The sequence below is a fragment of the Pseudomonas sp. So3.2b genome (assembly GCF_019464415.1).
GTDB lineage: Bacteria > Pseudomonadota > Gammaproteobacteria > Pseudomonadales > Pseudomonadaceae > Aquipseudomonas > Aquipseudomonas shahriarae.
The window spans coordinates 1-55,986 of the sequence record NZ_CP080494.1 but is presented as its reverse complement, the minus strand read 5'-3'; the positions used below and the strand labels follow the sequence as shown (position 1 = coordinate 55,986).

The window sequence follows — 55,986 nt, the reverse complement described above, 5'->3', positions numbered from 1 at the left end:
CGCGAACGCACGGCGGCGGCGATTCGCAGTGCCCGTGGCGAGCATGAGCGCGAGCTGTCGCCCCATTGGCGCGGCGTGACCGTGGCCCGCGATCGCCTGGCGCAATTCATGCCGCCGTGGATCGCCGTGGCCATCGGCCTGGCTTTGCTGCTGGCCCTACTGTTTGGCTTGCGCCTGAAACTGGCGTCGGATGCCGAGCCGGTGTTCAAGAACATCCATGCATTGGGGGAAATCCCGGTGCAGGCCATCGACCGCCCGGTGGCGCAGCCGAAAATCATCGAGCGCCCACGCCTGGCGGGCTTTCTGGTGGAGGACATCAAGGCGGGCCGGGTCGCGGTGGAAGATGCCGTCGACCGCTCCGTGGTGACGATCCGTGGCGATGAACTGTTCGCCTCGGCCAGCTCCAGCATTGTCGATGACTACCAACCCCTGATGCTGCGCATCGCCGATGCCATCCGCAAGGTCAAGGGCCAGGTGCGGGTGACCGGGCACAGCGACAATCGGCCGATTGCCACCCTGCGCTTCCCGTCCAACTGGGCCTTGTCCGAGGCGCGGGCCAAGTCGGTGCTGGAAATCCTCGCGGCCAAGACCGGCCAGGGCGAGCGCTTCAGCGCCGAGGGTCGCAGCGACACCGAGCCGGTGGCGACCAACGCCACAGCCGAAGGCCGTGCCCGCAATCGTCGGGTTGAAATCACCGTATTGGCGGAGGGCGTCGAGTGAAGGCGTTTTTCAGTTTCATGATTCGCTGGGTGATCCCCGTGCTGGGCCTGATTGCCCTGGGCCTGATCATCTGGTTTGTCGGGCCGTTGCTCGACGTGCTGGTGCCGGAAGGCCGGCGCTGGGCCTTGATCATCCTGGTCTTCGCGGTGTGGATTGCCTACCGCGTGTTTCGCATCATCCAGGCGCGCCGTCAGGCCGCCGAAGTGATGCGCAGCCTGGCCGCCGAAACCCCGGCCGACCCCAACAGTGTCGCCACTGCCGAAGAGTTGGCCACCCTGCGCCAACGCATGGACGAAGCCCTCGCGCTGTTGAAAAAGGCCAAGTTGGGCGGTGACGAACGGCGCAACCTCTATGAGTTGCCGTGGTACGTGATCATCGGCCCGCCGGGCTCAGGCAAGACCACCGCGCTGGTCAACTCCGGGTTGCACTTCCCCCTGGCTGCCCAGTTGGGTGCCGGTGCGGTGCGCGGCGTGGGCGGTACACGTAACTGCGATTGGTGGTTTACCGATCAAGCGGTGCTGCTGGACACCGCCGGGCGCTACACCACCCAGGACAGCAACTCCACGGTGGATAAAGCCGCCTGGCTGGGCTTCCTCGACCTGCTGAAAAAGCAGCGCGCCCGCCGCCCGATTGATGGCGCTTTTATCGCCATCAGCCTGTCGGACCTGCTGCTGGGCACTGACGCCGAGCGTGCCGCCCACGCTGCCGCAATCCGCCTGCGCATCCAGGAGTTGTACACCCAGTTGGGCGTGCGTTTCCCGATTTACCTGATGCTCACCAAGCTCGATCTGGTGCCGGGTTTCATGGAGTTTTTCGACAACCTGAGCAAGGAAGATCGCGCCCAGGTGTGGGGCATGACCTTTGCCCTGGACGACGGCAAGCACAGCGACAGCCCCCTGGCCCATCTGCAAAGCGAATTCGCCGGCCTGGAGCAGCGCCTCAACGAGCGCCTGGTGGAACGCCTGCAACAGGAGCGCGACCCGGCGCGGCGCGACCTGATCTATGGCTTCCCGCAGCAATTCGGTGCGCTGAAGGATTGCCTGCAAAGCTTCCTCGAGGGCGTGTTCAAGCCCAATGCCTTTGAAGAGCGCGTGCTGCTGCGCGGCGTCTATTTCACCAGCGGCACCCAGGAAGGCAGCCCGATTGACCGACTGATCGGCGCCATGGCCCAGAGCATGAACCTCGACCGTCAGCACCTGGCGCGCCAGAGCGGTACTGGGCGCAGCTACTTCATCGAGAAACTGTTCAGCGCCGTGGCCTTTGCCGAGCGTGGCCTGGTGGGGGTCAACCCGAAGGTCGAGCGCCGCCGCAAATGGGTCGCCCGTGGCGTGCTCGCCGCGACGGTTGCGCTGGTGCTGGTGGTCAGCAGCCTGTGGTGGCTGAGTTATCGCGCCAACCAGGCGTATATCGCCCAGGTTGACCACAAGGTCGCGCCACTGGGCCAGGCCGTGCAGAGCCTGAGCCCGGCACAGCGTGATGTGCTGGCGGTGTTGCCGCTGCTCAACGCGGTTAAGAACCTGGCGGGCGATTCGCCAAGCTGGTCCGAGGGCCTGGGCCTGTATCAGGGCGACATGCTCGAAGCCGAATCTGCCAGTGTCTACCGCAAGCTGCTGATCGCGGTGTTCGCCCCGCGCCTGGTGACGCGCATCGAAGAGCAACTGCACGGTGGTGGCAGTTCCGATTTCCTCTACGAAGGCTTGAAGGCCTACCTGATGCTGGCGGACAGCGAGCATTACGACCCGGACTTTATCAAGGCCTGGATCGCCCTGGACTGGGACCGCAACCTGCCGCGCGACCTGCCCGCCGATCAGCGCCAGGCCCTCAGCGCTCACCTGCAGGCGCTGTTCGACCGCCATCCGCCGAATGCGCGCCTCGACCCACGGCTGATCGACGACTTGCGCCGACAACTGCAACAACTGCCGGTGGCCCAGCGTGTGTACGACCGCGTCAAGCGCCAGAAACTGCCCGACGGCGTGACCGACTTCCGCATCAACGAAGCCGCTGGGCGGGATGCTGCGCTGGTGTTCAGCCGCAAAAGTGGCAAGCCGCTGGGCGAGCCGTTGAGTGGCTTGTTTACCGCCAAGGGCTATCGCCAGGGCTTTTTGCTGACCAGCCTGAATCAGGCCGGGACCCTGGCCGAAGAGCAATGGATGTTGGGCCAGGCGCCGGCAGATCAACAGAATGTGGCGAGCCTTGCCGCCGACGTGCGACGCCTGTACTTCCAGGATTATCAGCGCCAATGGGACGCCTTGCTGGCGGATATCGACTTTGTGCCCATCACCAGCGTGGCCCAGGCGGCGGACGTGTTGCGGGTGATCTCCGGCCCGACCTCGCCGCTGAAAAAGCTGCTGGTGGCGGTGGCCAAGGAAACCGACCTGCAAGCTGAAGAGCGCCAATTGGCGGCCAAGGGCGTGCCGGTGGAAGGTGGCGTCGACAAGCTCAAGGAGCGCCTCGGCAGCCTGCTCGGCGAGGCCCAACCGACGGCCAGTGCACCGGCCCTCACGGAAGACCCGGTGACCGCGCACTTTGCCGAACTCAACAGCATCGTCGCCAAGAACGAAGGCGAGCCGGCGGCCATCGACGGCCTGCTGGCGGATATGAATGCGCTGTATGTGCAGGTCAGCGCCATGGTCGGCGCCAGTGGCGATGCCTTGCTCGGCGAAGCCAAGAACCAGGCCGCAGCGGCCGCCACCCGGGTCAGCCTGAATGCCGAACGCCAGCCGCCGCTGGTACAGGGCATGGTCAAGTCGGTGGTCAACTCCACCACCAACAGCATGATGGGCGGGGTGCGCAATCAACTGAACGCGGCCTGGGTCAGTGAAGTGGTGAATGTGTATCGCCAGTCCCTGGCCGGGCGCTACCCGATGTCCCCCGGCAGTGCTCGGGACGCCACCCTGGACGACTTCGGCCAGTTCTTCGGGGTGGGCGGGGTGATGGACAACTACTTCCGCAAATACCTGCAACCCTACGTCGATACCTCCGCGCAGACCTGGCGCTGGCAGCCGGGGGCGGCGCAGAAGCTCGGCATCGCGCCGGGCGTGCTGCAAACCTTCCAGCGCGCGGCGACTATTCGGGATGCGTTCTTTCGCGCGGGGGGCACGCAGCCCATCGTGCGTTTCGAGCTCAAGCCGGTGGCGATGGACGCGACCATCACCCAGTTCCTGCTTGACCTGGACGGCCAGCAACTGAGCTACGACCACGGCCCGAGCCGGCCGGTGGCGATGCAATGGCCGAATCCCGGCAGCAGTGGAGGGGTGCGTATCTCGATCATGCCGCCATCGGCCAGCGGTCGCTCCGGCGTCACCCTGGATGGCCCATGGGCGTGGTTCCGCCTGTTAGAGCAATCGGAGCTTTCTGCCGGCAATTCGCCGGACCGCTTCAACCTGCGTCTGCGGGTCGACGGCGCGAGCATCGCCTATGAATTGCGTGCCAACAGCGCTTTCAACCCGTTCAAGAGCCGTGTGCTCAGTGGCTTCAGCCTGCCGGAGCGGTTATGACCACCCTGGGGTTCTACGGCAAGTTGGCCAGTCGCGGGGACTTTGTCAGCCGTGCCTTGCCCCAGAGCTTTATCGGCCCCTGGGACAGTTGGCTGGCTGCCGGTTTGCTCGCCAGCCAGCACAGCCTGGGCGACAACTGGCTCAACGCGTACCTGGTCAGCCCGCTGTGGCGTTTCGTGCTGGCGCCGGGGGTGTGCGGGCCGGATGCGGCGGCGGGTGTCGTGATGCCGAGCATTGATCGGGTCGGGCGGTATTTCCCGCTGGCGGTGGTCGCCTTGTTGGATCACGACACCAATCCGGCGTCCCTGGTGGGTGGCCCGGATGCCTGGTTCGAACAGATCGAGGAGCTGCTGCTCAGCACCTTGCAGCCCGGCGCCACGTTCGAAGGGTTTAACCACGGCGTTGACCGCCTGGGCTTGCCGGCCAGTGAACCGCGTGCCCTGGACAGTCGCTTCGCCAGCCTGCAACGGGTCGCCGCCACCGTGCCCCATGGGCGCATGACCGCCCTTGCCGAACAGGCCTGCGAAGGCGCCAGCCTGTGGTGGGGGCGTGGTTCGCAACGTATTTCCCCCGGTTTATTACGGTGCCAGGGTTTGCCTGCTGCCGGCGATTTTGCGCAATTTCTGCTCGGACAAGAAGGTGTGGTGTAGATGGGGTCGACGTACAAATCCGCGAGCAAAAGCCATGTGGGCATGGTGCGCCAGGTCAATGAAGACGCGTGCCTGGACCTCCCGGAAAACCGCCTGTGGGTGGTGGCCGACGGCATGGGCGGGCACGCGGCCGGCGACTATGTCAGCAGCCTGATCGTCGACAGCCTGCGCGGCCTGCCCGTGGGGCGGTCCCTGGACGAATATACGGCGGCGCTGCGCACCGAGCTGACCCGGGTCAACGCGGCCGTACGTGAAGAAACCGCCAACCGTGGCGTGACCATGATGGGCAGCACCGTGGTGGTGTTGGCCGCACGCGGCCTGCGCGGTGTGTGCCTGTGGGCCGGCGACAGCCGCTTGTATCGCCTGCGCGATGGCGAGTTGGAACGCATCTCCCGCGACCACAGCTACGTGCAGGACCTGCAGGACAGCGGCCTGCTCAGCGAAGCCGATGCGCGGGTGCATCCGCGGGCCAATATCGTCACCCGCGCCATTGGTGTGGAGGCGCAATTGGAGCTGTCGGTGGTCGACCTGTTGATCGCCCCCGGTGACAGCTACCTGCTGTGCAGCGATGGCCTGAACAAGACCGTCGAAGACCACGAAATCCGTGACGTGCTGAGCCATGCCGAGCCTGACGAAATCGCCCGCAGCCTGGTGCACCTGGGCCTCAATCGCGGTGCGCCCGACAACATCACCACCCTCGTCGTGAAGGTGTCGCCATGACCCTGATCATCCCCGGCTACGACATCGACGGCGAAATCGGCGAAGGCGCCATGGCCAGCGTGTACCTGGCGACCCAGCGGTCGCTGGAGCGCAAGGTGGCGTTGAAAGTCATGGCCGCCGCGCTGGCTGCCGACCCGAGTTTCTGCGAGCGTTTCCTGCGCGAGGGCAAGACCCTGGCGCGGCTGTCGCACCCGCACACCGTGACCATTCACGACATCGGCAATGTCGGCGAGCTGTATTACATGGCCATGGAATACCTGCCCAATGGCACGCTCAAGGAGCGCATCGCCGCCGGCCTGACGCCGGAGCAGGGGCTGGTGTATATCCGCCAGATCGCCTCGGCCCTGGGTTACGCCCACGCCCAGGGTTTGGTGCACCGCGACGTCAAGCCGGCGAACATCCTGTTTCGTGCCGATGGCACGGCGGTGCTGTCGGACTTCGGGATCGCCAAGTCCCTGGATGACCGCACCCAGTTCACCCAGGCCGGGTTTGCCGTGGGCACCCCCAGCTACATGAGCCCGGAGCAGGCGCGGGGCCAGGAAATCGACGGCCGCGCCGACCTGTATGCCCTCGGGGTGGTGCTCTACGAAATCCTCGTCGGCAAGCTGCCTTACAACGGCACCGATGCACTCTCCACCGCCCTGGCGCACCTGACCGAGCCCTTGCCGGAACTGCCGCTGCACCATGGCCGTTATCAAGAAGTGCTGAAAAAACTCCTGGCCAAGGATCCGGCGCAGCGTTTCCCGGATGCCGCCGCGCTGCTGCTGGCTCTGGATCGGTTGCCCCTGGAGGCGCCGAAAGAAGCCTTGGAGGCGACCTTGATTCGCCCCGCCGTGATGTCGGCCGGTCAGGATCTGGCCGGGTTGACCCCGGTGTCCATCGAAATTCCCAATGCCGCGCCGCAACCGCAACCGGTGCGCCAGCCGGTGGTGAGCCCCACGCAGCATCGCGCGGAGTCCGCGCAGCGGCGTGGCCCGGTCCTGGCATTGGCCGCCGTGGCCGTGGCGGTCGCGCTGGCCATCGGTGGAGCCAGTTACTGGTGGCTGAGTGACGACGCCCCTGCGCCGCCGCCTGCTGCGGTCGTGCCCGCTACGGCGGCTGCGGTTAAACCGCTGGCCGCTGATAGCGACGGCGGCCAGCGCCCCTTGCTGATGGCCGGCAAGAAAACCCTGTTCCAGCGCGTCCTGAGCAAGCCCGGCGCCAAGCTCTCCAGCGAGGCGGGCGGCGCACCGGGTAAGGCCTTGCCCGCGTTCTCGGTGCTTTATGTGTACCAGCGCAAAGATGTCGACGGCAGCCCATGGCTGCGCATTGGCGCCGCCACCGATGGGCGCAGTGACGGTTGGTTGCCGGCCGCGCAAGTCAGCGACTGGAAGCAGAGCCTGGTGCTCAAGTTCACTGAGCGTTCGGGGCGGGCACCGGTGATGTTCCTGCGCCAGCCTGGCGAGGTGGAAAAACTCCTGGCTGACCCGGCCGCCGCGAAAAACCTGCTGCTCAAGGCGCAGAAAAACCCTGAGGACAATCAACAGGTCCTGGCCCTGGAGCCCACAGCCAGTGCCGTGCCGCAGAACCAGTTCTACCTGTTGCCGATCTTCGATGCCAAAGAGAGCTTCGACGAGAATGGCCAGCCGGTGCAGTTGCTCAATGTGGCGTCCATCGACCCCGGCACTGCCGCCGCCAAGCCGGCCACCCCGCTGATCAATGCGAATGCCGATGCGTTCCGCACCGCCGTGGTGCTGGTGGTGGATACCACGGTGTCGATGCAGCCGTATATCGACCAGGTGCGCGACGTGGTCCATGAACTGCAAACCCGCATTGCCGAGCGCGGCGAGTTGGACAGCGTCAGCTTTGGCATGGTTGGCTTTCGCAGCAGCGTGAAGAAAACCCCGGGCCTGGAGTACGTGGCCAAGACCCTGATCACCCTCGACCAGGGCCGCGACCCCCAGCGTTTTCTGGATATGGCGCGGCAGGTCAAAGCCTCCACCGTCTCCAGCCACTCGTTCAATGAAGATGCGTTTGCCGGGGTGATGCAGGCGGTGGAAGGCATGGATTGGTCCGGCTATGGCGGGCGCCTGATCCTGCTGGTGACCGATGCCGGGGCCCTGCGCAAGAACGACCCGTTTGCCGCGACCCAGATGAACGAAGCCGAAGTGCGCCAGGCGGCGCTGGGCAAGCAGATCAAGATCTATGCCCTGCACCTGCGCACCGACGCCGGCAAGAAAACCCATGGCGGCGCCGAATCCCAGTACCGCATCCTGACCGCCGACGCCAACCCACGGATCGGCGATCTGTACACGGCAGTGCCGGGCGGTGATGTGCGCAAGCTGGGCGAGCGGGTCGATGAGATCGGCACGGTGTTCGCCAACCTGGTGCATCAGGTACGCAGCAATACCCCGCAGCCGGTGCCGTTGCTCAGCAGTGCGCCGAGCCTGGCGGATAAATCCGCCGCCGTCGGCTATGCCATGCACATGGACTTCCTCGGCCACAAAGGCGCGAGCCAGGCGCCGCAACTGGTCAACGCCTGGACCGCCGACCGCGACCTGACCAACCCGGCCCTGCCGGCGTTCCAGGTCTGCGTGATGCTGACCAAACTGCAGCTCAACGATTTGCAGCAATCGCTGAAATTGATCGTCGATGCGGCACGCAAGACCCAGACTTCGCCCAGGGATTTCTTCCAGGAAATCGCCAGCGCCTCGGCCTACATGAGCCGCGACCCGCAGGCCCTGCGCAAGGGTGGCAACCTCGCCGACGGCGGCATTCTGGGTGAATACCTGGAAGGTCTGCCGTACCGCAGCAAGTCGCTGAACATGACCCAGGACCTGTGGCTGTCATTGAGCGTGGCCGAACAGGAAGACTTTATCGACGAGCTGGATTCGAAGATCCGCCTCTATGAAACCTTCCATAACGACGTGGCCAATTGGGTCCGTTTCGGTGATGCCGAACCGGGCGATGCGTTGTACCGCGTGCCACTGTCGACGCTGCCTTGATGCTGAACCTGAGCGCGGTGCACAAGAACCGGGGCCTCGGTAGCCAGCGCTATAGCCTGGTGATTCCGGCACTGCACCTGGGTGCAGGTGAACAGCTGGCGATTGTCGGGCCGAGCGGTTGCGGCAAAAGCACCTTGCTCGATCTGCTGGCGTTGGTCCTGGCACCTGATCAGGTGGGCCGTTTTGAATTCAACCAGTTGGATATCGGCGGGCTGTGGCGGGCCAATCAGCAATCCACGTTGGCCGGGTTGCGCAGCCGGCATCTCGGTTATGTGCTGCAAACCGGTGGCCTGCTGGGCTTTCTCGATGTGCGCAGCAATATTGCCCTGTCCCGGCAGCTGTTGGGCCTGAAGGACGATGGCAGCGTGGCGCGGCTGGCTGCGCAGTTGCAAATCAGCGACCAGTTGGCCAAGAAGCCTGGCGCGTTGTCGGTGGGTCAGCGCCAGCGCGTCAGTTGCGCCCGCGCCCTGGCCCATGCCCCGCAATTGGTGCTGGCCGATGAGCCGACCGCGTCCCTGGATCCGCTCAATGCCGAGCGCGTGATGCAGGCGCTGCTGACCCAGGCCCGTGAGCACCGCGCCGCCTGCGTGATCGCCACCCATGACGAGCCCCTGGCCCGCGCCAGTGGCTTGCAGGTGCGGCGCATCAGTTGCCAGCGCGACAGCGACGGTGGCGTCACGGCGACTCTCGGGGAGGCGTGTTGATGCGTATCCCTCTGTTGGCTTCCCTCGCTTGGCAGGATTACCGCAACGATGGCTGGCTGTCGGCCTGTTCGGTGCTGGCGCTGGTGGCGGTGATCGCGCCGTTGCTGGTGTTGTTCGGCCTGAAATTCGGGCTGGTCAGCAGCTTGACCGAGCGCTTGGAGAATGACCCGGCGACCCGCGAAATCATCCCGTTGGGCGGGGGGCGGTTCAGTCGCGCCTTTGTCGAGCAACTTGGTCAGCGCAGCGATGTGGCGTTTGCCATCCCGCGTACGCGGCAGATTGCGGCCACGGCCCAGGTGGGCACGTTGACCCTGGAGATGCTGCCCACCGCGCCGGGTGATCCATTGCTGGGCGGTTTGCCTATCCCGGCGGGCCTGGAGCAGATCGTGCTGAGCCACACCGCCGCCGAGAAGCTGGCGGCGCGGCCGGGAGATTGGCTGCAAACCCGCTTTGCGCGGCAAGTGGCCGGGCGCGTCGAGGCCCGGGATGCACGGTTGCAGGTGGTGGCAGTGCTGCCCCTGGAGGCGTTTGCGCGGGACGGTTTGTTTGCCGACTTGAGCCTGCTGGAAGCGGCGGAAGACTACCGCGATGGCCGTGCGGTGTCGGCGCTGGGCTGGGAGGGTGACGCGGTGGGCGTGAGCGAGCAGCGGGTGTATCCGGCGTTTCGTTTATATGCACGCAGCCTTACCGATGTTGAGCCGCTACGGCTGTATTTCGCCGCGCAGAACCTGTTGGTCTCGACCCAGGCGCTGAGCATCGCCCAGGTGCAGTCGCTGAGTCGCAACTTGGCGATTGTGTTCTGGATCATCGCCGGCCTGGCCTTGGCGGGGGCATTTGCGGCGATTTTCGCCGGGGCGTTGGCCGCTGTCGTGCGCAAGCGCCGGGAGTTATCGGTGTTGCGCCTGTTGGGGGTTTCCACGGGCGCGCTGTTGTTGTTCGTGACGCTGCAGGCGCTCTACAGCGCGGGGTTGGCCGCTGTGCTCAGCGCCGGGCTGTATGGCCTGGCCGAGGCGGGTTTGAATCAATTATTCGTGCAGGTGCCGGGCGAATACGCCAGCCACCTGTTGGCGCGGCATTACGCCCTGGCCCTGGTCGCGGTGCTCGGCGTCAGCGCCGTGGCGGCCGTGTGTGGGGGGTGGCGGGTGGCGCGTATCCAGGCTTCTGAGGGCATCAGAGATGTATAAGTTATTGGGCGCCGCCATGGCGCTGAGCCTGGCCACTGTGGCCTGGGCCGACGAGGCAAGCGATAAGCTCGACAACCCCAAGCCGTTGGCCGATGACGTCAGCCTGCCGCTGCCGTGTGAGGGCAACATGGTGTTCCGCTACGCCTATGTCCTGGCCCAGGGCACCCTGGACGACCGAGAGGTCAGCCTCGGCTACCCGTTCAGCGAAGGCGAGGCGGGCTACAAGCAGTCGTTTATCTCGGGTTATCGCCGCGACTTTATCAACGGTCAATTCACCCTCAAGGATTTGCCCAAGGGCTGGAACAAGGTCATCGCGCCACTGATGCCCAAGACCGATGCCAAGACCCCGCTCAAGCCGATGCTCTACTTTATCGGCAAGTACGAAGTCACCGCGCGCCAGTACGCCCAGGTCATGTCCCAGGCGCAGTCCCTGGCCAGTGGTGAGCCGGCGCCAGCGTGCGAGGTGCCTGAGGGCATGGCCGGGCGCTTGCCCAAGGTCAAGCTGTCGCGCTTTGAAGCCGAGCGTTTCTCGGCGGTCTACAGCGCCTGGTTGATGAAATATCACCGCGACTTGCTGCCGGTCAGTGGCCGCGGTGCTTCGGCGCAAGATGGCGGCCTGGGGTTTGTGCGGCTGCCCACCGAGGTGGAATGGGAGTTCGCCGCGCGCGGCGGCCAGGCAGTGAGCCGCCAGGATCTGGAAGGCCGCTTGTTCCCCCGGCGTATCGAGGGCAGCGACAGCGACGGCCCGCTGGGCGATTGGGCGGTGTTCAACCAGGTCGCCGGCGGCACCGGCCAGGCGGCGCGGCTGATGCCTATCGGTACCAAGTTACCGAACCCCATCGGCATGTTCGATGTGATCGGCAACGCCGCGGAGATGGTCCAGGAGTCGTTCCAGCTGGTTCACGCCGGGCGCCGCCAGGGCACCTACGGCGGCTTTATCGTCAAGGGCGGCAACTACCTTGAAGGCGAGGGCACGCTGTTCAGCGGCATGCGCCGCGAATACCCGCTGTTCGGCGCCGATGGCACGGAGCAAAGCAACGAGACCACGGGCTTCAGGGTGGCGATTGGCGCGCTGTCGGCACCGCGCTCACGCTACAACGAACTGTTCGCGCAGTGGCAGAAAGAGGGGCGCCTGGCCGCGCTGACCGACGCTATCGACGACGCCCAGGACCCGACCAAGCGCCTGGACAGCATCATCGCCGCCAGCGTCGACCCACGGCTGCAGGCCGAGCTGGGGCTGGTCAACGAAGAGCTCAAGCGCAACGTGTCGCTGATCGCCCAGCAGCGCGAGGAGGCGGCTGGCAACCTGATCCAGTCTGCCGCCCTGGTGGCCGAGACCATCAATAACTACAACATCCGCCTGATCAATCTGCAGAAGAGTCGCCAGCAGTCCCTGGACGCCAAGGACGAGGCCAGCGCGCAGTTGTTCGCCACGGCCATCGCCAATGGCCGCAGCGCGCTCGACGGCGCAGTGGCGATCTATATCGACAACCTGGCCACCGGCACGCGCTACACCGATGCGGTGATCCAGGCGCAGTTTCAACGGATCCAGCAAGAGTTGGAGCGCAAGCCGGTACTGGGCAAAAGCCTGGTGACACGCGCGACGTTATTCGTTCGCCATGTCGGCAACTATCGCAAACAACAGCGAGCCGACCCGGCAACGATTTTGAAGGAATTGCTCGCAGCGAGCGGTCAGCGGTCTTGACCGTTGGTTGTATAGCGAGCTTGGAAGGGACTCAGGCGGCATGGGCCGTGCTGGGCAAGACAAACTTAAAAGAGAACACACCTATGCTTTTTTCCCGTAAGGCGGTTTCCAAGCGTTACTTGCTGCTGATCGCGGCTGGCTTCAGCACCGTGCTGACCGGTTGCGCCACGTCGCCGGCCTCCAAGGTCGCGTCGAGCACCAAGGTCGAGTACTACCCCAGCTGCTACGAGCCGGTGCAGCACCTGCGCGCTACTGATTCGGACATGACCAAGTCGGTCGTCACCGGCGCCGCCCTCGGCGCGGCCGGTGGTGCGCTGTTGGGCGCCCTGACCGGCGATTCGGACAAGCGTGGCCGCAATGCCGCCATTGGCGCGGCGGGCGGAGCCCTGGCGGGCGGCGCGGCGGGTTACTACACCGAGCGCCAGAAGCAGATCAGCGATGACAACCAGCGCATCGCGTCCTACGCCACGGACTTCAACAAAAGCGCTTCCGATATCGACCGTAGCACCGCGTACGCCAAGGCGTCCCAACAGTGCTACCAGAGCGCGTTCACCAAGCTGGTGGCTGACCGCAAGGCCAAGACCGTCAATGACATCGAAGGCCGCAAGCGCCTGGCAGAAATCGTCGCCGGTCTGAAGGAATCCAACGACCTGATCGTTGCGGTCAACGGCAAGGCCAGCGAAGACCTGAACAACTACACCCAGGCCTACGAGAAAGACCTGCAACAGGTGGGTGTGCAGCGCAATGACGTGGTGACCGTGGCCACGGCCGATACCGCCCCGGCGGCGGTGCCGGCGAAAAAAGGCAAGTCGACCGGCAAGGTCGTGACCAAGCGTCCGCCACTGCCCAAGGTGCCGACCGAAGCGGTGAGCACCGAGCGAAGCATCCAGACCGCCAAGGTCAAGCAGACTGAAAGCAAGCAAGTGGCCAGCGCCGGTAAAGCACAGATCGAAGGCACCTGCCGCGATCCGAACCTGGCCGACTGGGCACCGGTGCCTTGCCCTAACGTTTAAGCCAAGTTGTTGCTATAAGCGGTAAACGCCAGCCGATCTCCTGCTAACGCGGGAGATCGGTAGCGTTCCGCGCACAAATCGTTAAACTGCTGCGGCCACCCAATAATTACACTGAGGCCGTGTGCATGAAATTTCGTTTTCTTCTGTGGGTGCTGGGCCTGATGATGGCCAAAGCCAGCCGCAACAACCCTGCGTTCCAGCAGCAGTTGGGTGACAAGGATCTGGCATTCCAGCTGCAGACCCTTGACGGCAAGGTTGCCCGTCACTTCATCGTCAAAGACCAGCGCATCACCAGCCGCTCGGGTGTCCACCCGGAGCCGGCATTTGCCATCGCGTTTAAAGACGCCGCCTACGGCTTCGCCACGATGCAGGCGAAGAACAAGCAACTGGCGTTCATGACGGGGATTCAGGACAAGTCGATCCAGATCAAGGGCAACCCGGCCCTGGTGATGTGGTTCCAGGGCTTGACCAAGTATCTGAAGCCGAAGAAAAAGAAGGCCTGAGAGACCGGGTTGGATTCATCGCAGGCAAGCCAGCTCCCCACATATTGAGTGCATTCCAACGTTGGAACCCGGTCAACTGTGGGAGCTGGCGTGCCTGCGATAGCGGTACAACAGGCGCCGGCTTCAGCCCTGGCTGAACTGCGACGCCAGTTCGCGCAACAACACCTCGGCATCCAACACCTTGCTCACCACCTCCTCGGCCTTGTCGCGGCTCAGGCCCAGGCGCTCCAGCAGTTCGTCCGGAATCTCGGCCTCAGGCCCGGAGCCAATCCCACGCCCGCGCAGCAAGCGCACGGCCAGGCATACCAGGTTCGGGTATTCGGCATATTGGCCGTCGTAGCTCGGGTCATGCTGGAAGCGCAGGGCCGTGGACAGCTCTTGCGGCATATCCCAGTAACGCATCAGCCAGGCGCCGATCTGCTCGCGGCTGATGCCCAGCAAGTGCTGCTCGACATAGCTGTGGCACAGGTGCGGGTTGACCTCCAGGTGCCTGCAGATCAGCGAGAAGTGCGGCGGGAAGACATGGGCCAGCAACAGGTAGCCAAAGTTGTGCAGCAGGCCCGCCAGGTAGGTCAGGCCGGCTTCCGGGCGCTGGGCGCGGGGCATGGCGCGGGTCAGGCCCTCGATCACTGCGGCGGTGTAGATCGACTGGTGCCAGTAGGGCGTGGCCTGTTGCGGATGGTCCTTGGGCAGGCTCAAGGTCTTGCCCAGCGCCAGGCCCAGGGCCAGGTTGATCACCAGGTCGAAGCCCAGCACACGCACAATTGCGTCCTCTACCGAACGGATCTTGCCCGGTGAGGCGTAGTACGGCGAGGCCGCCCAGCTCACTACTTGCGCGGCCAGGGCCGGGTCGGTCTCGACCACGCCGGTGATGTCGTCGATGGTTGCGTTGGGATCGACCCGCAGCTTGATGATCTTCTGCGCGGTATCGGCCAGCGGTGGAATTTCAATGGTGGCTTCCAGGCGTTGCTGGATGCGGCGCGCGGTAAACGCCTGCATCGCCTGGGTAATTTCGTCGCGGTCGTCGTTGGGACGGTCGAAGTTGGGCAGGATGCGGCTCAGGGGTTCGCCGAAGTTGGCGGCACTGGCTTTGTTCAGCAGGCGCTTGAAGTCGTCGCTGGCGATTTCCAGCAGCACGGTGGCTTCGCCCGAGTGCACCAGCAGGGTCGGCTCGCGCAGGAGGCTTTCTTCGTACAGGCAAGGCGAGCTGGTCAGCGGCGGCAGGCCGGGCAGTAAGCTCAGGCTGTGTTTGCCGAGCATGCGATCCAGGCGCTCCGGCGCGACAGCGGTCAGGTTGCGGCCGGTCAGTTCGGTGAGGCGATTGAGATCCAGCAACTGGCTCTGGGGAAACAGCACCATCAGGGCGCCCACCGCGTCATCGAGCAGTACCGCTTGAACCTTTCGGGCCGGGTTCAGGCCGGGGTGGTCGGTGACTTCCGTGTAGTTGACGGCGAGTTTTGCGAGCAAGTCCCGAATGACCGGGGGTGCGGTCGGCGGGGCTGTGGCGTGGGCAACTTCTGACATGGCCGGATCCAATTTCCTACATTTGCTTGGAGTATAACCAGCTTGGTCCGGCGGGGGGTGTCTAACTGCGGTTTGTGATGGTGTCGGCTATTGGCGGGCTGTCAGACCTGGCCGTATTGCTGGCCGTGGCGCAGCCAGCGATCCAGCAGCGGGCTGACGTGGTGCGGCCAGCGCTCCAGCAGGGCCTGGGCTGCATCGCGCACGGCAGGTAGCAGGTCGGCATCGCGCATCAGGTCGGCCACCTTGAATTGCAGCAGGCCGGTCTGGCGGGTGCCGAGCATTTCGCCGGGGCCGCGCAGTTCCAGGTCTTTTTCGGCGATCACGAAGCCATCGTTGGTCTCGCGCATGATCCCCAGGCGCTGGCGACCAATCTGCGACAGCGGCGGATGGTAGAGCAGCACGCAGTGGCTGGCGGCGCTGCCCCGGCCGACTCGGCCGCGCAGCTGGTGTAACTGTGCCAGGCCCAGGCGTTCGGGGTTTTCGATGATCATCAGGCTGGCGTTGGGCACGTCCACGCCGACTTCGATCACCGTGGTGGCCACCAGCAATTGCAGGTTGCCGGCCTTGAACTCGGCCATCACCGCGGCTTTTTCCGCAGGCTTCATGCGCCCGTGAATCAGCCCGACCTTGAGCTCGCCCAAGGCGCTGGTGAGGTCTTCATAGGTGGTTTCAGCGGCCTGGCAGGTCAGCTCTTCGGACTCTTCGATCAGCGTGCATACCCAATACGCCTGGCGCCCTTCGGCACAGGCGCCGCGCACCCGTTCGATCACTTCGACCCGTCGGGTGTCGGTGACCAGGACCGTGTTGACCGGCGTTCGGCCCGGCGGCAGCTCGTCGAGGATCGAGGTGTCGAGGTCGGCGTAGGCACTCATGGCCAGCGTGCGCGGGATCGGCGTGGCGGTCATGATCAACTGGTGCGGGTTCATCCGCCCGCCCACGCCCTTTTCGCGCAGGGCCAGGCGTTGTTGCACGCCGAAACGGTGCTGTTCGTCGATGATCACCAGGGCCAGGTTCTTGAATTTAACTTCGTCCTGGAACAGCGCGTGGGTACCCACCACCATCGGTGCGCCGGCGGCGATCTGTTCCAGGGCGGCCGTGCGGTTCTTGCCCTTGAGCTTGCCCGCCAGCCACGCCACTTCCAGGCCCAGGGGTTCGAGCCAGCGCTTGAAGGTGATGAAGTGCTGCTCGGCGAGGATCTCGGTCGGTGCCATCAGGGCCACCTGATAACCGGCCTCCAGGGCCTGCAGCGCGGCCAGGGCGGCGACCACGGTCTTGCCGGCGCCAACATCGCCCTGGATCAGGCGCAGCATTGGTTCTTTCTGGCTCAGGTCGTAGGCGATTTCATTGCCTACGCGTTGCTGCGCGCCAGTCGGTGCAAAGCCCAGGTTGGCCAGGTACTGCGCGGGCAGGCGCGTGGCCTTGGGCATCGCCGGCGCCCGCAGGGAGCGCATGCTTTCGCGCAGGCGCTGCTGGGACAGTTGGTGGGTCAGCAACTCTTCAAAGGCCAGGCGATGCTGGGCCCAGTGATGACCCAGGGCCAACTCATCGACATCGGCATCGGCCGGCGGGTGATGCAGGTAGCGAATCGCGTCGGCCAGGGGCGCCAACTGGTAGTCGCGGGCCAGCTCTTGCGGCAGCCAGTCGGGCAGGCTTTGGGGGCCGAGCAGGGTCAGGGTCTGCATGCACAGCTGGCGCAGGCGCTGTTGCGTCAGGCCTTCGGTGAGCGGGTAGATGGGGGTGAGAGTGGTGTCTACCGGCGGGGGTTCGTCGCCGGTAATGGCGCGGTATTCCGGGTGGTAGATTTCCAGGCCCGACGCGCCCGGCCGCGCTTCACCGTAGCAGCGCACACGGGTGCCGCGCTTGAGGCCTTCTTTTTGCGCGTTGCTGAAATGGTAGAAGCGCAGGCTCAGGCCGCCGGTACCGTCCTGCAGGCGCACCACCAGGCTGCGGCGCTTGCCCATCACCACATCGGCACCGCTGACGGTGCCTTCGACCACGGCATCCTGCCCAGGGCGCAGATGGCCGATGGGCACTACGCGGGTGCGGTCCTGGTAACGCAGGGGCAGGTGAAACAACACGTCCTGGAGGTTCTCCAGGCCGACCTTGGCCAGTTTCTCGGCCATGGCTTCACCGACACCCTTGAGTGCCGTCACCGACACCTGCGACAGCTCAGTCATACACGTACTTAGTTCGCGGCAGGCGGCTTGGCCACCGAGCACAGGCGGATCGAGTCGGCGAGGATATCAATCGCTTTCGGGCGCGGGAAACTGGCGCGCCAGGCAATCGCCACGGTACGGAACGGCACGGGCGGGGTGAGCGGACGCACTTCAATCACGCCGGCCGCGTAGTGGTGGCTGTCGACGGCCGACAGCGGCAGGATCGAGATGCCCAGGCCGGACGCCACCATATGGCGAATGGTCTCCAGGGAGCTGGACTCCACGGTGGTGTGCTTGGCGCCGTCGTTGCCCTTGGTCAGGGTCGGGCAGGCTTCCAGCACCTGGTCGCGGAAGCAATGGCCTTCACCGAGCAGCAGCAGGCTCTTGTCGTTGAGCAGGCTGGCGTCAATCGTGTCTTTTTGCGTCCACGGGTGCGAGGCCGGCATCAATACATAGAACGGCTCGTCGTAGAGCGGCAATGTCAGCACGTCGGCTTCGTTGAAAGGCAGGGCGATGATGATCGCGTCCAACTCACCGTTGCGCAGTTTGTCGCGCAGCACGTGGGTGAAGTTTTCTTCGATATACAGCGGCATCTGCGGCGCGACGCGGTGCAGTTGCGGGATCAGGTGCGGGAACAGGTACGGGCCGACGGTATAGATCGCGCCGACTTTCAGCGGGGCGGTCAGTTGGTTCTTGCCGGCCTGGGCCAGCTCACGAATGCTCTGGGCCTGCTCCAGCACCTTCTGCGCCTGGGCAACAATGCCTTCGCCAACCGGGGTGAGGCGCACGGCGCTTTTGCTGCGCTCGAAAATCAGCACACCGAGTTCGTCTTCAAGCTTTTTCACGCCCACCGACAGCGTCGGTTGGCTGACATGGCAACGTTCGGCTGCATGGCCGAAGTGTTGCTCTTGGGCGAGGGTCACGATGTAGCGTAATTCTGTAAGAGTCATAGCGGGCGTCCATGAGGTTGCGGGCCAAGCATACCGGCTGCAAACGATAGACGCACGTTATCAGAGCTTGATTGGGGATTGAGCGGTTTGTGCGGGGGATTTTGCTTAATGGCGTTGGCCGTTTTGTGTGGGGGTGGGCTTGTTCGCGATGGCGGTGTGTCAGTCACTGTGGATGTTGACTGTTACACCGTCATCGCGGGCAAGCCCGCTCCCACACAAACCCGCTCCCCCAGGGGTTAGCGGCGGCGCTTCTCGATGTTGTAGACAAACGGCGCAACGATTTCGATGCTGCCGTTGGTCAACATCTCGGCCGGAGGCTTGGGCAGCGGTTGGGCGCGACGGATCATCTCCAGGGTAGCGCGGTCCAGGTCGGCGTTGCCGGAGCGGCCCACCAGCTCATAGGACAGCACCTTGCCTTCGGCATCCACCACGAACCGCAAGCGGTTCAAGCCTTCCTTGCCACGGGCCTGGGCGCCTGGCGGGTACTTCTTGTACTTCGCCAGGTGACCGAGCAGCGTGCTTTGCCAGGTGGCCTTGGCCGCGATCTGTGCCGGCGAAGGGCCGGGTTGCGGCTGCGCGGATTTCTCCGAAGGCGCGTTGTTCTGAGGGGTTTCGCTCGGCGGATCCTCGGAGGGTTTCTCCTTGGGCTGCTCGACCTTTTTCTCAGGCTTGGGCGGCTGCGGCTTAGGCTTTGGCTTGACCGGCTTGGGCACGGAAATCGTGGGCTTGGGTGCCTCGGCCAGTTTCGGCAAGGGCAACTCTTCCACCGGTGCCGGCGGTTGCGGTGGCGTCACCACCTTCGGCGGGGCCGGAGGGGGTGGGGCTGGCATCGGCGCCAGGTCGATGACCATGGCAGCCGGTGGCAACTGCACCATCTGTGGCGCCGACCACTGGAGCGCGAGGATGATCGCGACGGCGTGGACGCCCAGCACGACGGCGAGGCTGGTGCCATAACGCGTCAGTTTGTGGCGCGTCGTGATCATTTCTTGGCTGCCGTCTCAAGTCCGACCAGACCGACCTTGAGGTAGCCGGCTGCCCGCAGGGCATCCATCACGCTCATCAGGTCGCCGTAGTCCACGCCCTTGTCGGCCTGGAAGAAGATCGTCGTGTCTTTCTTGCCCTGGGTCCGGGCGTCGAGCACCGCACCGAGGGTTTCGGGTTTGACTTCGTCTTCGCCCAGGAACAGACGCTGGTCAGCCTTGACGCTGAGGAACACCGGTTTCTCCGGCCGGGGCGCGGGTTTCGCGCTGGAGGCGGGGAGGTCGACCTTGATATCCACCGTGGCCAAGGGGGCTGCCACCATGAAGATGATCAGCAGCACCAGCATCACGTCGATAAACGGCGTGACGTTGATTTCGTGGTTCTCGACGAGCTCGTCGTCGCCTTGATTCAAATGCAGGCCCATGGCCGATTACCCCACTTTCACCATGTGCGGTTGCGAGCTGCGCTCGGTAGGCAGGTGATCGAGGTCGCGGCTGACCAGCAACAGGACTTCTGCCGAAGCGTCCGACACCTGGGCCTTGTAGCCGGCGATCGAACGGGCGAATACGTTGTAGATCACCACCGCCGGAATTGCGGCGACCAGGCCCAGGGCAGTTGCCAGCAGGGCTTCGGCGATGCCGGGGGCAACGACGGCGAGGTTGGTTGTCTGGGTCTTGGCGATGCCGATGAAGCTGTTCATGATGCCCCACACGGTACCGAACAGACCGACGAACGGCGCGGTGGAACCGATGGTCGCCAGCACGCCGGTGCCGTTGCTCATGTTGCGACCGCAGGCTGCCACCAGGCGCTCCAGGCGGAAGCTCACGCGTTCCTTGATGCCTTCCTTTTCGCGGGTGTTGGCCGACAGACGCATTTCTTCCAGTGCGTCGTGTACCAGCAGGTGCGCCAGGGTGCCCTTGATGGCCGCGCTTTCGCTGGCTTCTTTAAGGGTGGTGGCTTTTTTCAGGTTGGCGATTTCCGTGCGCAGGCGGCGTTTGGCGCCCAGCAGCTCGAAGCCTTTGGCAATCCAGATGGTCCAGGTGATGATCGAGGCGATGGCCAGGCCGATCATCACGATCTTCACGATGATGTCAGCGTTCTGATACATGCCCCAAGGCGACAGGTCGTGAGCCATGCCCAGGGTGTTGTCTTCTTCCAGAACCACGCCGGTTTCATCTTGCGGGGCTACGCCTTCGGCGGCAGCCGGGTCGGTGGCCGCAGGAGCGACAGCTGGAGCACCGGGTGCTGCGGCATTTTGCTCTGGTGCGGGGGCCGCGGCCGGGGCTGGCGCAGTAGCGGCAGGCGGAGTGGCCGGTGCCGTGGCATCGGCGAGCGCGGCGGTCGGTGCCAGCAGGACGCTGAACAGCAACGCAGTTATCGCGCGCCAGACGCGGGACGGGCTGTGAGGCTTGGTTGGCGAAGCGGGGAGGTTATTGCGTGTCATGCTGGCCGGACCTGATAGAAAAAATAAGGGCTTGCCCTGCCAGACCGCATAAAGGGTCGAGGACAAATGGGCGGTTATTATTGCAAGTAATTCTTGTTAACAGAAGTAATACAGTATCTTTATTTGTGCTTTTTCTGGCCGCTGGTCACCTGCGAGGGCTAATCTAGACCTTTGAGAACGGAGTTTTGTGATGTCTGCGCCTTCTGTGGTGATCGCCGGTTGTGGTGATGTAGGTAGTCGGCTGGCTAGTCAATTGCTGGCTGCCGGATGGGAGGTGCATGGCCTGCGGCGTAATGTCTCGCGCCTGCCCGAAGGGGTGATCGGGATTGCCGGCGACCTGTTCAAAAAGGATTGTCCCGACACCTGGCCGATCGGCGGTGTGGACTACCTGGTGTACTGCGCAGCCGCCACCGACCATGACGAAGCGGGCTATCGCAAGGCCTATGTCGAAGGCTTGCAGCATGTGCTGGAATGGCTTGACGACTATGGCCAGCAGCCCAAGCAGCTTGTGTTTGTGTCCAGCAGCAGTGTCTATGGGCAGCAAAATGGCGAATGGGTCGATGAGGCGTCGCCTACCCAGGCCCTTGGCTATTCCGGGCAGGTGATGCTGGAAGCCGAGCAAGTGGCATTCGACAGCGGCATCCCGGCCACGACTGTGCGCTTGACCGGTATCTACGGGCCGGGGCGTGAATGGTTGTTGAGCCAGGTGCGCCAGGGCTATCGCGTGGCGGTGGAGCCGCCTTTGTACGGCAACCGGATACATGTTGATGATGCGGCAGGGTTGTTGGCGTTTCTGCTGCAACATGTAGAGCAGGGCGGTTCGTTGGACAAGGTCTATATCGGCGTCGACGACGCGCCGGCGCCGCTGGCTGAGGTTGTGGGCTGGCTGCGTGAGTACCTTGGGGTGACCGAGTGGGCCGAAGGCGCCAGCGTGCGGCGCGCGGGCAGCAAGCAGTGCAGCAATGCGCGGGCCAAGGCGCTGGGCTGGACGCCAACCTATCCGAGTTATCGCGAAGGCTACGCCGCTATCCTCAAAGGCTGACTTTTCTTGCTAGGCACCGGCTTGTGTGGGAGCTGGCTTGTCGGATCGCTATGACAGCATCACCTCGGTGTCACTGACACACCGAGGTGCCTGCATCGCGGGCAAGCCCGGCTCCCACGCAAGCCCGCTCCCACATTGAGGTTACTGTTTTTCCAGCAACCACTGGCGTGGCCCGGGGGTAAACGAAGGGACTTCGTCGGCCTGGGAGGTATTGATCGCCTGGAAAATCTCCAACTGCTTGTCATTGCGACTGAAGATCCACGGGTTGCCCTGGCCACCTTGTTGCAGCCAGATGCTGTCGTAGCCACCGCTCATGGAGGCGCAGTCGCCCGCCAGGCACAGTGAGTACTGCTCGGCGCCCGGCAGCCCGCTTACTTGGCCGTTGGCCTGGAACTGCACGGTGGCGCCCAGGCCGCTGCCGCTGGTGATTTTCCAGCTGCCGCCCATATAGGCCGAGTACAGCGCCCGTTCGAAGTTGGCACCCAGGGGCGCGCCTTCGGGGGCAGGGTCCTTGGGGCGGTCAAACAGCTGTTCGGGCTCGTTGTCGTTGGCCACTTGCAGCAGCTGTTTGCCCTTGCGCTTGAGTTCGGTGGTCGAGCTACCGTAGAAATCAACGTTCCAGGTGCCGGACTTTTCCCCGGCCAGGGTGCCTTCGGGGCGTTCAAAGCCATTGAAGTAGCGTGCTTGGTTGGCCTTGGTGTTGACCTCCCATTCGAGGTTCGGACCGTAGGCTTGCAGGGCTTCGCGCAAAGGGCCGCCCTTGGACGCCGCATCAATGGCGACCTGGTTGATCCAGGTGCCGCTCACATCCCGGGTGGCAGGATTGCTGGCACAGCCGCCAAGGAACAGGGCGAGCAGCGTGGAGGCAACGAGCGCTTTGCGCATTATGAAATCCTTTTAAAACGAAGTCGGCGCAACCCTGTGGGTTGCGCCGAATGTATTACTCGATGACCAGAATCGCGTCCATCTCAACCTGGGAGCCCTTGGGAAGGGCGGCAACGCCAATGGCGGCGCGGGCTGGGTAGGGTTGTTCGAAGTACTTGCCCATGATCTCGTTGACCTTGGCGAAGTGGCTCAGGTCGGTGAGGAAGATGTTCAGCTTGACGATGTCCTTGAACGAACCGCCTGCGGCTTCGGCTACCGACTTGAGGTTTTCGAAGACTTGTACGGTCTGGGCTTCGAAGCCTTCAACCAGTTCCATGGTCTTTGGGTCCAGAGGGATCTGGCCGGACATGTAGACGGTGTTGCCCGCCTTGATCGCCTGGGAATAAGTACCGATGGCAGCAGGTGCCTTGTCGCTGGTGATAACAGTCTTGGTCATAAATGACTCCTTGTAATGTCCGGGCTATAGGGGGAGGCGTTATGCGCGCATGCGAGTGATGCGGATAACCCCAGTCAGGGCACGCAGTTTCTTGATCACGCGGGCCAGGTGTACACGGTCGTGCACGCTGACCACCAGTTGGACCACGCTGATGCGACCATCACGTTCGTCCATGCTGATTTTTTCGATATTGCCGTCGGCGGCGTTGACGCTACTGGCCAGCAAGGCGATCAGGCCGCGCTGATGCTCCAGCTCGACCCGCAGCTCGACGTTGAATTCGCCGGTCACATCCTTGGCCCAGGACAGCTGGATGCATTTTTCCGGGTTGTGGCGTATTTCGCTGATATTGCGGCAGTTGTCCAGGTGCACGACCATGCCTTTGCCGGCGGACAGGTGGCCGACAATCGGGTCGCCCGGGATCGGTGTGCAGCATTTGGCGTAGCTCAGCACCAGGCCTTCGGTGCCGCGAATGGCCAGCGGGCCTTCGGGGCTCGGCAGTTGCTCGCCCTCGCCGAGCAGGCGGCGGGCGACCACGTAGGCCATGCGATTGCCCAGGCCGATGTCTTCGAGCAAGTCCTCGATGGCTTCCTGACGGTACTCGTGGAGGATCGCCTGCACGCGCTCGGCGGGGATCTTCTCCAAGGAACTGTCGAAACCGTTGAGCACCTTGTTCAGCAGGCGTTCGCCCAGGCTGATGGACTCGGAGCGACGTTGCAGCTTCAGGGCGTGGCGGATATGGGTGCGGGCCTTGCCGGTGACTACGAAGTTGAGCCAGGCCGGGTTCGGCCGGGCCCCCGGCGCGCTGACGATCTCCACGGTGGAGCCGCTTTGCAGCGGTTCCGACAGCGGGGCCAGGCGGCGGTTGATCCGGCAGGCGATGCAACTGTTGCCGACGTCGGTGTGCACTGCGTAGGCAAAGTCGACCGCCGTGGAGCCCTTGGGCAGCTCCATGATCCGGCCTTTTGGCGTGAACACGTAGACCTCGTCCGGGAACAGGTCGATCTTCACGCTTTCGATGAATTCCAGGGAGTTGCCGGCACGTTGCTGCATTTCCAGCACGCCCTTGACCCACTGGCGGGCGCGGGCATGGGTGCCTTTGGGCTGCTCGTCGCCGCTGGATTTGTACAGCCAATGGGCGGCGATGCCGTTGTTGGCCATCTCTTCCATTTCCCGGGTGCGGATCTGGATCTCGATCGGCACCCCATGCATACCGAACAGCGTGGTATGCAGCGACTGATAGCCGTTGGCTTTGGGGATGGCGATGTAGTCCTTGAAGCGGCCTGGCAGGGGTTTGTACAAATTATGTACAGCGCCCAGCACGCGGTAGCAGGTATCGACCTTGTCGACGATGATCCGGAACGCATACACGTCCATGATCTCGTTGAAGGCCCGGCACTTGCCGCGCATCTTCTTGTAGATGCCGTAGATATGCTTCTGCCGCCCGCTGACTTCGCCTTCAATCTCGTCGATTGCCAGGCAGTGGCTCAGGGACTCTTCGATCTTGTTGACGATTTCCTTGCGATTGCCCCGGGCGCGCTTGACCGCCTGGTAGATGCGCGCCGAGCGCATCGGGTGCATCGCCTTGAAACCCAGGTCTTCGAATTCGATACGAATGGCATGCATGCCCAGCCGGTTGGCGATGGGCGCGTAGATTTCCAGGGTTTCCTTGGCAATGCGCCGGCGTTTCTCACCGGACAGCACTTCCAGCGTGCGCATGTTGTGCAGCCGGTCGGCCAGCTTGACCAGGATCACCCGGATGTCCCGGGCCATGGCCATGGCCATCTTCTGGAAGTTTTCCGCCTGGGCCTCGGCCTTGGTCTCGAAGTTCATCTGGGTCAGCTTGCTGACTCCGTCGACCAGGTCGGCCACGGTTTCGCCAAATTGCGCACTGAGCGCTTCCTTGGCAATGCCGGTGTCTTCGATCACGTCATGCAGCATCGCAGCCATCAGGCTCTGATGGTCCATGTGCATGTCGGCAAGAATATTGGCCACCGCAAGAGGATGGGTGACGTACGCCTCGCCGCTGCGGCGGCGTTGGCCGTCGTGGGCTTGTTCGGCGTAGAAATACGCTCGGCGGACCAGGTTGACCTGGTCGGTGCCGAGGTAGGTCGATAAGCGATCGGCGAGGGCGTCTATGCTCGGCAAAGTGTTAACTCCTGCCGAATGCTGTGACCCCGCGCCGTGCTACGTCGACCAGGCATAGGCTTAGACGGCCTCGTTGGACTCGTCCTCGAACGCTGCAAACAGCGGTTCGTCTTCAACGATTTCAGCGCTGGCAATGTATTCATAGCTCATCACGCCGGCAGCGATTTCGCGCAGGGCCATCACGGTAGGCTTGTCATTTTCCCAATTGAGCAGTGGCTCTTTGCCGCCAGTGGCCAATTGACGGGCACGCTTGGTAGAGAGCATGACCAGCTCAAAGCGGTTATCCACGTGTTCTAGGCAGTCTTCAACGGTTACGCGGGCCATGGTATTCCTCGGAGCGAATGCAAGATGCGCGCTGCCCGGTTGGGCGAGCGGACTCAACAGTTTAAAAAATCACCAGCGTTTAGGGAAGCGCTGATTTTCTGCAGGCCCCGGCAAACACGCTACAAGTGCCAATGTAAGGCCCTTGCAGCGGTTTTGGGAAGAGCCATTCAACCGAGCAGTTCGGCCAACAATTTGCCAAAACGCTGCTGTTGGCGTTTTTGCTGGAGCTGATTGGCGCGGAAAATCGCCTTCAAGTCGTCCAGGGCGTGGGAAAAATCGTCGTTGATGATCAGGTAGTCGTAGTCCACATAGTGGCTCATTTCACTGACGGCTTCGCGCATACGGCCGTCGATGACCTGATCGCTGTCCTGGCCGCGATTGGTCAGGCGCTGTTGCAAGGCCTCCAGGGACGGCGGGAGGATAAAGATCGAGCGCGCCTTGGGCATCAATTGGCGCACCTGTTCGGCGCCCTGCCAGTCGATTTCCAGGATCAGGTCGTGGCCTTCGTCCAGGGTCTGCTGCAAGTGGCTCTGGGACGTGCCATAGAGGTTGCCGAACACCTCGGCGCGCTCCAGGAAGTCACCGTGTTCGATCATCTTCACGAATTCGCTGCGTTCGACGAAGTGATAGTTCACGCCGTTCACTTCACCCGGGCGCATGGCGCGAGTGGTGTGGGAGACCGATACGCGGATCTCCGGGTTGGTGTCGGTCAGGGCCTTGACCAGGCTGCTTTTGCCCGCGCCCGAGGGGGCGGAAATGATGTACAGGGTGCCGGTGCTGTGGGTCATGGGAGTTGCCTTACTCAATATTCTGTACTTGTTCGCGCATTTGCTCGATCAACACTTTGAGGTTGACCGCAGCCGTGGTGCTGCGCGGATCGAAGGCTTTGGAGCCCAGTGTATTGGCTTCGCGGTTGAGTTCCTGCATCAGGAAGTCCAGGCGCCGACCGGCGGCACCGGCCGACTTGAGCACGCGGCGCACTTCCAGGATATGGGTGCTCAGGCGGTCGAGTTCTTCGGCGACGTCGCTTTTTTGTGCGAGCAGGACCATTTCCTGTTCCAGGCGCACCGGGTCGAGGTCGGCCTTCATGTCGGTGAAGCGGTCGAGGACTTTCTGACGCTGGGTGGCCAGCATCTGCGGCACCAGTTCGCGCAGGGTCACGACGTCGGCCTCGATGGCCGTCAGGCGTTCGTTGATCAGGCGGGCCAGCTCGGCGCCTTCACGCTCGCGGCCGGCTTTAAGCTCCTTGAGGCCCTGGTTGAACAGGGCCAGGGCTTCGGCGTTCAGCGCTTGCGGGTCAGTGGCGTCGGCCACCAGCACCCCAGGCCAGGCCAACACTTCCAGGGGGTTCAGGGCCGCTGGCTGTTTGATCAGGCTGGCGATGGTCTCGGCGGCGGCGACCAGTTGCGCGGCGCGCTCGCGGTCAACCTGCAGCGGCTTGCCGGTGGTTTCCTCGGTAAAGCGCAGGGTGCATTCCAGTTTGCCGCGGGAGATGCCGGCACGCAGGGCTTCGCGCACTGCGCCTTCAAGGTCGCGGAAGGATTCGGGCAGGCGCAGGTGCGGCTCCAGGTAGCGGCTGTTGACCGAGCGCAATTCCCAGCTCAGGGTGCCCTGGACGCCGGCTTTTTCGACGCGGGCAAAGGCAGTCATGCTGTGCACCATGGAGGTACCTCGCGATGCAGTCCCGCAAACGGGCGGGCTGGTGGGTAGATTGAAGCCGACTGGCTGCGAAGGCGCAGGATTGTAGCGCAACGGGGCGGGCGCCCCCAAATGCGGGCTGTGACAAAGGGTGCCAGGGGTTGTCCATTCGTTACCGAATTTATTAGCAGTGCCGAGAAGCGGCCTGCGGCTCTATAATGCTCGGCAGTTTTTCGTCCTCTGTACAGGTATCCCCTATGAAACGTCCAAGTGGTCGCGCTGCCGATCAGCTCCGCTCGATCCGCATCACCCGCAACTACACCAAACACGCCGAGGGATCTGTACTGGTCGAGTTTGGCGATACCAAGGTCATCTGCACCGTCAGCGTCGAGAATGGCGTGCCGCGTTTCCTCAAGGGGCAGGGCCAGGGTTGGTTGACCGCAGAGTACGGCATGTTGCCGCGCGCCACCGGCGAGCGTAACCAGCGTGAAGCCAGCCGTGGCAAGCAGGGCGGTCGTACCCTGGAAATCCAGCGTCTGATCGGCCGTTCCCTGCGCGCTGCGCTGGACATGTCTAAACTGGGCGATGTAACCCTGTACGTCGACTGCGACGTGATCCAGGCCGACGGCGGCACCCGCACCGCCTCCATCACTGGCGCCATGGTGGCCCTGGTCGACGCGCTGAAAGTGATCAAGAAGCGCGGCGGCCTGAAAGGCGGCGACCCGCTCAAGCAGATGATTGCCGCCGTATCGGTGGGCATGTACCAGGGCGAGCCGGTGCTGGACCTGGACTACCTGGAAGACTCGGCTGCCGAGACCGACCTGAACGTGGTCATGACCAGCACCGGTGGGTTCATCGAAGTGCAGGGCACCGCCGAAGGCGCGCCATTCCAGCCGGCAGACCTGAACGCCATGCTGGCCCTGGCCCAGAAAGGCATGAGCGAAATCTTCGAACTGCAGAACGCCGCACTGGCTGACTGAAACCGGCCTCAAGGAGCAACGCGATGAGTGACAACCAGCTTCCCGTGTCAGCCCAGAACAAGGAAGTGCGCCAATGGGCGATGCTCTGTCACTTCGCGGCGTTCCTGGGCCTGGTGTTCCCCTTTGGTAGCGTGTTGGGGCCATTGATCCTGTGGCAGGTGAAGAAGGACATGGACCCGCTGATCGACGACCAGGGCAAGGAAGCGCTGAACTTCCAGCTGACCGTGGCCATCGCCTGGCTGGTCTGCTTTGTCCTGGGGTTCGTGGTGATCGGCTTCCTGTTGATGGTGGTGCTGGTAATTGCCGCACTGATCTTGACCATCATTGGCGGGATCAAGGCCAACAAAGGCATTGCCTACCGTTACCCGCTCACCTGGCGATTGATCAAATAATGATCGCCCACAAAAAAACCGACAGCGATGTCGGTTTTTTTGTACCTGGATATTGACCTCAGATGGTCAAGGTCCAGTCGTAGTCCACGATCAACGGCGCATGTTGCGAGAAGCGCGGTTGACGCGGCAGACGTGCGCTGCGGACAAACCGGCGCAGGCCGGGGGTCAGCAACTGGTAGTCAAAGCGCCAGCCCAGATTAAGCATCTCGGCCTGTTCGTTGTCCGGCCACCAGCTGTACTGGTCGCCTTCGCGGCTGACTTCACGCAGGGCATCTACATACCCCATGTTGCCGACAATCTCGTCCATCCAGGCCCGTTCCGGCGCCAGGAAGCCCGGGGATTGCTGGCTGTCGCGCCAGTTCTTGATATCCAGCTTCTGTTGCGCCACGTACAACGAGCCACAATAAATGTACTCGCGGCGTTTGCGTCGCTGTTTATCCAGATAACGGGCGAAATCGTCCATTAGCTTGAACTTCTGGTTCAAGTCTTCATCGCCGTTCATCCCCGAAGGGAGCAGCAAGGTAGCAATACTGACTTTGTCGAAATCGGCTTGCAGGTAGCGCCCGTAGCGATCGGCTGTCTCGAAGCCGAGGCCGCTGATGACCGCCTTGGGTTGCAACCGTGAGTACAGAGCCACGCCACCTTGGGCAGGGACTTCGGCATCACAGGCATAAAGGAAGTAGCCATCCAGTTGGAAGGCTGGGTCGTCCAGTTCAAAGGCGGAGGCGCGGGTGTCCTGCAGGCAGATGACGTCGGCATTCTGGGCTTGCAGCCAACTGAGCAAACCACGCTCGACTGCAGCCTGAATACCATTAACGTTCACACTGATGATCCGCATAAATGGCCCCAAAAATCGCGTGCGTGTATGATACACGCCGTCTACCTATTTAGCTAAATCCGTGGTATCTGAGGCTTTTTTCATGCAGGCGTATCAACGCGATTTCATTCGTTTTGCCATCGATCGCGGGGTTTTGCGCTTCGGTGAGTTCACCCTCAAGTCCGGGCGCACCAGCCCATACTTCTTCAATGCCGGCCTGTTCAACTCGGGTTCTGCCCTGGCGCAACTGGGGCGTTTCTACGCCGCCGCCATCGTTGAAAGCGGTATTGCCTTCGACGTGCTGTTTGGCCCGGCCTACAAAGGTATTCCGTTGGCCGCCGCAACCGCAGTGGCCCTGGCTGAACATCACGACCGCGATCTGCCGTGGTGCTTCAACCGCAAGGAAGCCAAGGCCCACGGTGAGGGCGGCAGCCTGGTCGGCGCGCCGCTGACCGGCGATGTGCTGATCATCGACGACGTGATCACTGCCGGTACCGCGATTCGTGAAGTGATGCAGATCATTGCGTCCCAGGACGGCGCCAAGGCTGCGGGCGTGCTGATCGCGTTGAACCGCCAGGAACGCGGCAACGGTGAGTTGTCGGCGATCCAGGAAGTGGAACGTGACTTCGGGATTCCCGTGGTGAGCATCGTGTCGCTGAACCAGGTATTGCAGTTCCTGGAAGACGACCCGCAGCTCAAGCAGCACCTGCCGGCAGTGCGTGCGTACCGCGAGCAGTTTGGCGTCTGACACAGGGGATACCCACCCTGTTGCAGATTGGCCACAAAAAAGCCCCCGTTCAATCCAGTTGAACGGGGGCTTTTTGTTTCAGCGCTTACGGACGCTTGCGATTGCTGATCAGCGTACCCATGCCCGTATCAGTGAAGATCTCCAGCAGCACCGCATTGGGCACCCGGCCGTCGATGATCAGCGAGCTGCCTACGCCACCCTGCACCGCTTCCAGTGCGCAGCGGATCTTCGGCAGCATGCCGCCGTAGATGGTGCCGTCGGCGATCAGATCGTCGACTTGCTGGGTAGTCAGGCCGGTCAGAACCTTGCCTTCCTTGTCCATCAGGCCGGCGATATTGGTCAGCAGCATCAGCTTCTCGGCCTTGAGTGCCTCGGCCACCTTGCCCGCCACCAGGTCGGCGTTGATGTTGTAGGACTCGCCATTGGCCCCCACGCCAATCGGCGCGATCACTGGGATGAAGTCGCCCTTGACCAGCAGGTTGAGCAAATCGGTGTTGATGCCGATCACTTCGCCCACCTGGCCGATGTCGATGATTTCCGGCTGGGTCATCTCCGGAGTCTTGCGGGTCACGGTAAGTTTCTTCGCACGGATCAGCTCGGCGTCCTTGCCGGTCAGGCCGATGGCGCTGCCGCCGTGACGGTTGATCAGGTTGACGATGTCTTTGTTCACCTGGCCGCCCAGGACCATCTCCACCACGTCCATGGTCTGCGCATCGGTAACACGCATGCCGTCGATGAAATGACTCTCGATGGACAGGCGCTTGAGCAGGTCACCGATTTGCGGGCCGCCGCCGTGCACCACCACCGGGTTGATCCCGACGGCTTTCATCAGCACGATGTCACGGGCAAAGCCGGTTTTCAGCTCGTCGCTTTCCATGGCATTGCCGCCGTACTTGATCACCAGCGTCTTGCCGACGTAGCGTCGAATGTAAGGCAACGCTTCGGAAAGGACCTTGGCGGTGTTGGCGGCGGCTTCGCGTTCGAGGGTCATTCAGGGCTCCGGGGCAAATAATCAGAACGGTAGTTGGAGATCAGGGGCAACACGTTTCAACTGGGCGTGGAACACGTCCTTGATGCGCTGCAACTCGGCCTCGGTATCCGCCTCGAAACGCAGGACCAGCACCGGAGTGGTGTTGGACGCGCGAACCAGGCCCCAGCCTTCGGCATAATCGACTCGCACACCATCAATGGTGGTCAGGTTGGCGCCTGCACCCCATTGCGCATCGTGCAATGCGTCAATGATGCTGAATTTGCTCTCTTCGGTCACATGGATATTGATTTCCGGCGTAGAAATATCGTTCGGGAAGGTCTCGAACAGGTCTTCGGCGCTGGATTTTTCCTTGCTGAGGATCTCCAGCAGGCGGGCGGCGCTGTAAATGCCGTCGTCAAAACCGAACCAGCGCTCCTTGAAGAACACATGGCCGCTCATTTCGCCGGCCAGCAGGGCGCCGGTTTCTTTCATTTTCTTTTTGATCAACGAGTGACCGGTCTTCCACATCAGTGGGCGGCCGCCGTATTCCTTGATCAACGGCGTCAGGCGCCGGGTGCATTTGACGTCGAAGATGATCTCGGCACCGGGGTTGCGCGCCACTACGTCGCGGGCGAACAGCATCAGCAGGCGGTCGGGGAACACGATGCTGCCGGTGTTGGTCACCACGCCTACGCGGTCGCCGTCGCCATCGAAGGCCAGGCCGACATCGGCGCCCACTTCTGCGACCTTGGCGATCAGGTCCACCAGATTTTCAGGCTTGCCCGGGTCCGGGTGATGGTTGGGGAAATTGCCGTCGACTTCGCAGAACAGCGGGATCACTTCGCAGTTCAAGGCTTCGAGCAGTTGCGGGGCGATCACGCCGGCCGCGCCGTTGCCGCAGTCCACCACGACTTTCAGGCGCCGCTCGAGCTTGACGTCACGGGTGATTTCGTCCGAGTAGCGCTGGAGGATATCGACCTTGGTGATGCTGCCCTTACCGCTGGTCAGGTCATTGGTCTTGAGGCGAGTGTGCAGGGCCTGGATCTGTTCGTTGGCCAGGGTATCGCCGGCAATCACGATCTTGAAGCCGTTGTAGTCCGATGGGTTGTGGCTGCCAGTGAGCATCACGCCGGATTTGCCGGCCAGCACGTTGGCGGCGTAGTACAGCGCCGGGGTCGGCACCAGGCCAACGTCGCTGACATGGCAGCCGCTGTCGGCCAGGCCCTGGATCAGGCGCTCCACCAGCTCGGGGCCGGACAGGCGACCGTCACGTCCCACAGAGACGTTGGGCTCGCCCTGGGCCAGGCTTTGCGAGCCGATGGCGCGGCCGATCCAGTAGGCGGTTTCGGCGGTCAGGGTTTTCGGGACGACACCACGGATGTCGTAGGCGCGGAAAATGCTGTCGGGAAACGTCGGTGCGACTGGGGCTGCGTTGCTCATCACTGGGGAAACTCCATCGATACGGGGCGGACATGCCGGAGTGTGGCGACCGGCAGGCTCAAACTGAAGGGTAAGACGGCGTTTTTGCCCTAGAGTTCGTGGTGCGAAAATGCCACTGGGGCATGTCGGACACAGAGTCCGGCATGCCTGAGCGTAGTCAGTGGCTACCGGAATGCCCGAAGCCGCCCGCGCCACGCTGGGTTTCGTCGAACTCGGTGACCAGTTCGAAATGTGCCTGCACCACCGGCACCAGGACCAGTTGAGCAATGCGCTCGCCGACGGCGATGTTGAAGGCGGTCTGGCCACGGTTCCAGCACGAGACCATCAATTCGCCCTGGTAGTCCGAGTCGATCAAGCCCACCAGGTTGCCCAGCACGATCCCGTGTTTGTGACCCAGGCCGGAGCGCGGCAGGATCAAGGCGGCCAGACCGGGGTCGCCGACGTAGATCGACAGGCCGGTGGGGATCAGCAGGGTCTGGCCCGGCTCAAGGACGGTGTCTTGCTTGAGCATGGCGCGCAGGTCCAGGCCGGCGGAGCCTGGTGTGGCATAGGCCGGCAGTGGGAAGTCGGTGCCGAGGCGGGGGTCGAGGATCTTGGCTTGCAAAGCGTGCATGGACATTAAACCTGGTTCAGCCGTTGGGCGATAAAAGAGATCAGTTGGCGGGCAATCTTGCCCTTGCTGGTCTGGGCGAAAAGGGTGGCGTGCAGCTCGCGATCAATCACGCTGCAGGCGTTTTCCTCGCTGTTGAAGCCGATGCTCGGGTTGGCGACGTCATTGGCAACGATCAGGTCGAGGTTTTTGTCTTTCAGTTTGCGTGCGGCGTAGTCCAGCAGGTTTTCGGTTTCGGCAGCGAAACCGACGCTGAACGGACGATCCGCGCGGGTGGCGATGGTGGCCAAAATGTCCGGGTTGCGCACCATTTGCAGGAGCAGGCCGTCGCCGCTTGTAGGGTCTTTCTTGAGTTTTTGTGGGGCAACCACTTCCGGGCGGTAGTCTGCGACCGCTGCCGACGCGATAAACACATCGCAGGGAATCGCCGCCTCACAGGCCGCGAGCATGTCGCGGGCGCTGACTACGTCGATGCGGGTGACCCGGTCCGGGGTCGGCAGATGCACCGGGCCGGTGATCAGAGTCACGCGTGCGCCTGCCTCAACCGCCGCTTCTGCCAGGGCAAAGCCCATTTTTCCTGAGCTATGGTTGGTGATGTAGCGCACCGGGTCGATGTTTTCCTGGGTCGGGCCGGCGGTAATCAGTACGTGCTTACCGGTCAGGGCTAGATGCTGGAAGCACTCGGCGGCACACAGCGCCAGGTCCGTGGCTTCGAGCATGCGCCCCAGGCCGACGTCGCCACAGGCCTGGCTGCCGGAGGCCGGGCCGAAGACCTTGAGGCCACGGCTTTGCAGGAGTTGGGTGTTGGCCTGGGTGGCCGGGTCGCGCCACATGGCCTGGTTCATTGCCGGGGCGATGGCGACGGTGGCGTCGGTGGCCAGCACCAGCGTGGTCAGCAGGTCGTCGGCAATGCCTTGGGCGAGGCGCGCGATGAGGTCAGCAGTGGCGGGTGCGATCAGCACCAGGTCGGCCCATTTGGCCAGTTCGATATGGCCCATGGCGGCTTCGGCTGCCGGGTCCAGCAGGTCCAGGTGCACCGGGTGGCCGGACAGAGCCTGCATGGTCAGCGGGGTAATGAACTCACTGCCGCCACGTGTCATGACCACGCGCACTTCGGCGCCCTGGTCCAGGAGCCTGCGAACCAACTCTGCGCTCTTGTAGGCGGCAATACCGCCGCCGACGCCGAGAACGATGCGTTTCCGATACAGACGCTGCATTGGTTTGCCTTTCCAGTTCAGTGATGGCGTTGCGATCCCCCCTCCCCAGGTGAAATCGCGCGCAAAAAAGAGCGGCTAAGATAACACAGCGTCCGCCATGCAACAGCGGCGCACATGCACACGGAGGTGCCATGAGTATTCGCAATTGGCCTGCGGCGGAGCGCCCGCGGGAGAAGCTTTTGGAGTTGGGGGCGGCGAGTCTCTCGGATGCCGAGTTGCTGGCGATTTTCCTGCGTACCGGCGTCTCGGGTAAAAGCGCGGTGGACTTGGCGCGCCATCTGCTGGGGCAATTTGGCAGCCTGCGTTCGTTGCTGGAGGCCCGCCAAACCGTCTTCATCCAGCATCTGGGCCTGGGGCCGGCTAAGTTCGCCCAGTTGCAGGCGGTGCTGGAAATGGGCCGGCGCCATCTGGCCGAGCATGTGCGCAATGAGTCGGTACTGGAAAGCCCGGTTGCCGTGCGTGACTACCTCAAGGCGCTGCTGCGCCATGAGCCCCACGAAATATTCGGCTGCCTGTTTCTTGATTCAAGGCACCGGGTGCTGGGCTTCGAAGCGCTGTTCCAGGGCACCATAGACAATGCCATGGTGTACCCGCGACAGGTGGTCAAGCGCGCCCTGGACTACAACGCAGCGGCGTTGATCCTGTGCCACAACCACCCCTCCGGGAATGCCGAGCCCAGCATTGCTGATCGAAAACTGACCAAGCATCTGCAAAAGGCCCTCGATCTGGTGGACGTGCGGGTACTGGATCACATCATTATCGGCGACGGTGACCCGCTGTCGATGGCCGAATACGGTTGGCTGTAACGCAGTTGCTTGTAGGGGCCGGCTTGCCGGCTCCTACAACGGCCGGGTCAGGGCTTTACGCTGACCTTGGAGAAATCCTGGCGCCCAAACGGGCTGACCTGATACCCCTCGACATTTTTACGGGTCAGGGCAAAGGCCGTCGGATGAGCCAGTGGCAACCACAGCGCCTGCTGCTGGATCTGCGCCTGTGCCTGTTGATACAGCTTGCTGCGCACGCCTTGCTCATTGGTGGTCTTGCCGGCACTGATCAGCTTGTCCAGTGCCGGGTCGCAGTAACGGGCAAAGTTGGTGCCGGATTTTACCGCCGCGCAGGAAAATTGCGGGGTCAGGAAGTTATCCGGGTCGCCGTTGTCCCCGGCCCAGCCCATAAACAGCAGGTCGTGCTCGCCAGCCTTGGCGCGGCGGATCAGCTCGCCCCATTCGATCACGCGGATCTCGGCCTGGATGCCGACCTTGGCCAGGTCCGCCTGCAGCAGTTGTGCGCCCAGGCTTGGGTTGGGGTTGAGCAGGCTGCCCGAGGGCCGGGTCCAAAGGGTGGTCTTGAAGCCGTCACTCAGCCCGGCGCGGGCCAGCAGGGCCTTGGCCTTGGCGATGTCCTGTGGATAACCCGGCAATTCCTTGGCAAAACCCCAGGTATTGGGCGGGTAGGGGCCGGTGGCGGCTTCGGCGGTGCCTTCAAACACGGCCTTGAGGTAGCTGGCCTTGTCGAAGGCCAGGTTGATCGCCTGGCGCACTTCTGGCTTGTCCAACGGTGGGTGCTGGCTGTTGATGGCCACAAACGCGGTCATGAAGGCTGCGGTCTTTTCCACCTTGAGCGCCGCATCCTTTTGCGCCTCGCCGATATCCAGGGGCTTGGGTGACAAGGCGATCTGGCACTCATCCCGGCGCAGTTTCTGCAGGCGTACGTTGGCGTCCGGGGTGATGGCAAAGATCAAGTTATCCACAGCAGGCTTGCCGGCGAAGTAATCCGGGTTGGCTTTGTAGCGAATCGCTGCATCTTTCTGGAAACGCCCGAAAACAAAGGGGCCGGTGCCGATGGGTTGGCTATTGAGCTTTTCCGGGGTGCCGGCCTTGAGCAACTTGTCGGCGTATTCGGCCGGGTAGATCGAGGCAAAGCCCATGCTCAGCGCGGCGAGGAACGTGGAGTCGGCGTGATCCAGGGTAAAGCGCACGGTCAGCGGATCCAGGGCGTCGATCTTTTTGATCAGCGCCGGCAGTTGCAAGGACTGGGCGTGGGGGAAGCCGCTCTGGGCGATCTGGTGCCAGGGATTGGCCGGGTCGAGCATGCGCTCGAAGCTGAAACGTACATCTTCGGCGGTAAGGCTGCGGCTTGGGCTGAAATACGCAGTGCGGTGGAATTTGACGCCGGGGTGCAATTTAAAGGTGTAGGTCAGGCCGTCCGGCGAGACTTCCCAGCTGTCGGCCAGGCTCGGCACCAGCTTGCCGCTCGTGGCGTCGTAGTCCACCAGGCGGTTCATCAGCACATCCGCCGAGGCGTTGGTGGTGGTCAGCGAGTTGTACTGCACCACATCGAACCCTTCGGGGCTGGCCTCGGTGCAGACGCTCAACGTGGAGGCCGCCTGGGCCAGCGGGGCGAGGAAGAGCGGGGCGAGTAGAAGTGGCAGGGCAGCGAGGCGCATGGTCGGTTTCCTTTGCAGATCGGAGGCCCATCTGCGAGTGCAGTCTGGAAAAGGCCTACCGTAGTGGCCTGATTCACAAATGACTAGCCCATTTTTGCCTGTGCATTTAGGACAAATACTGTTTTGATGGCGCTTCAGGTCATTTTGCCCGGGGCCTTGGCCTACAAACAGCGGCGATAAATCATTCGGTGCGACGAGCGGTCCGGCGGCACGGCGGCCCACCCTGGCAGCGCTTGAGAGCTGCTTGGGCGAGATTTACAGCGGGAAAAACACACCGGCTGTTGTTGCACTGGGGTCTTTCTGGTATAAAGCAGCGCTCTTTTCTAGGGGCCCGGTTCCTTCACTGTAGGTGTAGCCGGTAAGACCCTTAAAGAAACGCGGCGCCTGGCGCCAAATGACTGAGAGATTAAGCGGCCAACCCATGCCGGGTTGGGCATGTGGTTTTAGAGGGCTGAGGCATGTCGAGAGTCTGTCAAGTTACCGGTAAGGGTCCGGTGACTGGGAATAACATTTCCCACGCAAACAACAAAACCCGTCGTCGTTTCCTGCCAAACCTGCAGCATCACCGCTTCTGGGTTGAAGAAGAGAAACGTTTTGTCCGTCTGCGCGTATCTGCCAAAGGCATGCGCATCATCGACAAGCGTGGCATCACTGTCGTGCTCGCTGAACTGCGCCGCGACGGCAAAATCTAAGGAGCTAAATCATGCGTGAATTGATTCGAATGATCTCTAGCGCCGGTACTGGTCACTTCTACACTACCGACAAGAACAAGCGTACTACCCCGGACAAGCTCGAAAAGAAAATGTTCGACCCGCGCGTTCGCAAGCACGTGATCTACAAAGAAGGCAAAATCAAGTAATTGGTTTTCTTTCTTGTGAAAAAAACCCGCATCTCACGATGCGGGTTTTTTTTGCCTTTTGAAAAGTCGCGGTCGACCGATCAGGCTTTTTCTTCGAACACCACGTAGATCTTGCGGCACGGCTCCAGCACTTCCCAGGTGCCACTGAAGCCGGCCGGGATCACGAAGCGGTCACCGGCGCGCAAGGTCTTGGCGTTGCCTTCGGCATCGCGTAGCACCGAAACCCCCTGCACGATCTCGCAGTACTCGTGCTCGGTGTAGTTCACCGTCCATTGCCCGACTTCACCCTCCCAGACCCCGGCGTTCATCTGGCCGCACGGGCTGTTGTAGTGGTTGAAGAGCGTCTGCTCGGGGTCGCCCTTGAGGATTTTTTCTGTGGCGGGGCGGTAGCGTTCGGCGGCGGTGTTCGCCTGGCTGAAATCGACGACATCCTGAATGTTCATGCACGTATCCCGTCTAGGCCTGGGGTTGGAGAGCCAAAGTCTATGTTTATTAAAATGAACATCGCAAGGGCGTTTGCGGCCGTTATGTCAAATATATTGAAACATCCCTTGCGGCTGGTTTAGGGTGGCGGGTGCCTCGGACCGAATAGCTGGCTGGCCGGGCAAGCATTTGGAAGGGAGCGGTTATAACGCCGGGCCCTTATATTTAATAAGAGGAGGACACTCGCATGACCACCCTGACCCGTGCCGACTGGGAACAACGCGCCAAGGATCTGAAGATCGAAGGCCGCGCCTATATCAATGGCGAGTACACCGCCGCAGTTTCCGGCGACACGTTCGAATGCCTCAGCCCAGTCGATGGCCGCCTGCTGACCACGGTTGCCAGTTGTGACGTCGCCGACGCCCAGCGCGCCGTGGAAAACGCCCGCGCCACTTTCAACTCCGGTGCATGGTCTCGCCTGGCCCCGGCCAAGCGCAAAGCCACCATGATCCGTTTCGCCGCGCTGCTCAAGGCCAACGCCGAAGAGCTGGCCCTGCTCGAAACCCTGGACATGGGCAAGCCCATCGGCGATTCCCTGGGCATCGACATCCCTGGCGCGGCGCAAGCCCTGAGCTGGAGTGGCGAGGCCATCGACAAGATTTACGACGAAGTCGCCGCCACCCCCCATGACCAACTGGGCCTGGTGACCCGCGAGCCCGTCGGCGTAGTGGCGGCCATCGTGCCGTGGAACTTCCCGCTGATGATGGCCTGCTGGAAGCTGGGGCCGGCGCTGTCCACCGGCAACTCGGTCGTGCTCAAGCCTTCGGAAAAATCGCCGCTGACCGCCATCCGCATCGCTGCCCTGGCCGTTGAAGCGGGTATCCCCAAGGGTGTGCTCAACGTGCTGCCGGGTTATGGCCACACTGTCGGCAAGGCCCTGGCGCTGCATATGGACGTCGATACCCTGGTGTTCACCGGTTCGACCAAGATCGCCAAGCAACTGATGATCTACTCCGGCGAATCGAACATGAAACGCGTCTGGCTGGAAGCTGGCGGCAAGAGCCCGAACATCGTGTTTGCCGATGCCCCGGACCTGCAAGCCGCTGCCGAATCCGCGGCTGGCGCCATTGCTTTCAACCAGGGCGAAGTCTGCACTGCCGGCTCGCGCCTGCTGGTGGAGCGTTCGATCAAGGACAAATTCCTGCCAATGGTGATCGAGGCCCTCAAGGGCTGGAAGCCGGGCAACCCGCTGGACCCGGCTACCAACGTCGGCGCGCTGGTGGATACCCAGCAGATGAACACCGTGCTGTCGTACATCGAAGCCGGGCACGCCGATGGCGCCAAGCTGGTGGCCGGTGGCAAGCGCACCCTGCAGGAAACTGGCGGTACCTACGTCGAACCGACGATTTTCGACGGTGTGACCAACGCCATGAAGATTGCCCAGGAAGAGATCTTTGGCCCTGTGCTGTCGGTGCTGACGTTCGACAGCGCGGAAGAAGCCGTGGCGATTGCCAACGACACGCCTTATGGCCTGGCCGCTGCGGTCTGGACTTCGGATATCTCCAAGGCGCACCTGACCGCCAAGGCCCTGCGCGCCGGTAGCGTGTGGGTCAACCAGTACGATGGCGGCGACATGACTGCGCCATTTGGCGGGTTCAAGCAGTCGGGCAACGGTCGCGACAAGTCGCTGCACGCGTTCGACAAGTACACCGAGCTGAAGGCGACCTGGATCAAGCTGTAAACCCGGACTCCGGGCCCCAGCTGCAGTAGATCCACATGTGGGAGCGGGCTTGCCCGCGATAGCGGTATATCAGTCACTCATGAGTTGGCTGGTACTCCCTCATCGCGGGCAAGCCCGCTCCCACAGTATTTTGCGTGATCTGGAAATAACCCACAGGAGCGTGGCAATGCGTTGGGCGACTTACTTCGCCGTCCTGGCCTCGGTACTCAGCGTCGGCCTCGCCCTGGGCGTGAGCATGCCGCTGGTGTCCCTGCGCCTGGAAAGCTGGGGCTATGGCAACTTTGCCATCGGCATCATGGCGGCGATGCCGGCGTTCGGTGTGCTGTTGGGCGCCAAGGTCTCCAGCCGCCTGGCTTCCTGGTTGGGCACGGCGAACCTGATGCGTCTGTGCCTGTGGGCTGGGGCGATTTCCATCGGTTTGCTGGCGGTACTGCCCAGCTATCCGGTGTGGCTGGTGCTGCGGTTGATGATCGGGGTGATCCTGACCATCGTGTTTATCCTCGGCGAAAGCTGGATCAATCAACTGGTGGTGGAGCAGTGGCGTGGCCGGCTGGTGGCGCTGTATGGCTGTACCTACGCCTTGAGCCAGCTGTCGGGGCCGTTGTTGCTCGGCGTACTGGGGACCGATCATGACTATGGCTTCTGGGTCGGCGTCGGCCTGCTGATCATTGCGCCGTTCCTGCTGTTGGGGCGCAGCGGGGCGCCGACGGCGGAGGCCTTCAGCGTGACCTTTGGCGATTTGTGGGGTTTTTGCCGGGGCCTGCCGGCGATTGCCTGGGCGGTGGCGTTGTTTGCCGCGTTCGAGGCGATGATTCTGACGCTGCTGCCGGTGTATTGCCTGCAGCAGGGTTTTACCGCTGAGGTGGCGCTGGCGATGGTCAGCACCGTGGTGGTCGGCGATGCCTTGCTGCAATTGCCGATTGGCGCGCTGGCTGATTACCTGCCCAGGCGTACCCTGTTTCTGGGGTGCGCGGTGTTGTTGCTGCTGTCGAGCCTGGCCATTGCGCCGCTGCTCGATACCTGGCTGATCTGGCCGATCTGGGTGCTGTTCGGTGCCAGCGCCGGGGGCTTGTTCACCTTGTCGTTGATCCTGATCGGCGAGCGCTACCGTGACGATGCGTTGGTGCGGGCCAATGCCCATATTGCGCAGTTGTGGGGGATTGGTTGCCTGATCGGCCCACTGGTGGCGGGCGCGGGCAGCCAGTGGATCAGCGGGCATGCGTTGCCATTGTTAATGGCGGCGGGGGCCTTGGGGCTGGTGATTCTGTTGTTGCGCCAAGGGGCGTTTGGCGCCGAGCAGCCGGCCTGACCTGGAAGTGCTCCCAGATTGGATTTTGGTGGTGCTTAGAGCATGCGCTCCAGGCCCACAGTGGTGGCAAACCAGGCATTGAAGCGGCGCCACCAACTGCCCGGCTCGCGGGTCAGGGTGTGCAACTGGCCGTTGTCTTCTGTCACCCATACCACCTGGCCATCCTGCAGCTTCGCCTCATAACTCAAGGCCGGCGCCATCCCTTGCAGGGCCAGGTTGCGTACATGCTCGGCCAGCTCGGGGCTGTCCACCAGCACGCCAACCTCGGTGTTCCACAGCACCGAACGCGGGTCGAAATTGAATGAGCCGATAAACGACTTCTGCCGATCAAAGATCATCGCCTTGCTGTGCAGGCTGGAGTCCGAGCCATGCAGCGCGCGGCTGCCCAGCAGGTGCGGGCCACTGCCGCCGCCGTCGCCCGGTTGGCGGCGCAGTTCGTACAGTTTCACCCCGTGCTCCAACAGTGCCTTGCGATAGGGCGCATAGCCGCCATGCACTGCCGGTACGTCGGTGGCCTCCAGAGCGTTGGTCAGCAGACGCACGTCGACACCGGCGTCCGCGCGGCCGGTCAGGTACACCAGGCCCGGCTGACCGGGGACGAAGTAGGCCGAAATCATCATCAGTTCACTGTGCACGCCTTCCAGCTCCGGCCCCAGTTGGGTGGTGAGCAACAGTTGCGGGTCAGGATCGGCCTTGGCCAGCACCTTGCTCGGCGCATCCCACAGCGCCTGGTTCCATGCCCAGATCAGCTCCCGGCGCCAGATGTCCATGCGGGGCTGGGTCTGGTAGGTGCGCAGGCGGTTGTACAGGGCATGGTTTTGCTGGCGCGACTCGGCCAGGGAGTTCTCCAGAAGCCCCCGCGCCGTGGCCAGGTCGCGGGAGGACGGGGCGCTGGAGATGAAGTCGGCAATGGGTTTGCTCAGCGCACTGTTCCAGTACTGGTCAAAGCTGTGGCCCAGTTGCTCGGCCACGGGCCCGATGCTGAGCATGTCGATATCGGTGAAGTTCAGGTTGGGCTCGGCATCGAAATACTCATCCCCCAGGTTGCGCCCGCCGACAATCGCCACGCTGTTGTCCGCCAGCCACAGCTTGTTGTGCATGCGCCGGTGCTGCAGCGACAGGTTGAACAGCCGGCCCATGGCCCGTGTCACGCCGGTGCTGCGCCCCAGGTGCAAGGGGTTGAACAGGCGAATCTGGATCTGCGGGTGCGCGGCCAGGGTGGCGATGATCTGGTCCAGGCCGTCGCTGGTGGTGTCATCTAGGAGGATGCGCACCCGCACGCCACGGTCGGCCGCCGTGAGTAACTCGGCCACCAGCATGCGCGTGCTGATGCCGTCATGGACGATGTAGTACTGCAAGTCGAGGCTGGTCTGGGCATTGCGGATCAATTCGGCGCGAGCCATGAACGCTTCGCTGCTGTTGGGCAGCAGGCGGAACCCGGAGCGGCCCTGGTAGGGCGCGGCCTGGGCCTGGATCGAGCGACCAAAGGCGGACTGCGTCGCCGGCAGCGCCTCGCTGGCCACCCTGGGCACATCCGGGGTGGCGCAACCGCCCAGGCCCAGGAACCCCAGCAAAAAAAACGCTAACAGCCGTTGGCTCATCAAGGCGACAGGTTCCGAATCAGGGCGTTGGTGGGCATATGACGGTGATTGCTGGCAAAAGGTCAGTCCACCCGCTGTTCGGCTTCGGCGAGCATTTTGATCGCCGTTGCCCCGACCTTGCGCACCGCCTCTTCAATCGGGGGGGTTGGCTTGGCAGCGTAGTTCATCCGCAGGCAGTTACGGTATTTGCCCGAGGCCGAGAAGATGCTGCCCACGGCAATCTGTACGCCTTGCTCGACCAGGGCCCGGTTGAGCTTGAGGGTGTCGAAACCTTCGGGCAACTCCACCCACAGCATAAAGCTGCCCTGTGGCCGGCTGGCGCGGGTGCCGGCCGGGAAATAGCGGCTGACCCAATCGAGCATCAGGTCGCGATTGCGCTGGTATTGGCTGCGCATCCGCCGCAAATGCGGCTCGAAGTGCCCGTTCTTGAGGAACTCGGCAATGGCGATCTGCGGCTGGGTGGCGGTGGAGCCGGTGCTGATGTATTTCATGTGCAGCACCCGCTCCAGATAGCGGCCCGGCGCTACCCAACCGATCCGCAGACCGGGGGCCAGGGTTTTGGAGAAGGAACTGCAGAGTAGGACGCGGCCATCTTCGTCGAAGGATTTGATGGTGCGTGGTCGCGGGTAGCTGTAGGCCAGCTCGCCATACACATCGTCTTCGATAATCGCCACGTCAAAGCGCTGGGCCAGGGTCAGCAGCGCCCGTTTGCGTGCCTCGGGCATGATGTAGCCCAGGGGGTTGTTGCAGTTGGGGGTCAACTGGATGACTTTGATCGGCCATTGCTCCAGGGCCAGTTCCAGGGCTTCCAGGCTGATGCCGGTGAGCGGGTCGGTGGGGATTTCCAGGGCTTTCATGCCCAGGCCCTTGAGGGTCTGCATGGCGCCGTGGAAGCTTGGCGAGTCGACGGCGACGATATCGCCGGGCTCGCAAATGGCACGGATGCTGGAGGACAGTGCCTCATGGCAGCCGGTAGTGATCACGATGTCCTGGGCGTCGAGTTGACAGCCGGAATCCAATGACAGACGGGCTATTTGTTCACGCAGCTCCATACAGCCGTAGATATTGTCGTAGTACAGGCCTGGCAGATCCTGGCGGCGGCTGACCCGGGCCAGGCTGCGCAGCAGGGGTTTGAGGGTCGGTGACAGGACATCCGGCATGCCACGGCCCATCTGTATGACATCTTTGCGCGGCACCGCGCGGATCAGTTCCAGCACCTGGTCCCACTGGGAAATCTCCACCGGGCGCTGGGCCGGCCGACCCACGGCAGGCAGCGCGGGCAGTTCGCGACCGACGGGCACGAAGTAGCCGGATTTCGGCTTTGGCGTCGCCAGGCCGTTGTCTTCGAGCATTCGGTAAGCCTGTTGCACGGTGCTCAGGCTGACCCCGTGTTCCACACTCAAGGCACGCACCGAGGGCAGGCGATCGCCGGGGCGATAGAAGCCCTGTTCGATACGGGTGCCCAGCAGTTCGGCGAGGTTGACGTAGAGGGTCATTGCGGTCACTCCCAGGGGACCAGTACAGATGCAAGGAAAATACAGGATTCAGCCCGTGGTTGGGAGTATCTGTATGGATTTAATAAAAGTTGGTTGAATCTGTAATGGTTTTGCCGTGCCGTCCATTCTAGTCACTCATGGCAACAGGCAAATGAGGGGCAGGACAATGAATGGCTTGAGCGATGTGCGGCTGGCACTACACAGTCAGGAACTGGAAGCAGGGCAGGAGCGCGGGCTGACCGGGCTGGCGCCGGGTAATCCGAGCCGTTGGGAACTGTTCTGGCGCCGTCGCCACACGCGCCAGGCCTTGCTGGACCTGACCCCGGAGCAACTGCGCGATATCGGCTTGAGTACTGAACAAGCGCGCCGGGAAGGCTTGAAGCCGTTCTGGCGCGGTTGAGTCAGAGCAGTTCTTTCAGGCGGTGCCAGAGCATGCCCAGGGCCAGCAGCGGTGAGCGCAAGTGCTTGCCGCCAGGGAAGGTGATGTGTGGCACCTGGGCAAACAGATCGAAGCGCCCACTCTGCTGGCCGCTGATGGCTTCGGCCAACAGTTTGCCGGCCAGGTGGGTGGCGTTCAGGCCATGGCCGGCGTAGGCCTGGGCAAAGTACACATTGGGCTGGTCGGCCAGCCGGCCAATCTGCGGCAGGCGGTTGGCGCCGATGCCGATCATGCCGCCCCATTGATAGTCGATCTTCGCTTCGGCCAATTGCGGGAAGACCTTGAGCATCTTCGGCCGCATATAGGCGCCAATGTCCTGGGGATCGCGTCCGGAATAGTGGCAAGCACCGCCAAACAGCAGGCGCCGGTCGGCCGATAAACGGAAGTAGTCCACCGTGACCCGCTGATCACACACCGCCATGTTTTGCGGCAGTAACTCGGCGGCCTGGGTTGGGCTCAAGGGTTCGGTGGCAATGATGTAGCTGCCGGCGGGCAGCACCTTGCCGCTCAGGTGAGGGTTGAGGCCATTGAGGTAGGCATTGCAGCCCAGCACCAGAGTCTTGGCGCGCACACTGCCGTGGGCGGTGTGGACTTTGACTTCAGGGCCGTAGTCGATGCGCAGGGCTTCGGACTGCTCGAACAGCCTCACGCCCAGTTGCTGCGCGGCGCCCGCTTCGCCAAGGGCCAGGTTCAGCGGGTGCAGGTGGCCGGAGCCCATGTCGATCATGCCGCCCACGTAACGGTCGGAGCCGATCACGCTGCGCATTTCCCCGGCTTGCAGCAGGCGCAGTTCATGTCGATAGCCCAGGTCGTGCAGCTCTTCGGCGTCGGCGGCCAGGCCCTGCAAGTCGCGGGGCTTGTTGGCCAGGTCGCAGTAGCCCCAGGTCAGGTCGCAATCAATCTGGAAGCGCTCGACCCGCTGGCGCACGATTTCCACGGCTTCCAGGCCCATCAGCTTCATCTGCCGCACGCCTTCGCTGCCGACCACATTGGCAAACTGATCGAGGCCATGGCCGACGCCGCGAATCAACTGCCCGCCGTTGCGCCCGCTGGCGCCCCAGGCGATCTTGCGTGCCTCCAGCAGCACCACGCTAAAGCCCCGTTCAGCCAGCTCCAGCGCGGTGTTCAGCCCGGAAAACCCGCCGCCGACCACGCACACATCGGCGACCACTTCGCCCGCCAATGCCTGGTAATCGGGTTGCGCCAGGCTGCTGGCGGCGTAGTAGGAAGCGGTGTGCCGGGCGCTGGCGGTCATGGGGAGCATCCGTGTTTGGAAAATTTGACGCAGGATACAGCGGTCGGGTGAAGCTGTCTCACTCGGGGCTTTTAGGGCAAAATCCACGCCTATTCGCCGTTCGGTATGGGTTTCGATGAGTTGCAACAGCCAGAAAGTCAACGCGCTGCGCCGGCAGATCCCCTCGTTCGAGTGTGTGCCGGGTTGCCATGATTGCTGTGGGCCGGTGACTACATCCACCGAGGAAATGTCGCGCCTGCCGCGCAAGACTGCGGCCGAGCAGGAAGCGGCCATGGATGAGCTGAACTGTGTGCACCTGGGGCCCAACGGTTGCACGGTGTACGACGAGCGCCCGTTGATCTGTAGGTTGTTTGGTACCACGCCCAGCCTGCCATGCCCCAACAATCGAGGCCCGGTGGAGCTGATTCACCCGCGGGTGGAGAAGCAGATTCACGAGTACATGGCGACGACGCGGCAGGTGCTGGTCTGACAGATGTACCCGGTCAAAAGGTGGGAGCTGGCTTGCCTGCGATGACGGTGTAGCGCCCACAGGGTCAATCCGGGATCGGCAGGTTCAGGCTCTCCTTCACCTCTTCCATCACGATATAGCTCTTGGACTCGCGCACATGGGGCAGCTTGAGCAGGATATCGCCCAGCAGTTTGCGGTACGACGCCATCTCGGAAATCCGCGCCTTCACCAGATAGTCGAAATCCCCCGAGACCAGGTGGCACTCCAGCACATGGGGCAGTTTCAGCACGGCACGTCGGAATTCTTCGAAGGTATCGCCGGATTTGTAGTCGAGGCTGATCTCGACAAACACCAGCAGGCTACCCTTCAAGTGCTGCGGATTGAGGCGGGCGTTGTAGCCCATGATGATCCCCTCGCGCTCCAGGCGCCGGACCCGTTCGGTGCACGGCGTGGTCGACAGTCCTACCTTCTCCCCTAGCTCGGTAAACGAAATCCGCCCGTCGGCCTGCAGGATGCGCAGGATGTTGCGGTCGATCTTGTCCAGCTCCCGCTTGGTCTGGGTATTGGTCCGCATAGGGGATGCTCCTCCGTGAAAAGGGTTTTTGCCGAGAATTGTCGCCAAATATAGGCACTTATATAGTGAAATGCACTGGTCATTGCTTTTTATACTGCTCACATCTTTGTGCCGAACAACAAACGTCAGCGGTCAAGCCGTGATGAGGATATAAAAATGCGGGTTTTGGTCTTGGGTAGCGGTGTCATTGGTGTGGCCAGTGCCTACTATTTGGCGCGTGCCGGTTTTGAGGTGGTCGTGGTCGACCGCCAGCCGGCCGTTGCAATGGAGACCAGCTTCGCCAACGCCGGCCAGGTCTCGCCCGGCTATGCATCGCCGTGGGCCGCGCCGGGTGTGCCGCTCAAGGCCATCAAGTGGTTGCTGCAGCGCCATGCGCCGCTGGCGATCAAGGCCACGGCCGATATCGACCAATACCTGTGGATGGCGCAGATGCTGCGCAACTGCACGGCCAACCGTTATGCCGTGAACAAAGAGCGCATGGTGCGCCTGTCCGAGTACAGCCGCGACTGCCTCGATGAGCTGCGCGCCGAAACCGGCATTGCCTACGAAGGGCGCAGCCTGGGGACTACCCAATTGTTCCGCACCCAGGCGCAACTGGATGGCGCGGCCAAGGATATCGCCGTGCTGAAAGAGTCCGGCGTGCCGTTCGAGCTGCTTGACCGCGCCGGCATTGCCCGCGTCGAGCCGGCCCTGGCCAGCGTCACGGATATCCTCGCCGGTGCCTTGCGCCTGCCCAATGACCAGACCGGCGACTGCCAGATGTTCACCACCCGCCTGGCCGACATGTGCAAGCAGTTGGGGGTGGAATTCCGTTTTGAGCAGGACATTCAACGCCTGGACCACGCCGGTGATCGCATCAACGGCGTGTGGATCGACGGCAAGCTGGAAACCGCCGACCGCTACGTGCTGGCCCTGGGCAGTTACTCGCCGCAGTTGCTCAAGCCACTGGGGATCAAGGCGCCGGTGTATCCGCTCAAGGGTTACTCCCTGACCGTGCCGATCACCAACCCGGCGATGGCCCCGACTTCGACTATTCTCGACGAAACCTACAAGGTTGCGATCACCCGTTTCGACAACCGCATCCGCGTCGGTGGCATGGCTGAAATAGCCGGTTTTGACCTGTCGCTGAACCCGCGCCGGCGCGAAACCCTGGAGATGATCGTCAACGACCTTTATCCTCAGGGCGGTGATTTGAGCGAAGCGACGTTCTGGACCGGCCTGCGCCCGACCACCCCGGACGGTACGCCGATCGTCGGCGCCACGCCTTTCAAAAACCTGTTCTTGAATACTGGCCACGGCACCCTCGGCTGGACCATGGCCTGTGGCTCTGGTCGCCTGCTGGCGGACCTGATGGCGAAGAAAACCCCGCAGATCAGTGCCGCTGGCCTTGATATTTCCCGTTACGGCAACCCTCAGGAGTCCACAAAACATGTCAATCCAGCGCCAGCTCACCAATGAGCGCATGAGCCAGATCGTTGTCCACAGCGGTACCGTGTATCTGGCAGGGCAAGTCGGCGACGACATGAGTGCCGGGATTGAACAGCAGACTCGTGAAACCCTGGCCAATATCGAGCGTTTGCTGGATTTGGCCGGTACCGATAAAACCAAGTTGCTGTCGGTGACGATCTACCTCAAAGACATCGACGCCGACTTTGCCGGCATGAACGCGGTTTGGGACAAGTGGCTGCCAAAAGGCGCGGCCCCGGCCCGTGCCACGGTCGAGTCGAAACTGTGTGAGCCAGAAATCCTGGTCGAGCTGTCTGTCGTGGCCGCTCTGCCTTAAACGATCCCTCTTGCGGTGCCGGCGCTATTGGCCGGTACCGGTTTTTTCTTCCCACCGCCGCCTAGAAGCCTGCCGCCATGCGTCCTGCCCGTGCCCTGATCGACCTACAAGCCCTGCGCCACAACTACCAATTGGCCCGCGAACTGACCGGGGCCAAGGCCCTTGCCGTGATCAAGGCCGACGCCTATGGCCATGGTGCCGTGCGCGTGGCCCAGGCCCTGGAAGACCAGGCCGACGGTTTTGCCGTGGCCTGTATCGAGGAGGCGCTGGAGCTGCGCGCCGCCGCAATTCGTGGGCCGATGTTGTTGCTCGAAGGGTTCTTCGAGGCCGACGAACTGCCGCTGATCATTGAGCATGACTTGTGGTGCGTGGTGCATTCGCTGTGGCAACTGGAGGCGATTGAACAGGCGCGCCTGAGCAAGCCGCTGACGGTGTGGTTGAAGCTGGATTCGGGCATGCACCGGGTTGGTTTGCATCCCAAGGATTATCACGACGCCTACCAGCGCCTGCTGGCCAGTGGCAAAGTGGCCAAGATCGTGTTGATGAGCCACTTCGCTCGCGCCGATGAACTGGACTGCACAAGCAGCGATGAGCAGGTCGCGGTATTCGATGCGGCGCGCCAGGGCCTGGCGGCCCAGGTCAGCCTGCGCAACTCGCCGTCGGTAATGGGTTGGCCGGGCGTCTCCAGTGATTGGGTGCGGCCCGGCATCATGCTCTACGGCGCAACGCCCTTTGGCGAAGACCAGGCGGTTGCCGCGCGTTTGCAGCCGGTGATGACCCTGGAATCGAAAGTCATCTGCGTGCGCGAACTGCCGGCGGGCGAGCCCGTGGGTTATGGCGCACGGTTCGTGACGCCCAAGCCGATGCGTATCGGCGTGGTTGCCATGGGCTATGCCGATGGTTATCCGCGCCACGCGCCGACCGGTACGCCGGTGCTGGTCGCCGGCCAGCGCAGCCAGTTGCTGGGGCGGGTGTCGATGGACATGCTGTGTGTCGACCTGACCGATGTGCCCGAGGCCGGCCTGGGCTCGACCGTCGAGTTGTGGGGCAAAAACATCCTCGCCAGCGATGTGGCGACCGCCGCTGACACCATTCCCTACCAGATTTTTTGCAACCTGCGCCGAGTGCCACGGCTCTATTCCGGCGCCTAGCTGCCGGACGCCGAAGACGTCCAGCGGGATTCAGACCAAAGTGTTGTAAATACTGAACGCTGTCGCCATGATAACGCTCAATTACAACAAAGCCTGAATCCTAGGAGGCTCCTGCATTGGACGTCGGCGAACGACTGCAATCCATCCGTAAACTGAAAGGTCTTTCCCAGCGTGAACTCGCCAAACGTGCGGGCGTCACCAACAGCACCATTTCGATGATCGAGAAAAACAGTGTCAGCCCTTCCATCAGCTCCTTGCGCAAGGTGCTGGGCGGCATCCCCATGTCGATGGTCGAATTCTTTTCCGAGGAGATCCTCCAGGAAAAACCGACCCAGATCGTCTATAAAGCCAATGAGCTGATCGACATTTCCGATGGTGCGGTGACCATGAAGCTGGTGGGCCGTGCGCATCCCAGCCGGGCGATTGCGTTTCTCAACGAAATCTACCCGCCAGGCGCCGATACGGGCGAGGAAATGCTGACCCATGATGGCGAGGAAACCGGGATTCTGTTGGAAGGTCGTCTGGAATTGGTCGTGGGCGTCGAAACTTTTGTGCTCGAAGCCGGCGATAGCTACTACTTTGAAAGCACCAAGCCGCACCGTTTTCGCAATCCGTTCGATGTGCCGGCGCGACTAATCAGCGCAGCCACACCCGCGAACTTTTAACCGAAGAGGCGCCCTGCCTACCTTGCAGAGGTGCCCGTAGTTGTATTTCGCCATACTGAATCCCCCCTTGGATAATAGGGTTGTTTCAGTGAGGCGGCCTAACCGTTATACTTTCGCCGCCTGCGAAACCGTGGCCGCAGGCGTGAATAGCCACCATGAGGGTGAACGCGTGAACCTAATTATGAAAATGCTGGCTGTACCAGCAACCGTACTGGCCCTTTGGGCTGCCAGCGCTCAAGCTGCGACCAATGATGATATTGCCAAGCGTCTTGAACCCGTCGGGAAGGTCTGTATTCAGGGCGAAGAATGCAAGGGGATGGAAGTCGCTGTGACAGCAGGCGGCGGCGCGAAAACGCCGGACGAGATCATCGCCAAACACTGTACTGCTTGCCACAGCACTGGCCTGTTGGGCGCACCGAAAATCGGTGACACTGCTGCCTGGAAAGAGCGCGCCGACCACCAGGGCGGCCTTGATGGCATCCTGGCCAAGGCCATCACCGGTATCAACGCCATGCCGCCTAAAGGAACCTGCGCCGATTGCTCGGATGCTGACCTCAAGGGTGCGATCGAGAAGATGTCTGGTTTGAAATAAACCGATCTTCGCCAAAAAGCCGCTGACCAGCGGCTTTTTTGTGGGCGCAATTTGGCGGCCAAGGCTGTTCATTGCAGCAAAGACCCGGCAAGCTCGGTCCAACCCCTAATCATGGAATGTCAGGAGGGTCGGATGGTGCAGTTGTGTTCAATCGAGCAAGCGGTCGATGACGTACTGGAGCGCTTGCCTGCGCATATCCACATGGGTATGCCGCTGGGCCTGGGCAAGGCGAATCTGTTTGCCAATGCCTTGTACCGGCGCATCGCCAAGCTGCCTGAGCGGGCGCTGACGATTTACACCGCGCTGAGCCTGGGTCGCCCGCCGTTGGGCGATGGCTTGCAGAAGCGTTTTCTGGAGCCGTTTATCGAGCGGGTGTTCGGCGATTATCCTGAGCTGGACTTCCTCGCCGCCCTGCGCAAGGACAGCCTGCCGGCCAATATTCACGTGCAGCAGTTTTTTATGCAGCCCGGCAGCCTGCTGCATAGCACCTCGGCCCAGCAGGATTACGTCAGCAGCAACTACAGCCATGCCGCCCGCGATATCAACGCTGCCGGCCTGAACCTGATCGCGCAGTTGGTGGCCAGCAGCAGTGAGCACCCGGATCGCCTGAGCCTGAGCTGCAACCCCGATATCACCCTCGACCTGTTACCGATGATCGCCAAGCGCCGCGCGGCAGGCGAGACCATCCTGGTGGTGGGCCAGGTGCATGATGATTTGCCCTACATGCCCGGTGATGCCGAGCTGGGCATGGATCAGTTCGACTTCCTGATCGACGAAAAAGACCGCACCACGCTGTTTTCCACGCCGAACATGCCAGTGGGTTTGCAGGACCACTTCATTGGTTTGCACGCCAGTACCCTGGTACGCGATGGCGGCACCCTGCAGATCGGTATCGGTTCGATGGGCGACGCCCTGACTGCCGCATTGCTGGCGCGTCAGGCCGATAACGAAGGCTACCGGCAGTTGCTCACCGACCTGGATGTGTACCAATGGGCGCCGCTGATCAGCCGCGAGGGCGGGGTCGAGCCGTTTGCCCGGGGCCTCTATGGCTGCAGCGAAATGTTCGTCAATGGCCTGCTGGTGCTGGCCGACGCCGGCATTGTGCGGCGCAAGGTGTACCCCGATGTGGCGACGCAGCAGCAGGCCAATGCGGGTCTGCTGGACGACGCGGCACAACCGGATGGCGTGTCGATCCACGGTGGCTTCTTCCTCGGCCCCCGCAGTTTTTACCAGCGCTTGCAGGAAATGACCCACGCCAAGCGCCTGGAATTCAACATGACCCGCATCAGCTATATCAACGAGCTGTACGGGCAGGAAGAACTCAAGCGTTTACAGCGCCTGGATGCGCGGTTTATCAACAGCGCCATCATGGTCACGTTGCTGGGCGCCGGTGTTGCCGACCAACTGGAAGACGGCCGCGTGCTCAGTGGCGTGGGTGGGCAATACAACTTTGTGGCCCAGGGCCATGCGCTGGAGGGCGCGCGCTCGATCCTGATCCTGCGCAGCTGGCGTGAAGCGGGCGGTGATGTCAGCTCCAATATCGTCTGGGAATATGGCCATTGCACGATTCCCCGGCACCTGCGCGATATTGTCATCACTGAATACGGCATCGCCGACCTGCGTGGCCAGACCGACGCCAAGGTGATCGAGGCGCTGCTCAATATCACCGACTCACGCTTCCAGGCGGGCTTGATCGAGCAGGCGCAAAAAGCCGGCAAGTTGCCCAAGGACTTTCAGCTCGACCCGCGCTTCGCCGACAACACGCCGGAGCGTTTGCAGGCGGTGCAGGCACGGCATTCAAGGCTGTTCCCGGAGTACCCGCTGGGCAGTGACTTCACCGATGAAGAACGGGATTTGTTGCGCGCGTTGAACTGGCTCAAGAGCAAATTCAAGCTGACGGAGATTCTGGAGTTGGGCAAAGCGGCGCTGGATGCGCCTGAGCCTGAGGCGTTTCCCGAGCACTTGGTGCGGATGCGCCTGGATAACCCGGAGGGGTTTAAAGAGGATTTGTATCAGCGCCTATTGCTTGCTGGCCTTAAGGCCACCGCACACTAACGGCCACCACAAACCAAATGTGGGAGCGGGCGTGCTCGCGATAGCAATGGATCAGCCACTCGTGAGTTGACTGACAGACCGCTATCGCGAGCAAGCCCGCTCCCACATTTTTAAGCGTGCCCGCTCAGGATTAATCGATGAAGGTCACGACGCCACCGGCCAGGGACTTGACCCGCGCCAGCGACTCAACCCGGTAACCCTGGGCATCCAGCTCAGCACGCCCACCCTGGAACGACTTCTCGATCACAATCCCCAGGCCCGCCACGGTGGCGCCGGCCTGTTTGATGATCGAAATCAGCGCCTGGGACGCCTTGCCGTTGGCCAGGAAGTCGTCGATCACCAGCACGCGGTCGCTGCTGGTCAGGTGGCGTGGGGAGATTGCCACGGTGCTTTCGACTTTCTTGGTGAAGGAATACACCGTCGCCGACAGCAGGTTTTCCGTCAGGGTCAGGGACTGCTGCTTGCGGGCGAAGATCACCGGTACGCCCAGGTTCAGGCCGGTCATGATCGCTGGCGCGATGCCTGAGGCTTCGATGGTGACGATCTTGGTGATCCCCGAATCCTTGAACAGCGCGGCGAATTCGTCGCCGATCAGTTTCATCAGCGCCGGGTCGATCTGATGGTTCAGAAAGGCGTCGACCTTGAGTACCTGGTCGGAAAGCACGATGCCTTCTTCGCGAATTTTCTTGTGCAGTGCTTCCACAAAAGCTTCCTCTGGTGGCGCAAGGGGCGCCGAAAGTAGATTAAAAAGTAGTCGATTCTAGCGCTTTAGCATCGCGCGTATATCCGCCAGGGCGGTGTTGCCGCGTACCGCCTTGACTTCAGTTGGGGTGTCGTCGTTGCCTTCCCAGGCCAGGTCGTCCGGTGGTAGCTCATCGAGGAACCGGCTTGGGGCGCAGTCGATGATTTCGCCGTATTGCTTGCGCTTGGCCGCAAAGGTGAAGGCCAGGGTCTGACGTGCGCGGGTAATGCCCACGTAGGCCAGGCGCCGTTCTTCCTCGATGGTGTCGGCTTCGATACTGGAGCGGTGTGGGAGGATTTCCTCTTCCATGCCCATGATGAACACGTAGGGGAATTCCAGGCCCTTGGACGCATGCAAGGTCATCATTTGCACACCTTCGGCGCCGTCTTCCTCTTCCTGCTGGCGCTCGAGCATGTCGCGCAGCACCAGCTTGCCGATGGCGTCTTCGACGGTCATTTCGCCGTCTTCGTCTTTTTCCAGGGTGTTCTTCAGCGCCTCGATCAGAAACCAGACGTTGCCCATGCGGTAGTCCGCGGCCTTGTCGCTGGAGCTGTTGGTGCGCAGCCAGTTTTCATAGTCGATATCCATGACCATGCTGCGCAGGGCGCTGATCGGGTCTTCGCCGGCGCATTGCTCGCGCACCCTGTCCATAAAACGCTTGAAGCGCGACAGGCGATCGGTGAAGCGCGTGTCCAGGTGTTCGCCCAGGCCGATTTCGTCGGTGGCGGCGTACATCGAGATCTTGCGTTCGGTGGCGTAGTTACCGAGTTTTTCCAGGGTGGTGGAGCCGATTTCCCGGCGCGGCACGTTGATCACGCGCAGGAAGGCGTTGTCGTCATCCGGGTTCACGATCAGCCGGAAGTAGGCCATCAGATCCTTTACTTCCTGGCGTCCGAAAAAGCTGTTGCCGCCGGACAGACGATACGGCACCTGATGGTGCTGCAACTTCAGCTCGATCAGCTTGGCCTGGTAGTTGCCGCGATAGAGGATCGCAAAGTCGCTGTAGGGCCGGTCGGTGCGCAGGTGCAGGCTGAGGATTTCCACGGCCACGCGTTCGGCTTCGGCGTCTTCGTTGCGGCAGCGGATCACGCGAATCTCATCGCCGTGGCCCATCTCGCTCCACAGCTGTTTTTCGAATTCGTGGGGGTTGTTCGAGATCAGCACGTTGGCGCAACGCAGGATGCGGCTGGTGGAGCGGTAGTTCTGCTCCAGCATCACCACTTTCAGGGACGGGTAGTCGTCCTTGAGCAGCATCAGGTTTTCCGGGCGCGCACCGCGCCAGGCGTAGATCGACTGGTCATCGTCGCCGACCACGGTGAACTGGTTGCGCGTGCCGATCAGCAGTTTCACCAGCAGGTATTGGCTGGCGTTGGTGTCCTGGTATTCGTCCACCAGCAGGTAGCGCACCTTGTTCTGCCACTTTTCGAGGATATCGGCGTGTTCCTGGAACAGCTTCACTGGCAGCAGGATCAGGTCGTCGAAGTCCACCGCGTTGAACGCCTTGAGCGTGCGTTGGTAGTGGGTGTAGACGATGGCGGCAGTCTGTTCCTTGGGGTTGCGCGCGTTTTCCAGGGCCTCGGGCGGCAGGATCAGGTCGTTTTTCCACGAGCCGATCATGTTCTTGATCTCGTCGACCCCGTCGTCGCCCGCGTATTCCTTCTGCATGATGTCGGTCATCAGGGCCTTGACGTCGGTCTCGTCGAAGATCGAGAAGCCCGGCTTGTAGCCCAGCCGCACATGCTCCTTGCGGATGATGTTCAGCCCCAGGTTGTGGAAGGTACACACAGTGAGGCCACGGCCTTCGCCACCCTTGAGCAGGGTGCCGACGCGCTCTTTCATTTCCCGCGCCGCCTTGTTGGTAAAGGTCATGGCGACGATGTACTGGGCACGGATGCCGCAGTTCTGGATCAGGTGCGCGATCTTGCGGGTGATCACGCTGGTCTTGCCGGAGCCAGCACCGGCGAGCACCAATAGAGGGCCGCCGACGTAGTTCACGGCTTCTTGCTGCCGGGGATTGAGTCGGGACAT

Annotated in this window: 51 protein-coding genes and 1 pseudogene (1 of these 52 only partly in view); 27 read left to right on the top strand and 25 right to left on the bottom strand. The window is 62.5% G+C overall.

Features of this window, described 5'->3' with window-relative positions; genetic code table 11:
- The 10 genes from K1X80_RS00260 to K1X80_RS00215 all read left to right on the top strand — a co-directional run.
- Positions 1–720: the 3' portion of a DotU family type VI secretion system protein gene (locus K1X80_RS00260; RefSeq protein ID WP_032856783.1), read on the top strand. 570 nt of this gene lie to the left of the window's left edge; only the last 720 of its 1,290 coding nucleotides appear in the window; its start codon lies beyond the left edge, outside the window; its stop codon occupies positions 718–720.
- Positions 717–4,217, top strand: a complete 3,501-nt coding sequence (gene tssM / locus K1X80_RS00255; protein WP_220172605.1) for a type VI secretion system membrane subunit TssM — start codon at positions 717–719, stop codon at positions 4,215–4,217. Before K1X80_RS00260 ends, tssM begins: the two co-directional genes overlap by 4 nt.
- Complete coding sequence (gene tagF / locus K1X80_RS00250) at positions 4,214–4,867, top strand: type VI secretion system-associated protein TagF (protein ID WP_057961017.1); 654 nt, start codon at positions 4,214–4,216, stop codon at positions 4,865–4,867. The genes tssM and tagF overlap by 4 nt, the downstream gene beginning before the upstream one ends.
- Positions 4,868–5,587, top strand: a complete 720-nt coding sequence (locus K1X80_RS00245) for a PP2C family serine/threonine-protein phosphatase (protein WP_057440523.1) — start codon at positions 4,868–4,870, stop codon at positions 5,585–5,587.
- A complete protein-coding gene (locus K1X80_RS00240; RefSeq protein WP_220172604.1) occupies positions 5,584–8,571 on the top strand; it encodes a serine/threonine-protein kinase in 2,988 nt (995 codons plus the stop codon). The genes K1X80_RS00245 and K1X80_RS00240 overlap by 4 nt, the downstream gene beginning before the upstream one ends.
- The gene (locus tag K1X80_RS00235) at positions 8,571–9,275 is read left to right on the top strand and encodes an ABC transporter ATP-binding protein (RefSeq protein ID WP_057961015.1); all 705 of its coding nucleotides are present in this window, start codon (positions 8,571–8,573) and stop codon (positions 9,273–9,275) included. The genes K1X80_RS00240 and K1X80_RS00235 overlap by 1 nt, the downstream gene beginning before the upstream one ends.
- A complete protein-coding gene (locus K1X80_RS00230) occupies positions 9,275–10,459 on the top strand; it encodes an ABC transporter permease (protein ID WP_220172603.1) in 1,185 nt (394 codons plus the stop codon). The genes K1X80_RS00235 and K1X80_RS00230 overlap by 1 nt, the downstream gene beginning before the upstream one ends.
- Entirely contained in the window at positions 10,452–12,164 is a 1,713-nt protein-coding gene (locus K1X80_RS00225) for an SUMF1/EgtB/PvdO family nonheme iron enzyme (RefSeq protein ID WP_128593298.1), read from the top strand. The genes K1X80_RS00230 and K1X80_RS00225 overlap by 8 nt, the downstream gene beginning before the upstream one ends.
- 83 nt (positions 12,165–12,247) lie before the next feature.
- Positions 12,248–13,177 carry a type VI secretion system-associated lipoprotein TagQ gene (gene tagQ, locus K1X80_RS00220; protein WP_128593299.1) on the top strand — a complete coding sequence of 310 codons (930 nt, stop codon included), beginning with the start codon at positions 12,248–12,250 and terminating at the stop codon, positions 13,175–13,177.
- Positions 13,178–13,302: 125 nt separating this feature from the next.
- On the top strand, positions 13,303–13,680 hold the full coding sequence (locus K1X80_RS00215; protein WP_029289848.1) for a hypothetical protein: 378 nt from the start codon (positions 13,303–13,305) through the stop codon (positions 13,678–13,680).
- 123 nt (positions 13,681–13,803) lie between these two features.
- Here K1X80_RS00215 and K1X80_RS00210 read toward each other — a convergent pair whose 3' ends face one another.
- The 6 genes from K1X80_RS00210 to exbB all read right to left on the bottom strand — a co-directional run bounded on the left by K1X80_RS00210 (position 13,804) and on the right by exbB (position 20,735).
- Positions 13,804–15,204, bottom strand: a complete 1,401-nt coding sequence (locus K1X80_RS00210; RefSeq protein WP_057440518.1) for an aminoacyl-tRNA deacylase and HDOD domain-containing protein — start codon at positions 15,202–15,204, stop codon at positions 13,804–13,806.
- Between the two features lie 101 nt (positions 15,205–15,305).
- The gene (gene recG / locus K1X80_RS00205) at positions 15,306–17,381 is read right to left on the bottom strand and encodes an ATP-dependent DNA helicase RecG (protein WP_057961010.1); all 2,076 of its coding nucleotides are present in this window, start codon (positions 17,379–17,381) and stop codon (positions 15,306–15,308) included.
- 8 nt (positions 17,382–17,389) lie between these two features.
- Complete coding sequence (locus K1X80_RS00200) at positions 17,390–18,310, bottom strand: hydrogen peroxide-inducible genes activator (protein ID WP_057961009.1); 921 nt, start codon at positions 18,308–18,310, stop codon at positions 17,390–17,392.
- 236 nt (positions 18,311–18,546) lie between these two features.
- Entirely contained in the window at positions 18,547–19,293 is a 747-nt protein-coding gene (locus K1X80_RS00195) for an energy transducer TonB (protein WP_057440517.1), read from the bottom strand.
- A complete protein-coding gene (gene exbD / locus K1X80_RS00190; protein ID WP_057961008.1) occupies positions 19,290–19,715 on the bottom strand; it encodes a TonB system transport protein ExbD in 426 nt (141 codons plus the stop codon). The genes K1X80_RS00195 and exbD overlap by 4 nt, the downstream gene beginning before the upstream one ends.
- Before the next feature lie 6 nt (positions 19,716–19,721).
- Positions 19,722–20,735, bottom strand: a complete 1,014-nt coding sequence (gene exbB / locus K1X80_RS00185; RefSeq protein ID WP_057961007.1) for a tonB-system energizer ExbB — start codon at positions 20,733–20,735, stop codon at positions 19,722–19,724.
- Between the two features lie 190 nt (positions 20,736–20,925).
- Between exbB and K1X80_RS00180 the strand changes: the two genes are divergently transcribed.
- Positions 20,926–21,777, top strand: coding sequence for an SDR family oxidoreductase (locus K1X80_RS00180; RefSeq protein ID WP_220172602.1), 852 nt, complete (start codon positions 20,926–20,928; stop codon positions 21,775–21,777).
- Between the two features lie 141 nt (positions 21,778–21,918).
- Here the strand turns inward: K1X80_RS00180 and K1X80_RS00175 are convergent, their stop codons facing one another.
- From K1X80_RS00175 to K1X80_RS00150, 6 genes are all read right to left on the bottom strand, one after another.
- Positions 21,919–22,662 carry a hypothetical protein gene (locus tag K1X80_RS00175; RefSeq protein ID WP_057961005.1) on the bottom strand — a complete coding sequence of 248 codons (744 nt, stop codon included), beginning with the start codon at positions 22,660–22,662 and terminating at the stop codon, positions 21,919–21,921.
- A gap of 55 nt (positions 22,663–22,717) precedes the next feature.
- The gene (locus K1X80_RS00170; protein WP_025130815.1) at positions 22,718–23,098 is read right to left on the bottom strand and encodes a RidA family protein; all 381 of its coding nucleotides are present in this window, start codon (positions 23,096–23,098) and stop codon (positions 22,718–22,720) included.
- A 39-nt stretch (positions 23,099–23,137) separates the two neighbouring features.
- Complete coding sequence (spoT, locus tag K1X80_RS00165) at positions 23,138–25,243, bottom strand: bifunctional GTP diphosphokinase/guanosine-3',5'-bis pyrophosphate 3'-pyrophosphohydrolase (RefSeq protein ID WP_220172601.1); 2,106 nt, start codon at positions 25,241–25,243, stop codon at positions 23,138–23,140.
- A 60-nt stretch (positions 25,244–25,303) separates the two neighbouring features.
- Positions 25,304–25,567 (bottom strand): DNA-directed RNA polymerase subunit omega, encoded by a 264-nt coding sequence (rpoZ, locus tag K1X80_RS00160; RefSeq protein ID WP_057440512.1) that lies wholly within the window; start codon positions 25,565–25,567, stop codon positions 25,304–25,306.
- A gap of 167 nt (positions 25,568–25,734) precedes the next feature.
- Positions 25,735–26,355: a guanylate kinase gene (gene gmk, locus K1X80_RS00155; protein WP_128593301.1), complete on the bottom strand. Its 621-nt coding sequence runs from the start codon at positions 26,353–26,355 to the stop codon at positions 25,735–25,737.
- Between the two features lie 10 nt (positions 26,356–26,365).
- The gene (locus tag K1X80_RS00150; RefSeq protein WP_057440510.1) at positions 26,366–27,229 is read right to left on the bottom strand and encodes a YicC/YloC family endoribonuclease; all 864 of its coding nucleotides are present in this window, start codon (positions 27,227–27,229) and stop codon (positions 26,366–26,368) included.
- A gap of 233 nt (positions 27,230–27,462) precedes the next feature.
- Between K1X80_RS00150 and rph the strand changes: the two genes are divergently transcribed.
- Together rph and K1X80_RS00140 are read left to right on the top strand one after the other, a co-directional pair.
- The gene (gene rph / locus K1X80_RS00145; RefSeq protein ID WP_057961002.1) at positions 27,463–28,185 is read left to right on the top strand and encodes a ribonuclease PH; all 723 of its coding nucleotides are present in this window, start codon (positions 27,463–27,465) and stop codon (positions 28,183–28,185) included.
- A gap of 23 nt (positions 28,186–28,208) precedes the next feature.
- The gene (locus K1X80_RS00140) at positions 28,209–28,577 is read left to right on the top strand and encodes a DUF4870 domain-containing protein (protein WP_120734336.1); all 369 of its coding nucleotides are present in this window, start codon (positions 28,209–28,211) and stop codon (positions 28,575–28,577) included.
- A gap of 58 nt (positions 28,578–28,635) precedes the next feature.
- Here K1X80_RS00140 and K1X80_RS00135 read toward each other — a convergent pair whose 3' ends face one another.
- Positions 28,636–29,415 carry an exodeoxyribonuclease III gene (locus tag K1X80_RS00135; RefSeq protein ID WP_029289816.1) on the bottom strand — a complete coding sequence of 260 codons (780 nt, stop codon included), beginning with the start codon at positions 29,413–29,415 and terminating at the stop codon, positions 28,636–28,638.
- A gap of 82 nt (positions 29,416–29,497) precedes the next feature.
- On the opposite strand from K1X80_RS00135, the gene pyrE reads away from it, so the two are divergent.
- Positions 29,498–30,142, top strand: a complete 645-nt coding sequence (gene pyrE, locus K1X80_RS00130) for an orotate phosphoribosyltransferase (protein ID WP_057444213.1) — start codon at positions 29,498–29,500, stop codon at positions 30,140–30,142.
- Between the two features lie 85 nt (positions 30,143–30,227).
- Here the strand turns inward: pyrE and argB are convergent, their stop codons facing one another.
- The 4 genes and pseudogenes from argB to coaBC all read right to left on the bottom strand — a co-directional run bounded on the left by argB (position 30,228) and on the right by coaBC (position 34,379).
- Positions 30,228–31,133, bottom strand: a complete 906-nt coding sequence (gene argB / locus K1X80_RS00125) for an acetylglutamate kinase (protein WP_029289812.1) — start codon at positions 31,131–31,133, stop codon at positions 30,228–30,230.
- 21 nt (positions 31,134–31,154) lie between these two features.
- Positions 31,155–32,561 (bottom strand): annotated as a pseudogene (locus tag K1X80_RS00120) (phosphomannomutase/phosphoglucomutase); the annotation flags it as partial.
- Between the two features lie 148 nt (positions 32,562–32,709).
- The gene (gene dut / locus K1X80_RS00115) at positions 32,710–33,165 is read right to left on the bottom strand and encodes a dUTP diphosphatase (protein ID WP_057961001.1); all 456 of its coding nucleotides are present in this window, start codon (positions 33,163–33,165) and stop codon (positions 32,710–32,712) included.
- Between the two features lie 5 nt (positions 33,166–33,170).
- A complete protein-coding gene (gene coaBC / locus K1X80_RS00110; RefSeq protein WP_029289805.1) occupies positions 33,171–34,379 on the bottom strand; it encodes a bifunctional phosphopantothenoylcysteine decarboxylase/phosphopantothenate--cysteine ligase CoaBC in 1,209 nt (402 codons plus the stop codon).
- A gap of 131 nt (positions 34,380–34,510) precedes the next feature.
- Here coaBC and radC point away from each other — a divergent pair, with 131 nt between their 5' ends.
- Positions 34,511–35,185, top strand: a complete 675-nt coding sequence (radC, locus tag K1X80_RS00105) for a RadC family protein (RefSeq protein WP_057960999.1) — start codon at positions 34,511–34,513, stop codon at positions 35,183–35,185.
- Positions 35,186–35,232: 47 nt separating this feature from the next.
- Here the strand turns inward: radC and K1X80_RS00100 are convergent, their stop codons facing one another.
- A complete protein-coding gene (locus tag K1X80_RS00100; protein WP_057960998.1) occupies positions 35,233–36,825 on the bottom strand; it encodes an ABC transporter substrate-binding protein in 1,593 nt (530 codons plus the stop codon).
- Between the two features lie 458 nt (positions 36,826–37,283).
- Here K1X80_RS00100 and rpmB point away from each other — a divergent pair, with 458 nt between their 5' ends.
- Both rpmB and rpmG read left to right on the top strand, forming a co-directional pair.
- Positions 37,284–37,517 (top strand): 50S ribosomal protein L28, encoded by a 234-nt coding sequence (gene rpmB / locus K1X80_RS00095; RefSeq protein ID WP_007920377.1) that lies wholly within the window; start codon positions 37,284–37,286, stop codon positions 37,515–37,517.
- A gap of 11 nt (positions 37,518–37,528) precedes the next feature.
- A complete protein-coding gene (gene rpmG / locus K1X80_RS00090; RefSeq protein ID WP_003176906.1) occupies positions 37,529–37,684 on the top strand; it encodes a 50S ribosomal protein L33 in 156 nt (51 codons plus the stop codon).
- Positions 37,685–37,764: 80 nt separating this feature from the next.
- On the opposite strand, the gene K1X80_RS00085 is transcribed toward rpmG, so the two are convergent.
- Positions 37,765–38,127, bottom strand: coding sequence for a cupin domain-containing protein (locus tag K1X80_RS00085; RefSeq protein ID WP_057440505.1), 363 nt, complete (start codon positions 38,125–38,127; stop codon positions 37,765–37,767).
- A 227-nt stretch (positions 38,128–38,354) separates the two neighbouring features.
- Between K1X80_RS00085 and K1X80_RS00080 the strand changes: the two genes are divergently transcribed.
- Positions 38,355–39,848 (top strand): aldehyde dehydrogenase, encoded by a 1,494-nt coding sequence (locus tag K1X80_RS00080; RefSeq protein ID WP_057440504.1) that lies wholly within the window; start codon positions 38,355–38,357, stop codon positions 39,846–39,848.
- 166 nt (positions 39,849–40,014) lie between these two features.
- Entirely contained in the window at positions 40,015–41,157 is a 1,143-nt protein-coding gene (locus tag K1X80_RS00075) for an MFS transporter (protein ID WP_169989474.1), read from the top strand.
- A gap of 35 nt (positions 41,158–41,192) precedes the next feature.
- On the opposite strand, the gene K1X80_RS00070 is transcribed toward K1X80_RS00075, so the two are convergent.
- Both K1X80_RS00070 and K1X80_RS00065 read right to left on the bottom strand, forming a co-directional pair.
- The gene (locus K1X80_RS00070) at positions 41,193–42,758 is read right to left on the bottom strand and encodes a phospholipase D family protein (RefSeq protein WP_198799485.1); all 1,566 of its coding nucleotides are present in this window, start codon (positions 42,756–42,758) and stop codon (positions 41,193–41,195) included.
- A 62-nt stretch (positions 42,759–42,820) separates the two neighbouring features.
- Positions 42,821–44,254, bottom strand: a complete 1,434-nt coding sequence (locus K1X80_RS00065; protein WP_057960995.1) for a PLP-dependent aminotransferase family protein — start codon at positions 44,252–44,254, stop codon at positions 42,821–42,823.
- Between the two features lie 166 nt (positions 44,255–44,420).
- Here K1X80_RS00065 and K1X80_RS00060 point away from each other — a divergent pair, with 166 nt between their 5' ends.
- Positions 44,421–44,654, top strand: coding sequence for a DUF1127 domain-containing protein (locus K1X80_RS00060; RefSeq protein WP_057960994.1), 234 nt, complete (start codon positions 44,421–44,423; stop codon positions 44,652–44,654).
- A gap of 1 nt (position 44,655) precedes the next feature.
- On the opposite strand, the gene K1X80_RS00055 is transcribed toward K1X80_RS00060, so the two are convergent.
- Positions 44,656–45,948 carry an FAD-binding oxidoreductase gene (locus K1X80_RS00055; RefSeq protein WP_198817202.1) on the bottom strand — a complete coding sequence of 431 codons (1,293 nt, stop codon included), beginning with the start codon at positions 45,946–45,948 and terminating at the stop codon, positions 44,656–44,658.
- Between the two features lie 115 nt (positions 45,949–46,063).
- On the opposite strand from K1X80_RS00055, the gene K1X80_RS00050 reads away from it, so the two are divergent.
- On the top strand, positions 46,064–46,417 hold the full coding sequence (locus K1X80_RS00050) for a YkgJ family cysteine cluster protein (RefSeq protein WP_029289779.1): 354 nt from the start codon (positions 46,064–46,066) through the stop codon (positions 46,415–46,417).
- 64 nt (positions 46,418–46,481) lie between these two features.
- Here the strand turns inward: K1X80_RS00050 and K1X80_RS00045 are convergent, their stop codons facing one another.
- Complete coding sequence (locus K1X80_RS00045; protein WP_003206849.1) at positions 46,482–46,970, bottom strand: Lrp/AsnC ligand binding domain-containing protein; 489 nt, start codon at positions 46,968–46,970, stop codon at positions 46,482–46,484.
- Between the two features lie 156 nt (positions 46,971–47,126).
- On the opposite strand from K1X80_RS00045, the gene dadA reads away from it, so the two are divergent.
- The 6 genes from dadA (at position 47,127) to K1X80_RS00015 (ending at position 53,216) form a co-directional block, all read left to right on the top strand.
- On the top strand, positions 47,127–48,428 hold the full coding sequence (gene dadA / locus K1X80_RS00040; RefSeq protein ID WP_029289774.1) for a D-amino acid dehydrogenase: 1,302 nt from the start codon (positions 47,127–47,129) through the stop codon (positions 48,426–48,428).
- A complete protein-coding gene (locus K1X80_RS00035) occupies positions 48,400–48,753 on the top strand; it encodes a RidA family protein (protein WP_057960992.1) in 354 nt (117 codons plus the stop codon). Before dadA ends, K1X80_RS00035 begins: the two co-directional genes overlap by 29 nt.
- Before the next feature lie 77 nt (positions 48,754–48,830).
- Positions 48,831–49,904 (top strand): alanine racemase, encoded by a 1,074-nt coding sequence (gene alr / locus K1X80_RS00030; RefSeq protein ID WP_057960991.1) that lies wholly within the window; start codon positions 48,831–48,833, stop codon positions 49,902–49,904.
- 116 nt (positions 49,905–50,020) lie between these two features.
- Positions 50,021–50,569 carry a cupin domain-containing protein gene (locus K1X80_RS00025; RefSeq protein WP_029289768.1) on the top strand — a complete coding sequence of 183 codons (549 nt, stop codon included), beginning with the start codon at positions 50,021–50,023 and terminating at the stop codon, positions 50,567–50,569.
- Between the two features lie 181 nt (positions 50,570–50,750).
- Positions 50,751–51,161 (top strand): cytochrome c5 family protein, encoded by a 411-nt coding sequence (locus tag K1X80_RS00020; RefSeq protein ID WP_057960990.1) that lies wholly within the window; start codon positions 50,751–50,753, stop codon positions 51,159–51,161.
- Positions 51,162–51,293: 132 nt separating this feature from the next.
- Positions 51,294–53,216, top strand: coding sequence for an acetyl-CoA hydrolase/transferase C-terminal domain-containing protein (locus K1X80_RS00015; RefSeq protein WP_057960989.1), 1,923 nt, complete (start codon positions 51,294–51,296; stop codon positions 53,214–53,216).
- Positions 53,217–53,346: 130 nt separating this feature from the next.
- Here the strand turns inward: K1X80_RS00015 and K1X80_RS00010 are convergent, their stop codons facing one another.
- On the bottom strand, positions 53,347–53,919 hold the full coding sequence (locus tag K1X80_RS00010; protein WP_029289761.1) for a xanthine phosphoribosyltransferase: 573 nt from the start codon (positions 53,917–53,919) through the stop codon (positions 53,347–53,349).
- Between the two features lie 57 nt (positions 53,920–53,976).
- Positions 53,977–55,986: a DNA helicase Rep gene (rep, locus tag K1X80_RS00005; protein ID WP_057440498.1), complete on the bottom strand. Its 2,010-nt coding sequence runs from the start codon at positions 55,984–55,986 to the stop codon at positions 53,977–53,979.

What these genes read in the sequence shown, in the direction of transcription:
- tagF (WP_057961017.1), top strand. Translation starts at nt 4,214, where the DNA reads ATGACCACCCTGGGGTTCTACGGCAAGTTGGCCAGTCGCGGGGACTTT.
- K1X80_RS00245 (WP_057440523.1), top strand. Translation starts at nt 4,868, where the DNA reads ATGGGGTCGACGTACAAATCCGCGAGCAAAAGCCATGTGGGCATGGTG.
- K1X80_RS00240 (WP_220172604.1), top strand. Translation starts at nt 5,584, where the DNA reads ATGACCCTGATCATCCCCGGCTACGACATCGACGGCGAAATCGGCGAA.
- K1X80_RS00235 (WP_057961015.1), top strand. Translation starts at nt 8,571, where the DNA reads ATGCTGAACCTGAGCGCGGTGCACAAGAACCGGGGCCTCGGTAGCCAG.
- K1X80_RS00230 (WP_220172603.1), top strand. Translation starts at nt 9,275, where the DNA reads ATGCGTATCCCTCTGTTGGCTTCCCTCGCTTGGCAGGATTACCGCAAC.
- K1X80_RS00225 (WP_128593298.1), top strand. Translation starts at nt 10,452, where the DNA reads ATGTATAAGTTATTGGGCGCCGCCATGGCGCTGAGCCTGGCCACTGTG.
- tagQ (WP_128593299.1), top strand. Translation starts at nt 12,248, where the DNA reads ATGCTTTTTTCCCGTAAGGCGGTTTCCAAGCGTTACTTGCTGCTGATC.
- K1X80_RS00215 (WP_029289848.1), top strand. Translation starts at nt 13,303, where the DNA reads ATGAAATTTCGTTTTCTTCTGTGGGTGCTGGGCCTGATGATGGCCAAA.
- K1X80_RS00210 (WP_057440518.1), bottom strand. Translation starts at nt 15,204, where the DNA reads ATGTCAGAAGTTGCCCACGCCACAGCCCCGCCGACCGCACCCCCGGTC.
- recG (WP_057961010.1), bottom strand. Translation starts at nt 17,381, where the DNA reads ATGACTGAGCTGTCGCAGGTGTCGGTGACGGCACTCAAGGGTGTCGGT.
- K1X80_RS00200 (WP_057961009.1), bottom strand. Translation starts at nt 18,310, where the DNA reads ATGACTCTTACAGAATTACGCTACATCGTGACCCTCGCCCAAGAGCAA.
- K1X80_RS00195 (WP_057440517.1), bottom strand. Translation starts at nt 19,293, where the DNA reads ATGATCACGACGCGCCACAAACTGACGCGTTATGGCACCAGCCTCGCC.
- exbD (WP_057961008.1), bottom strand. Translation starts at nt 19,715, where the DNA reads ATGGGCCTGCATTTGAATCAAGGCGACGACGAGCTCGTCGAGAACCAC.
- exbB (WP_057961007.1), bottom strand. Translation starts at nt 20,735, where the DNA reads ATGACACGCAATAACCTCCCCGCTTCGCCAACCAAGCCTCACAGCCCG.
- K1X80_RS00180 (WP_220172602.1), top strand. Translation starts at nt 20,926, where the DNA reads ATGTCTGCGCCTTCTGTGGTGATCGCCGGTTGTGGTGATGTAGGTAGT.
- K1X80_RS00175 (WP_057961005.1), bottom strand. Translation starts at nt 22,662, where the DNA reads ATGCGCAAAGCGCTCGTTGCCTCCACGCTGCTCGCCCTGTTCCTTGGC.
- K1X80_RS00170 (WP_025130815.1), bottom strand. Translation starts at nt 23,098, where the DNA reads ATGACCAAGACTGTTATCACCAGCGACAAGGCACCTGCTGCCATCGGT.
- rpoZ (WP_057440512.1), bottom strand. Translation starts at nt 25,567, where the DNA reads ATGGCCCGCGTAACCGTTGAAGACTGCCTAGAACACGTGGATAACCGC.
- gmk (WP_128593301.1), bottom strand. Translation starts at nt 26,355, where the DNA reads ATGACCCACAGCACCGGCACCCTGTACATCATTTCCGCCCCCTCGGGC.
- K1X80_RS00150 (WP_057440510.1), bottom strand. Translation starts at nt 27,229, where the DNA reads ATGGTGCACAGCATGACTGCCTTTGCCCGCGTCGAAAAAGCCGGCGTC.
- rph (WP_057961002.1), top strand. Translation starts at nt 27,463, where the DNA reads ATGAAACGTCCAAGTGGTCGCGCTGCCGATCAGCTCCGCTCGATCCGC.
- K1X80_RS00140 (WP_120734336.1), top strand. Translation starts at nt 28,209, where the DNA reads ATGAGTGACAACCAGCTTCCCGTGTCAGCCCAGAACAAGGAAGTGCGC.
- K1X80_RS00135 (WP_029289816.1), bottom strand. Translation starts at nt 29,415, where the DNA reads ATGCGGATCATCAGTGTGAACGTTAATGGTATTCAGGCTGCAGTCGAG.
- pyrE (WP_057444213.1), top strand. Translation starts at nt 29,498, where the DNA reads ATGCAGGCGTATCAACGCGATTTCATTCGTTTTGCCATCGATCGCGGG.
- argB (WP_029289812.1), bottom strand. Translation starts at nt 31,133, where the DNA reads ATGACCCTCGAACGCGAAGCCGCCGCCAACACCGCCAAGGTCCTTTCC.
- dut (WP_057961001.1), bottom strand. Translation starts at nt 33,165, where the DNA reads ATGCACGCTTTGCAAGCCAAGATCCTCGACCCCCGCCTCGGCACCGAC.
- coaBC (WP_029289805.1), bottom strand. Translation starts at nt 34,379, where the DNA reads ATGCAGCGTCTGTATCGGAAACGCATCGTTCTCGGCGTCGGCGGCGGT.
- radC (WP_057960999.1), top strand. Translation starts at nt 34,511, where the DNA reads ATGAGTATTCGCAATTGGCCTGCGGCGGAGCGCCCGCGGGAGAAGCTT.
- K1X80_RS00100 (WP_057960998.1), bottom strand. Translation starts at nt 36,825, where the DNA reads ATGCGCCTCGCTGCCCTGCCACTTCTACTCGCCCCGCTCTTCCTCGCC.
- rpmB (WP_007920377.1), top strand. Translation starts at nt 37,284, where the DNA reads ATGTCGAGAGTCTGTCAAGTTACCGGTAAGGGTCCGGTGACTGGGAAT.
- rpmG (WP_003176906.1), top strand. Translation starts at nt 37,529, where the DNA reads ATGCGTGAATTGATTCGAATGATCTCTAGCGCCGGTACTGGTCACTTC.
- K1X80_RS00085 (WP_057440505.1), bottom strand. Translation starts at nt 38,127, where the DNA reads ATGAACATTCAGGATGTCGTCGATTTCAGCCAGGCGAACACCGCCGCC.
- K1X80_RS00080 (WP_057440504.1), top strand. Translation starts at nt 38,355, where the DNA reads ATGACCACCCTGACCCGTGCCGACTGGGAACAACGCGCCAAGGATCTG.
- K1X80_RS00075 (WP_169989474.1), top strand. Translation starts at nt 40,015, where the DNA reads ATGCGTTGGGCGACTTACTTCGCCGTCCTGGCCTCGGTACTCAGCGTC.
- K1X80_RS00070 (WP_198799485.1), bottom strand. Translation starts at nt 42,758, where the DNA reads ATGAGCCAACGGCTGTTAGCGTTTTTTTTGCTGGGGTTCCTGGGCCTG.
- K1X80_RS00065 (WP_057960995.1), bottom strand. Translation starts at nt 44,254, where the DNA reads ATGACCCTCTACGTCAACCTCGCCGAACTGCTGGGCACCCGTATCGAA.
- K1X80_RS00060 (WP_057960994.1), top strand. Translation starts at nt 44,421, where the DNA reads ATGAATGGCTTGAGCGATGTGCGGCTGGCACTACACAGTCAGGAACTG.
- K1X80_RS00055 (WP_198817202.1), bottom strand. Translation starts at nt 45,948, where the DNA reads ATGACCGCCAGCGCCCGGCACACCGCTTCCTACTACGCCGCCAGCAGC.
- K1X80_RS00050 (WP_029289779.1), top strand. Translation starts at nt 46,064, where the DNA reads ATGAGTTGCAACAGCCAGAAAGTCAACGCGCTGCGCCGGCAGATCCCC.
- K1X80_RS00045 (WP_003206849.1), bottom strand. Translation starts at nt 46,970, where the DNA reads ATGCGGACCAATACCCAGACCAAGCGGGAGCTGGACAAGATCGACCGC.
- dadA (WP_029289774.1), top strand. Translation starts at nt 47,127, where the DNA reads ATGCGGGTTTTGGTCTTGGGTAGCGGTGTCATTGGTGTGGCCAGTGCC.
- K1X80_RS00035 (WP_057960992.1), top strand. Translation starts at nt 48,400, where the DNA reads ATGTCAATCCAGCGCCAGCTCACCAATGAGCGCATGAGCCAGATCGTT.
- alr (WP_057960991.1), top strand. Translation starts at nt 48,831, where the DNA reads ATGCGTCCTGCCCGTGCCCTGATCGACCTACAAGCCCTGCGCCACAAC.
- K1X80_RS00020 (WP_057960990.1), top strand. Translation starts at nt 50,751, where the DNA reads ATGAAAATGCTGGCTGTACCAGCAACCGTACTGGCCCTTTGGGCTGCC.
- K1X80_RS00015 (WP_057960989.1), top strand. Translation starts at nt 51,294, where the DNA reads ATGGTGCAGTTGTGTTCAATCGAGCAAGCGGTCGATGACGTACTGGAG.
- rep (WP_057440498.1), bottom strand. Translation starts at nt 55,986, where the DNA reads ATGTCCCGACTCAATCCCCGGCAGCAAGAAGCCGTGAACTACGTCGGC.